Annotated in this window: 49 protein-coding genes and 4 pseudogenes (1 of these 53 running past the window's edge); 38 read left to right on the forward strand and 15 right to left on the reverse strand. The window is 71.9% G+C overall.

Going from position 1 to position 57,671, the window contains the following annotated elements; genetic code table 11:
- On the reverse strand, window positions 1–612 hold a 612-nt coding region (locus HTV45_RS29525; protein ID WP_251693043.1), incomplete at its 3' end, for a thiamine pyrophosphate-binding protein.
- A gap of 560 nt (window positions 613–1,172) precedes the next feature.
- Here HTV45_RS29525 and HTV45_RS29530 point away from each other — a divergent pair.
- Both HTV45_RS29530 and HTV45_RS29535 read left to right on the forward strand, forming a co-directional pair.
- Complete coding sequence (locus HTV45_RS29530) at window positions 1,173–1,490, forward strand: hypothetical protein (RefSeq protein WP_215209032.1); 318 nt, start codon at window positions 1,173–1,175, stop codon at window positions 1,488–1,490.
- Window positions 1,491–2,170: 680 nt separating this feature from the next.
- Entirely contained in the window at window positions 2,171–2,602 is a 432-nt protein-coding gene (locus tag HTV45_RS29535; RefSeq protein ID WP_308309783.1) for a PRC-barrel domain-containing protein, read from the forward strand.
- 75 nt (window positions 2,603–2,677) lie between these two features.
- Here HTV45_RS29535 and HTV45_RS29540 read toward each other — a convergent pair.
- A pseudogene (locus tag HTV45_RS29540) lies at window positions 2,678–2,974 on the reverse strand (transposase); the annotation flags it as partial.
- Here HTV45_RS29540 and mnhG point away from each other — a divergent pair.
- The 13 genes from mnhG (at window position 2,966) to HTV45_RS29605 (ending at window position 17,249) form a co-directional block, all read left to right on the forward strand.
- Window positions 2,966–3,370 (forward strand): monovalent cation/H(+) antiporter subunit G, encoded by a 405-nt coding sequence (mnhG, locus tag HTV45_RS29545; protein WP_308309784.1) that lies wholly within the window; start codon window positions 2,966–2,968, stop codon window positions 3,368–3,370. The pseudogene HTV45_RS29540 and the gene mnhG sit on opposite strands and share 9 nt — an antisense overlap.
- A 461-nt stretch (window positions 3,371–3,831) precedes the next feature.
- Window positions 3,832–4,839 (forward strand): SDR family oxidoreductase, encoded by a 1,008-nt coding sequence (locus HTV45_RS29550; RefSeq protein ID WP_215208963.1) that lies wholly within the window; start codon window positions 3,832–3,834, stop codon window positions 4,837–4,839.
- Between the two features lie 378 nt (window positions 4,840–5,217).
- Window positions 5,218–5,628, forward strand: a complete 411-nt coding sequence (locus HTV45_RS29555; protein ID WP_215208964.1) for a four-helix bundle copper-binding protein — start codon at window positions 5,218–5,220, stop codon at window positions 5,626–5,628.
- Between the two features lie 293 nt (window positions 5,629–5,921).
- The gene (locus tag HTV45_RS29560) at window positions 5,922–6,272 is read left to right on the forward strand and encodes an NADH-quinone oxidoreductase subunit A (protein WP_215208965.1); all 351 of its coding nucleotides are present in this window, start codon (window positions 5,922–5,924) and stop codon (window positions 6,270–6,272) included.
- Entirely contained in the window at window positions 6,263–7,702 is a 1,440-nt protein-coding gene (locus tag HTV45_RS29565) for a hypothetical protein (RefSeq protein ID WP_215208966.1), read from the forward strand. The genes HTV45_RS29560 and HTV45_RS29565 overlap by 10 nt, the downstream gene beginning before the upstream one ends.
- On the forward strand, window positions 7,695–8,624 hold the full coding sequence (locus tag HTV45_RS29570; RefSeq protein WP_215208967.1) for an NADH-quinone oxidoreductase subunit H: 930 nt from the start codon (window positions 7,695–7,697) through the stop codon (window positions 8,622–8,624). Before HTV45_RS29565 ends, HTV45_RS29570 begins: the two co-directional genes overlap by 8 nt.
- Before the next feature lie 21 nt (window positions 8,625–8,645).
- Entirely contained in the window at window positions 8,646–9,215 is a 570-nt protein-coding gene (locus tag HTV45_RS29575) for an NADH-quinone oxidoreductase subunit J (RefSeq protein ID WP_215208968.1), read from the forward strand.
- Window positions 9,212–9,517 carry an NADH-quinone oxidoreductase subunit K gene (locus tag HTV45_RS29580; protein ID WP_215208969.1) on the forward strand — a complete coding sequence of 102 codons (306 nt, stop codon included), beginning with the start codon at window positions 9,212–9,214 and terminating at the stop codon, window positions 9,515–9,517. The genes HTV45_RS29575 and HTV45_RS29580 overlap by 4 nt, the downstream gene beginning before the upstream one ends.
- Window positions 9,514–11,463, forward strand: coding sequence for an NADH-quinone oxidoreductase subunit L (locus tag HTV45_RS29585; RefSeq protein ID WP_215208970.1), 1,950 nt, complete (start codon window positions 9,514–9,516; stop codon window positions 11,461–11,463). The genes HTV45_RS29580 and HTV45_RS29585 overlap by 4 nt, the downstream gene beginning before the upstream one ends.
- A gap of 4 nt (window positions 11,464–11,467) precedes the next feature.
- Window positions 11,468–12,973: a NuoM family protein gene (locus HTV45_RS29590; RefSeq protein ID WP_215208971.1), complete on the forward strand. Its 1,506-nt coding sequence runs from the start codon at window positions 11,468–11,470 to the stop codon at window positions 12,971–12,973.
- Complete coding sequence (locus HTV45_RS29595; RefSeq protein WP_215208972.1) at window positions 12,970–14,406, forward strand: NADH-quinone oxidoreductase subunit N; 1,437 nt, start codon at window positions 12,970–12,972, stop codon at window positions 14,404–14,406. The genes HTV45_RS29590 and HTV45_RS29595 overlap by 4 nt, the downstream gene beginning before the upstream one ends.
- Before the next feature lie 218 nt (window positions 14,407–14,624).
- A complete protein-coding gene (locus HTV45_RS29600) occupies window positions 14,625–14,903 on the forward strand; it encodes a heavy-metal-associated domain-containing protein (RefSeq protein ID WP_215208973.1) in 279 nt (92 codons plus the stop codon).
- An 87-nt stretch (window positions 14,904–14,990) separates the two neighbouring features.
- Window positions 14,991–17,249 (forward strand): cation-translocating P-type ATPase, encoded by a 2,259-nt coding sequence (locus HTV45_RS29605; RefSeq protein ID WP_215208974.1) that lies wholly within the window; start codon window positions 14,991–14,993, stop codon window positions 17,247–17,249.
- Window positions 17,250–17,666: 417 nt separating this feature from the next.
- Here the strand turns inward: HTV45_RS29605 and HTV45_RS29610 are convergent, their stop codons facing one another.
- Window positions 17,667–17,804: a transposase gene (locus tag HTV45_RS29610; RefSeq protein WP_215208975.1), complete on the reverse strand. Its 138-nt coding sequence runs from the start codon at window positions 17,802–17,804 to the stop codon at window positions 17,667–17,669.
- Between the two features lie 357 nt (window positions 17,805–18,161).
- Here HTV45_RS29610 and panD point away from each other — a divergent pair, with 357 nt between their 5' ends.
- The 3 genes and pseudogenes from panD to HTV45_RS29625 all read left to right on the forward strand — a co-directional run bounded on the left by panD (window position 18,162) and on the right by HTV45_RS29625 (window position 19,503).
- A complete protein-coding gene (gene panD / locus HTV45_RS29615; RefSeq protein WP_215208976.1) occupies window positions 18,162–18,584 on the forward strand; it encodes an aspartate 1-decarboxylase in 423 nt (140 codons plus the stop codon).
- A gap of 20 nt (window positions 18,585–18,604) precedes the next feature.
- A pseudogene (locus tag HTV45_RS29620) lies at window positions 18,605–18,811 on the forward strand (N-acetyltransferase); the annotation flags it as partial.
- Window positions 18,812–18,831: 20 nt separating this feature from the next.
- The gene (locus tag HTV45_RS29625) at window positions 18,832–19,503 is read left to right on the forward strand and encodes an aspartate/glutamate racemase family protein (protein WP_215208977.1); all 672 of its coding nucleotides are present in this window, start codon (window positions 18,832–18,834) and stop codon (window positions 19,501–19,503) included.
- A gap of 356 nt (window positions 19,504–19,859) precedes the next feature.
- On the opposite strand, the gene gndA is transcribed toward HTV45_RS29625, so the two are convergent.
- Window positions 19,860–21,299, reverse strand: a complete 1,440-nt coding sequence (gene gndA / locus HTV45_RS29630; RefSeq protein ID WP_215208978.1) for an NADP-dependent phosphogluconate dehydrogenase — start codon at window positions 21,297–21,299, stop codon at window positions 19,860–19,862.
- Window positions 21,300–21,716: 417 nt separating this feature from the next.
- Between gndA and HTV45_RS29635 the strand changes: the two genes are divergently transcribed.
- Complete coding sequence (locus HTV45_RS29635) at window positions 21,717–22,961, forward strand: transglycosylase family protein (RefSeq protein WP_215208979.1); 1,245 nt, start codon at window positions 21,717–21,719, stop codon at window positions 22,959–22,961.
- On the opposite strand, the gene HTV45_RS29640 is transcribed toward HTV45_RS29635, so the two are convergent.
- Window positions 22,951–24,147, reverse strand: a complete 1,197-nt coding sequence (locus HTV45_RS29640) for a DMT family transporter (RefSeq protein ID WP_215208980.1) — start codon at window positions 24,145–24,147, stop codon at window positions 22,951–22,953. The two genes, HTV45_RS29635 and HTV45_RS29640, sit on opposite strands and share 11 nt — an antisense overlap.
- A gap of 210 nt (window positions 24,148–24,357) precedes the next feature.
- On the opposite strand from HTV45_RS29640, the gene HTV45_RS29645 reads away from it, so the two are divergent.
- The 8 genes and pseudogenes from HTV45_RS29645 (at window position 24,358) to HTV45_RS29675 (ending at window position 32,677) form a co-directional block, all read left to right on the forward strand.
- Window positions 24,358–25,116, forward strand: a complete 759-nt coding sequence (locus HTV45_RS29645) for a (2Fe-2S)-binding protein (RefSeq protein ID WP_215208981.1) — start codon at window positions 24,358–24,360, stop codon at window positions 25,114–25,116.
- 38 nt (window positions 25,117–25,154) lie between these two features.
- A complete protein-coding gene (gene glgA / locus HTV45_RS29650) occupies window positions 25,155–26,306 on the forward strand; it encodes a glycogen synthase (protein ID WP_215208982.1) in 1,152 nt (383 codons plus the stop codon).
- Between the two features lie 50 nt (window positions 26,307–26,356).
- Complete coding sequence (gene glgC / locus HTV45_RS29655) at window positions 26,357–27,577, forward strand: glucose-1-phosphate adenylyltransferase (RefSeq protein WP_215208983.1); 1,221 nt, start codon at window positions 26,357–26,359, stop codon at window positions 27,575–27,577.
- 346 nt (window positions 27,578–27,923) lie between these two features.
- Window positions 27,924–29,384 carry a wax ester/triacylglycerol synthase family O-acyltransferase gene (locus HTV45_RS29660; RefSeq protein WP_215208984.1) on the forward strand — a complete coding sequence of 487 codons (1,461 nt, stop codon included), beginning with the start codon at window positions 27,924–27,926 and terminating at the stop codon, window positions 29,382–29,384.
- Between the two features lie 72 nt (window positions 29,385–29,456).
- On the forward strand, window positions 29,457–30,950 hold the full coding sequence (locus tag HTV45_RS29665; RefSeq protein ID WP_215208985.1) for an SDR family NAD(P)-dependent oxidoreductase: 1,494 nt from the start codon (window positions 29,457–29,459) through the stop codon (window positions 30,948–30,950).
- Window positions 30,951–31,105: 155 nt separating this feature from the next.
- Window positions 31,106–31,198 (forward strand): annotated as a pseudogene (locus HTV45_RS34575) (EamA/RhaT family transporter); the annotation flags it as partial.
- Between the two features lie 770 nt (window positions 31,199–31,968).
- Window positions 31,969–32,142 carry a hypothetical protein gene (locus HTV45_RS29670; protein WP_215208986.1) on the forward strand — a complete coding sequence of 58 codons (174 nt, stop codon included), beginning with the start codon at window positions 31,969–31,971 and terminating at the stop codon, window positions 32,140–32,142.
- Window positions 32,143–32,188: 46 nt separating this feature from the next.
- Complete coding sequence (locus HTV45_RS29675; RefSeq protein WP_215208987.1) at window positions 32,189–32,677, forward strand: GNAT family N-acetyltransferase; 489 nt, start codon at window positions 32,189–32,191, stop codon at window positions 32,675–32,677.
- Window positions 32,678–32,689: 12 nt separating this feature from the next.
- Here HTV45_RS29675 and HTV45_RS29680 read toward each other — a convergent pair whose 3' ends face one another.
- A complete protein-coding gene (locus HTV45_RS29680) occupies window positions 32,690–33,085 on the reverse strand; it encodes a VOC family protein (RefSeq protein WP_215209034.1) in 396 nt (131 codons plus the stop codon).
- 565 nt (window positions 33,086–33,650) lie between these two features.
- Here HTV45_RS29680 and HTV45_RS29685 point away from each other — a divergent pair.
- On the forward strand, window positions 33,651–36,686 hold the full coding sequence (locus HTV45_RS29685) for a glycoside hydrolase family 38 C-terminal domain-containing protein (protein WP_215208988.1): 3,036 nt from the start codon (window positions 33,651–33,653) through the stop codon (window positions 36,684–36,686).
- A gap of 31 nt (window positions 36,687–36,717) precedes the next feature.
- Here HTV45_RS29685 and HTV45_RS29690 read toward each other — a convergent pair whose 3' ends face one another.
- Window positions 36,718–38,139, reverse strand: a complete 1,422-nt coding sequence (locus HTV45_RS29690) for a lipase maturation factor family protein (protein ID WP_215208989.1) — start codon at window positions 38,137–38,139, stop codon at window positions 36,718–36,720.
- A gap of 144 nt (window positions 38,140–38,283) precedes the next feature.
- Between HTV45_RS29690 and HTV45_RS29695 the strand changes: the two genes are divergently transcribed.
- Both HTV45_RS29695 and HTV45_RS29700 read left to right on the forward strand, forming a co-directional pair.
- Window positions 38,284–40,380: a SpoIIE family protein phosphatase gene (locus tag HTV45_RS29695; RefSeq protein WP_215208990.1), complete on the forward strand. Its 2,097-nt coding sequence runs from the start codon at window positions 38,284–38,286 to the stop codon at window positions 40,378–40,380.
- Between the two features lie 253 nt (window positions 40,381–40,633).
- A complete protein-coding gene (locus tag HTV45_RS29700) occupies window positions 40,634–41,497 on the forward strand; it encodes an Fpg/Nei family DNA glycosylase (protein WP_215208991.1) in 864 nt (287 codons plus the stop codon).
- A gap of 24 nt (window positions 41,498–41,521) precedes the next feature.
- On the opposite strand, the gene HTV45_RS29705 is transcribed toward HTV45_RS29700, so the two are convergent.
- The 3 genes from HTV45_RS29705 to HTV45_RS29715 form a co-directional block, all read right to left on the reverse strand.
- Complete coding sequence (locus tag HTV45_RS29705) at window positions 41,522–42,184, reverse strand: zf-HC2 domain-containing protein (RefSeq protein WP_215208992.1); 663 nt, start codon at window positions 42,182–42,184, stop codon at window positions 41,522–41,524.
- A gap of 151 nt (window positions 42,185–42,335) precedes the next feature.
- Window positions 42,336–42,857 carry a hypothetical protein gene (locus HTV45_RS29710; RefSeq protein WP_215208993.1) on the reverse strand — a complete coding sequence of 174 codons (522 nt, stop codon included), beginning with the start codon at window positions 42,855–42,857 and terminating at the stop codon, window positions 42,336–42,338.
- Window positions 42,858–42,992: 135 nt separating this feature from the next.
- A complete protein-coding gene (locus HTV45_RS29715) occupies window positions 42,993–43,538 on the reverse strand; it encodes a sigma-70 family RNA polymerase sigma factor (RefSeq protein ID WP_215208994.1) in 546 nt (181 codons plus the stop codon).
- Between the two features lie 211 nt (window positions 43,539–43,749).
- On the opposite strand from HTV45_RS29715, the gene HTV45_RS29720 reads away from it, so the two are divergent.
- Complete coding sequence (locus HTV45_RS29720) at window positions 43,750–44,904, forward strand: CapA family protein (RefSeq protein ID WP_215208995.1); 1,155 nt, start codon at window positions 43,750–43,752, stop codon at window positions 44,902–44,904.
- 38 nt (window positions 44,905–44,942) lie between these two features.
- Here HTV45_RS29720 and HTV45_RS29725 read toward each other — a convergent pair.
- A pseudogene (locus HTV45_RS29725) lies at window positions 44,943–45,402 on the reverse strand (universal stress protein).
- A 145-nt stretch (window positions 45,403–45,547) separates the two neighbouring features.
- On the opposite strand from HTV45_RS29725, the gene HTV45_RS29730 reads away from it, so the two are divergent.
- Window positions 45,548–46,384 carry a polysaccharide deacetylase family protein gene (locus HTV45_RS29730; RefSeq protein ID WP_215208996.1) on the forward strand — a complete coding sequence of 279 codons (837 nt, stop codon included), beginning with the start codon at window positions 45,548–45,550 and terminating at the stop codon, window positions 46,382–46,384.
- Between the two features lie 30 nt (window positions 46,385–46,414).
- Here the strand turns inward: HTV45_RS29730 and HTV45_RS29735 are convergent, their stop codons facing one another.
- Complete coding sequence (locus tag HTV45_RS29735; protein ID WP_215208997.1) at window positions 46,415–47,080, reverse strand: class F sortase; 666 nt, start codon at window positions 47,078–47,080, stop codon at window positions 46,415–46,417.
- A gap of 334 nt (window positions 47,081–47,414) precedes the next feature.
- On the opposite strand from HTV45_RS29735, the gene HTV45_RS29740 reads away from it, so the two are divergent.
- Window positions 47,415–47,912 carry a hypothetical protein gene (locus tag HTV45_RS29740; RefSeq protein ID WP_215208998.1) on the forward strand — a complete coding sequence of 166 codons (498 nt, stop codon included), beginning with the start codon at window positions 47,415–47,417 and terminating at the stop codon, window positions 47,910–47,912.
- A gap of 167 nt (window positions 47,913–48,079) precedes the next feature.
- On the opposite strand, the gene HTV45_RS29745 is transcribed toward HTV45_RS29740, so the two are convergent.
- Window positions 48,080–48,844: a DUF4239 domain-containing protein gene (locus HTV45_RS29745; RefSeq protein ID WP_215208999.1), complete on the reverse strand. Its 765-nt coding sequence runs from the start codon at window positions 48,842–48,844 to the stop codon at window positions 48,080–48,082.
- 36 nt (window positions 48,845–48,880) lie between these two features.
- Window positions 48,881–49,012, reverse strand: a complete 132-nt coding sequence (locus tag HTV45_RS34930; RefSeq protein WP_285899704.1) for a hypothetical protein — start codon at window positions 49,010–49,012, stop codon at window positions 48,881–48,883.
- A gap of 660 nt (window positions 49,013–49,672) precedes the next feature.
- On the opposite strand from HTV45_RS34930, the gene HTV45_RS29750 reads away from it, so the two are divergent.
- The 3 genes from HTV45_RS29750 (at window position 49,673) to HTV45_RS29760 (ending at window position 53,879) form a co-directional block, all read left to right on the forward strand.
- Complete coding sequence (locus HTV45_RS29750; protein WP_215209000.1) at window positions 49,673–50,605, forward strand: SCO0930 family lipoprotein; 933 nt, start codon at window positions 49,673–49,675, stop codon at window positions 50,603–50,605.
- A gap of 323 nt (window positions 50,606–50,928) precedes the next feature.
- Window positions 50,929–51,741: an SAM-dependent methyltransferase gene (locus HTV45_RS29755; RefSeq protein WP_215209001.1), complete on the forward strand. Its 813-nt coding sequence runs from the start codon at window positions 50,929–50,931 to the stop codon at window positions 51,739–51,741.
- Entirely contained in the window at window positions 51,738–53,879 is a 2,142-nt protein-coding gene (locus tag HTV45_RS29760; RefSeq protein WP_215209002.1) for a bifunctional diguanylate cyclase/phosphodiesterase, read from the forward strand. Before HTV45_RS29755 ends, HTV45_RS29760 begins: the two co-directional genes overlap by 4 nt.
- Before the next feature lie 310 nt (window positions 53,880–54,189).
- Here HTV45_RS29760 and HTV45_RS29765 read toward each other — a convergent pair whose 3' ends face one another.
- Complete coding sequence (locus HTV45_RS29765; protein WP_215209003.1) at window positions 54,190–55,074, reverse strand: LysR family transcriptional regulator; 885 nt, start codon at window positions 55,072–55,074, stop codon at window positions 54,190–54,192.
- Between the two features lie 120 nt (window positions 55,075–55,194).
- Here HTV45_RS29765 and HTV45_RS29770 point away from each other — a divergent pair, with 120 nt between their 5' ends.
- Window positions 55,195–55,866, forward strand: a complete 672-nt coding sequence (locus tag HTV45_RS29770; RefSeq protein WP_215209004.1) for a succinate dehydrogenase — start codon at window positions 55,195–55,197, stop codon at window positions 55,864–55,866.
- A 2-nt stretch (window positions 55,867–55,868) separates the two neighbouring features.
- On the forward strand, window positions 55,869–57,671 hold the 5' portion of the coding sequence (locus HTV45_RS29775) for a fumarate reductase/succinate dehydrogenase flavoprotein subunit (protein ID WP_215209005.1). The gene runs 147 nt beyond the window's last position; only the first 1,803 of its 1,950 coding nucleotides appear in the window; its start codon is at window positions 55,869–55,871; the stop codon falls past the right edge of the window.

Raw genomic sequence — 57,671 nt, forward strand, 5'->3', positions numbered from 1 at the left:
CGCGGTCACGGTGCGCTTGGCGTACGCGGTGCGGAAGGCACGGTCGATCAGGTTCGGCAGCTGTTCGGGGACCATGGCCGTCTCGCAGAAGTCCGAGGCGACGTCCTTGTAGAGACTCGCGAGGTCCACTTCCTGCTGGTAGGAGCCGCCCATGGCGCTGCGGTCGGTCTGCCCGATCAGCGCCACGACGGGGACGTGGTCCAGTTTGGCGTCGTAGAGCCCGTTGAGCAGGTGGATCGCGCCGGGACCAGAGGTGGCGGCACAGACACCCACCCTGCCGGAGAACTTGGCGTACCCGACGGCCTGGAAGGCAGCCATCTCCTCGTGCCGGGCCTGGACGAACTTCGGCTTGTTGTCCGCCCGCCCCCACGCCGCCAGCAGACCGTTGATGCCGTCACCCGCATACGCGAAGACGTGGTCGACATCCCACTCGCGCAGCCGCTGGAGGANCATCTCCTCGTGCCGGGCCTGGACGAACTTCGGCTTGTTGTCCGCCCGCCCCCACGCCGCCAGCAGACCGTTGATGCCGTCACCCGCATACGCGAAGACGTGGTCGACATCCCACTCGCGCAGCCGCTGGAGGACGTAGTCGGACACCTTCGTGCTGGCCATGCAAACTCCGTTTCCGATCCCGTCAGTGAGCGACTGTCCCAGTGCCCCGGTCCGGGGTGCGCACAGGGGCGCGCGAGGCACGTCCTTCGATGGGTAACCGTGCGGACAGGAGGGAAACGTCGCCCTCGCGAAGCCCGACCGGTGGCGCGGACGTCAGCCCCGGAGACCGGTCCGACACGGCGCGGTGGAACTGTGTGCTGCCTCAGGGACTTCGACTCCTCTGTCGGCATGGTCCGCGCGCTGGACACTCCAACAGATCCGCGCTGTTACGGATCCGAGTGGTCGTGATCACGGCAGCCCGGCTCCGGCCAGTGGACCGTGGCTCCGACATCGGCCACGAGAGTGAATAGGTGAGGTATGCGGCGTTGTCGGTGTGTCGCGTGGCATTCGCCCCCTGCCGGGTGGCGAAGAAGTGCCTTCCTGCCCATCCCGCTCGGCGGCCTGCGGTGGGTGTGACGCTGCGGTGACCGGATGCCGTGCGAGACGCGGACGGCTTCGCGGTGACGCGACGAAGACAGCAACCGACGTCGCGCCAGGGAACCGAGTTCGAGAGGCTGATCATGGGACATGGCGGAAACGTCATTCAGGAACTGACCACGGGCCACCGAGAGGTGGACTCGCTCTTCGAACAGATCGAGGCGCTGCCCGCAGGTGATCAGGGGCGGCGCGATCTGGCGGACGAGTTGACCATGGAGTTGATACGCCACTCGGTGGCGGAAGAGTTGGGTGAGAAGGTGCGGATGGCCAAGGAGACCGCGCCCACCCGACCACACCCCGCAGCGACCGACACGCCGCCCGCCAACAAGCTCCTCGCCCCGGGCGCCGGCATGGTCGACCGGCTGCGCGACATGCTCACCGGCCGCGGCCGACAGGGCTGACGGTACGCCGGACCGCCTCCGCCGTACCTGTCGCCTGCGCGTCGCCTGCGCAGGTGGGACGTTCTTGTTCCGCATGGAGGCCGTGTTGTCCGGTGCCGCCACCGTTCCACGCGATGAAGCCGCAGTTCGTCACGCCACCAGACGGCCCGCGCCGGAAACGGAGTCCGTCCGTGTCACAGAAGGTCGTCGTTGCTGCGACGTCAGCGGCCCGCCCCGAGCACGGTTGTTGATCAGCGCGCTTCAGCCTGCCCACCGTTCCCACAGCGTGTCTCAGAGGGTATCGAGTGAGCCTCCGCGCCGTGGTCCATCAACAGTTCGTCCGGAGGTACGGCGATCAGTTTCGGCGCCGGTACTCACTGCTGCGGATCAGGACGGACCCGGTCGGCCTCTCCAGGATGGAGTTCGCGCCGAGAAGCCACAGTCCCTCTCTCGACCAGGAGATCTCCGTGAGAACCGCCCCACAGCAGGCCCGCCGGGAGGCGCCGCCAGCCGCCTGCCACTGGTCTAGACGGCGATGGTGCGGGTCGGGCGTAAGCGCCGGAGGCCCGTCTCACGTGGGCACAGCTGCGCTCGTGGGGTGTTCATGGGGGGAGTGACACTCGCTGCTATGGGCACGCGACACAGGACAATCGGACCGGAACACGGTATGAGGGCGCACCTGCGCCCGGGAAGGAAGAACCGTGGAGAATGCCCGTATACCCGCTCTCACCAAAATGAGCGACTCCGATCAGATGGTTGCCGCGCCGGAAGAGGACATCCGAGGCCGCTCGGTAGCTGCGGCAGACGGCGAGGAGCTGGGGAAAATAGACGACCTCCTGATAGACGGCGACGAGGGGAAAGTTCGCTTTTTCCTCGTTGAGCACGGTGGCTTCCTCGGCATCGGCCAGAAGAAGACATTCATCCCCGTCGATGCCGTCACGCGGATAACCGAAGACTGTGTCTTCATCGACCGGTCCGGGAAGCAGGTGACTGAGGCCCCGGCGTACGACCCCGATCTGATTGAAGAGAAGGAATATTTCGGCATGGTGTATTCCCACTACGGTTACACTCCGTTCTGGGGCGTGGGATATACGTACCCGCCCTATCCCTTCCCCCGGGGGACAGCGCGCTGATCGACCCGTGGCGACGGCGCTCCGCCCTGCTCGGCAGGGCGGAGCCGTTGACCGGGGGTGCCTCTATGTCTTCGGTCAAGCGAGGCGTGGGTTTCTGGGTTCGTAGAAGGTGGCCGTCGCGGAGCATCGCGAACAGCACGTTGATCCGTTGGCGGGCCAGACGGAGCAGTGCCTGGGTACGGTTCTTCCCGCGGGCCCGGCATCGGTCGTAGTAGGTGCAGGAGGCGGGATCGTGCAGCGCGGCGAACGCCGACAGGAACATCGTGCGTTTCAGTTGCCGGTTGCCGCCGCGAGGCGCGTGTTCGCCGTGGACCGAGGTCCCCGACGACTTGGGCGCCGGGGCAAGGCCGACGCAGGGGCCAGGTGGGCAGCGAGGACCACCGCGCTGAACACGGTCACCGCCGTCCTGCTTCCCCGGCGGGTGCGGCTTGCTGCCTGCCCGGTGCCCTGGGCCTGTTTCGCTTCCCGGACACCACCAGTCGTCTCCACGCGGCAGCCAAGGCGCAGACCCTCGGTCTGCTGCTCGTCCTCGTCGGAGCGGCCGCACAGATGCCCGGGCGCCACGCGCCGGTCCTGCTGCTCGTGGCTCTGTTCCAACTGTTCACCGCCCCGATCAGCAGCCAGATCATCGGCCGCACCGCCTACCGCACGCACGGCGTCGACCGCGACCTGCTCCTCCGCGACGAACTCGCGGACCGTCCCGCACGTGACGGCGTCTCCCTCCACGGACACGACCGTCCCCAGTGGGACGACGAGGCGGAACGCTGATCCCACGGCGAGTAACGGGCGTCGAACGGGACGGGGGTGCCAACCGCTACGGGCACGCTGTCCGAGGTCTCCGGGCACCCGGTGGCCGACGGCCGCGGCTCTTGGTCCCGCCTGTCCGACCGGCTTCCAGCCGGTCTTGCGCCGACGGACCGTGTGACCGCAGACCGGTCTGCCGGGCGGAGCACCGCTCACCTGTGCTCAAGCTGCTCACGGCCACTCGCCCGTCGGCCGGTGTCACCGCGCGCAGCGTCAGTCCCGGCATCCTCGCCGCGGCCACGGGCTGCCGGCCACGGCCCTTGCCGCTGTCCTCGTCACCGCCCTCGACCGTCTGCCCGGGGCCCGTCAGCCGGTGTGGAGTGAGCCCACCGCCGAACCGTCCGCGTCGTCGTACCCGTCCTCGCGGCTCGTTTTCAGGTGCCGAAACGCGGTACCTGACCGGCCCAGCGCAACGAGGAGTGCTCATGCAGCAGAAGCCGGAAACGGTCGTGGTGACGGGGGCCAGCGCCGGCATAGGCCGGGCGGCGGCCAGGATGTTCGCCGCACGCGGCGCCCGGGTAGTGCTGCTCGCCCGGGGCCGGGCGGGACTGGAAGCCGCGGCGGCCGAGGTTCGACAGACAGGTGGGCAGGCGCTGCCCATCGTCACCGATATGTCCGACCCCGACCAGGTGGAAGCGGCGGCCCGCCGCGCGGAGGAGGAGTCGGGGCCCATCGACGTCTGGGTCAACAACGCCTTCACCTCCGCGTTCGGTACCTTCATGGACCTGTCACCGGAAGAGTTCCTCCAGACGACCCGATCGACGTACCTGGGCTATGTGCACGGCACCCGGGCCGCCCTGGCCCGCATGCTGCCCCGCGACCGTGGGACCATCGTGCAGGTCGGTTCCGCGCTCGCCTACCGTGGCATTCCGTTGCAGAGCGCCTACTGCGGTGCCAAGCACGCCATCCAGGGCTTCACCGAGTCGGTGCGCTGCGAACTGCTGCACGACCGGTCCCGTGTGCGGATCACGATGGTGCAAATGCCTGCGGTCAACACTCCCCAGTTCACCTGGCTGCGCACGCGCCTGTCCCGGCACGCGCAGCCGGTGCCCCCGATATACCAGCCGGAGGTCGCCGCCCGCGCCGTACTGCGCGCCGCCGACCATCCCCGGCGGCGCGAGTACTGGGTCGGCGCCTCCACGGTGGCGACGCTGCTGGCCAATGCCGTGGTCCCCGGGCTGCTGGACCGCTATCTGGCCCGGACCGCCTTCGACTCGCAGCAGACGGACGCCCAGCCGTCGCCCGAGGGACCCGGCAACCTCTTCGCGCCGGCCGACGACACGGAGGACTACGGTGCGCACGGAGTCTTCGACGGCCAGGCGCACGCCCGCAGCCCGCAGTCGTGGGCGAGCCGCCACCGCATCGGACGCGCCGCGACCGCGGCCGGCCTCGCCGGGACGGGATACGCGCTGTTCCGCCGCATCAGGTCCTGAACCGCACGCATCGCCGGTGCTTTACCCCGGGGTATGGGTGTCGGCCAACCGCAAGACCGCCAGCCCTGGGAGCTATTCAGAGCGCTGGCGTCTGTTCGCAGCGTCGGCATGCCTCAGATCCTGGGGTGCGACGTGAGGGAGCCGATCGCCGCGAACCTTCGGTGCATCGTCTCCACGGCCGCCCCGCCGCCGTCCGACCCTGCCCCTTCATCTGCGGCTGTCGCCGTTGCCTCCGCTCGCGCCGGGTTCAATGCACCGCGACCGCGATCAGGGCCGAGCGGTGCTGACGGAGCACTCGGCGGTTTGCGGCGTCCGGCGTGGTGTTACCCCTACGTGGACGGCGTCAGCCGTCGCTGGACACCATGGGAGGTTGCTGTCGTGACCACTGCAGTCAAGGACCTGCTCGCCACGTATCCATCCGATCTGGGCGGGGTGGACCGGGAGAAGCTCGCCCGGTGTATCGAGGAATGCATCGCCTGTGCGCAGGCGTGTACCGCGTGCGCGGATGCATGCCTGTCGGAGGAGATGGTCAGCGAACTGACCAAGTGCATCCGTACGAACGCCGACTGTGCCGATATCTGCAACGCCACTGCCGCGGTCCTGTCCCGCCACACCGGCTACGACGCCAATATCACCCGCGCGATCCTCCAGGCGTGCGCCACCGTCTGCAAAGCCTGTGCCGACGAGTGCGGGCGCCACGCCGACCGGCACGACCACTGCCGCGTCTGCGCCGAAGCCTGCCGCCGCTGCGAACAGGCGTGCAATGACCTGATCGATTCCATGGGCTGACGTACTCCCCGCCCACTGCGCTGCACCGGGCGGACGGGGGCCGACTTCGGAGGGCGGCAGCCTGCGGGTCCCCAGCCCCGCCGGGTCGCGTCCGCGCGGACCGCACGCGAGTCGGCTCTCAAGCGGCCGGATGGGTCTCGAAGGAATCCCGCGGGTACGCAGCGGGCCAGTCATACCGCGAGGAGGCATTGCATGTCCGTGGGTGAGAGGACGTCGGCGCACGCGGCGCGCAACATCCGGACCCTGCCGGGCCGGTCCGGCCGTTCCGCCGCCGCCCGGGCTGGTGAGGGCGCATGAGCGGCACGGCAGCAGCGCTGTCGCTGCTCGGCATCGCCCTGATCACCGTCGGCGGCGTGTACGGGACGGCGTGGGCGATTCGGATCGGTTCCGGCGCGCTGGACGCGGCGCCGTTCGGATCGGGGCTGGAGCCCACGGAGCACGCGGTGAGCCGGTTTCACGTGCGCTGGTACACGGTGACGATGCTGTTTCTCGCCTTCGACATGGAGATGGTCTTCATGTATCCGTGGACGCGCGTGGTCTCCGCCATGGGGCCGAGCGCGGTGATCGAGATGTTCGTCTTCCTCGCCGTCCTGGTCACCGGGGTCGTCTACGCGTGGCGGGAGGGCGCGCTGCGATGGACCTGACCGCCCTGGCCCTGCGCGCCACCGCGGCGCGACCGCGCGTGCTGCTGGCGACTGTGCCGGGCGGGGCAGCGGTCCGGCTGGCCGCCGAACGCCTGCTGAGGTTGCGCGACTGGCCACAGGTGCCCACTCCGGCGCAGGCCGATCTCCTCCTCGTGGCCGGTCCCGAATGCCCGGAACTGCAGGCGGCGCTGGAGCGGCTGTGGCGGGACCTGCCCGCACCGCGCGCCCGGGTGCACGCCCGCACCGCTGACGACGTGGAGGCCGTGCTGGACGCCGGCCGTGCCCTCCTCGCTTCACCGGCCGTCCAGCACGAGTCGGCCGCGCCCCCGGCTGAAGCGGGCGGACACCAGGAGGGAGAACACGGCCCGCAGGAGCAGCACGAGGGTGATGACCAGGCTCCCGGCAACGGCGGTGAGGATGGCGAGCACGGGGAGGACGGCCGGGCGGACGACGCCCACGGTGGGCCCGACGGCGAGCACGCCCCGCACGATGCCGGCCAGGACAAGGAGGAAGAGCACGGTGACGGAGGTCAGGCCGACGACGGCCGGGACGCTGACGGTCACGGCGACAACGGGGGACACAGCGGTCATGACGGCGGTCATGACGGTCACGGCGGTGGGCAGACGGAGGTGCCGGGCGGGTTGCCGATGGCCGGGCAGGACGCGGACCGTGACGGCTTGACGCTGGACCAACTGCATGTGCCGTTGGGGCCGTTCCTGGCCGACTGGCCCGCGGGCCTGACGGTCCGTCTGGTGCTGCAAGGTGACGTTGTTCAGCGGGTCGGCGTCGACGAACCGGCAACGCCCGCCGCCGGTGGGGCGGCTGAGCCCTTCTGGGTGCAGCCGTGGTTGCGGGCGGCCTCCGGGGAGCCGGTGCCCGTGGGGGAGGCGGTGCGTCGGCGCGTGGCAGCGCGTCTCGACAGCCTGGGTCGGTTACTGGAGGTGGTGGGCTGGCCTGCCGAGGCGGTGCGGGCCCGGCGGCTGCGGGACGACCTGCTTTCCGGCGCGCCTCGTGCCGCGGTCGCGCATCGGCTGGAACGCTTCACTCACCGGGTCGGCCGGTCCCGCACCTTGGCGTGGCTGACGCGCGGCATCGGCGTCGTCACGGCACAGCAGGCGCGGGAGGCCGGGGTAGGGGGTCCGGCGGCGCGGGCCGGCGGGGATGTGACCGCCCGCTACCGGCAGTGGCTCACCGACGTCCGGTGTGACCTGCTGCGGCTGGAGGACTCCGCGCCTCTGGATGTGGCGGTGGAGGAGAGCCCGCGTGGTCTCTGGAGTGCCGGAGACCCGCCGTCGGCCGCCCTGATCGCGCTGTTGCCCCGGTCACTGGAGGGAGCCGAGCTGGCTGCGGCCCGCCTCGTCGTGGCCAGTCTCGACCCCGACCTGGACGAACTGGCCGCCCGCAGCGTGGTGGAGGTGGCGCGTGGTTGAGGCGGGGTCGTGGCGGACGCTGCTCGCTGCTCCGGGACTGCTGTGTGTCCTGGCGGCGTTGGCGGTGGCCGGGAACGCGGTGCTGGACGCGAGAAGCGCGGGCCGGCCCGTCGGCGTCGCCGGCGCGGTGCGACCGTTTCTCGGTGTGCCGCGGGCGCTGGTGGCGCAGCCGCGGCGGCTGCCGGCCCCGGACCGGCTGCTGTGGCGGACGGGTGTGGTGACCGTGCCGGTGGCCGCCGTGCTGTCGACGCTGGTCATCCCCTTCGGGGGCCATACGGTCGCCGACCTGTCGGTCGGGGTCGTGTGGTTCAACGCCATGGAGGTGCTGACCTGGGCCGGGCTGTGGCTGGCCGGTTGGGGGCCCAACGCCGCGTTCTCCCTGATCGGAGGGTATCGGTTCCTTGCTCAGGGCCTGGCCTATGAGCTGCCGCTGATGTTCGCGCTGATCTCGGCCGCCACCGGTGCCGAGTCGCTGCGGGTGGGTGACATCGCCGCCGCGCAGGACGGGCTGTGGTACGCGGTCTGGATGCCGGTCGCCTTCGCCGCCTATCTGGCCGGTGTGCTGGCGTTCAGCTTCCTGGGCCCGTTCGCCTATCCGGCGGGCCGCGACCTGGCCGGCGGTGTCCTGGGAGAGGTGTCCGGGGTGGACCGACTGTTGCTGGGGGCCGGCCGGTGGCTGTGGCTCGCGTCCGGCGCGGCCATGGCCGTGCCGCTGTTCCTGGGCGGTGGGGCCGGGCCCGGTTTGCCGGCCTGGGCATGGTCGCTGGTCAAGACGCTGCTGGTACTCGCTCTGCTGGTGTGGGGGCTGCGGCGGCTGCCGGTGATCCGCGCGGACCGGTACGTGGAGTTCGCCTGGGTGGTGCTCATCCCGCTGACGATCGTGCAGGCCCTGGTACCGGCTCTGGTGAACCTCAACCGATAGGAAACAGGGAGGGATCACGTCATGGGCACGACCGACACCGTGCTGCTGGTGGCTCTGGGGGTGCTCGCCCTGGTCTTCGGCGTGCTGGTGTTCACGCTGAACTCGATGGCCCGGGTCACCTTCTCCCTGCTGGCGTCCCTGGTCTGCGTCGGCGGCGTCACGGCCGTACTCGGCCTGCCCTATCTGGGTGTGGTCATCGTGCTGATGATGGTCATGGAGATGGTGATCATGGCCGTGTTCATGATCGCCTACATGATGAACCCGGCCGGTCTGATGCCGATGTCGATGCTGCACAACAAGCGCGGCGCCCTCACCATCAGCGGCGTCGTCTTCGCGGCGCTGGTCGCCGGGATCTTCCTCGTGTCATGGCCGGACCGCACCGCGCCCCGGCCCGGGGACACGACCTTCCAGGTCGGCAGGGCGCTGATGGCCGAACAGATGCTGACCATGGTCATTCTCGGGTTCGTGCTGCTGGCGACCATGGTCGGTGCCACCGTCCTCGCCACGCACCGGGGCCGTTACGACCGCTTCGGCGACGACCTCGACCAGCGGCCGGCCAAGGACCCGGCTGGCGGAGGGGTGGGCCGGTGACCTTCGAACTGATCCTGGTGCTGGCCGCGGGCCTGTTCTCCACCGGCCTTTTCGGTGCGCTGTCCCAGCAGTCCATCGTCATGATCATGATGGGGATCGAGCTGATGATCGGCGGCGTCATCGTCGCGGCCGCCGCTTTCTGGCACTTCCTCGCCCCCGGGGCGCCGAGCGGCCAGGTGGTGATCGTGGCGGCCGTGGTCGCGATGGCGGTGGAGATGGCCATGGGCTTCGCCGTGACCACCGCGATCTACCGCGTCCGCCAGGTCGACATGACCGACATGGCCGGCGAGCTGAAGGGATGAGCGTGGTGATCTGGCTGCTGATCTCCCTCCCCCTCGGCGCGGGAGCAGTCCTGGGCGTGACGGGGGCTCGCTACAACCGGCTGGTTCCCGCCCTGGGCGTGGCCGTGGCCGTGGCGACGCTCGGTGTGGCCGTCGCCGCCTCGATGACCCGGCCCCAGACGAGTGCGTCGCTGTTCGCCGGGCTGCGGGCGGGTCTGGCCGTGGACGGGCTGTCCGCATTCATGGTGGTCACCGTGGGGGCAGCCACCACCGCCGTCCTGGTCTTCGCCGCAGGCGAGTTCGGACCGGACGAGAACCGGGGGCGCTTCTTCGGGCTGATGCTGGTCTTCTCCGGGTCCATGCTGGCCACGGTCACGGCGACCACACTGCCGTTGCTGCTGATGGCCTGGGAGGTGATGGGTGCCACCAGCTGGGCGCTGATCGGCTACTGGTGGCGCCGGCCGGAGCGGGCACGGGCAGCGGACGTCGCGTTCCTCACCACCCGTGCCGCCGACCTCGGCCTGTACCTGGCCGCCGGTGCGGCGATGGCCGGCGGTGCCGGCTCGCTGGACCTTCAGGCTCTCCCGGACGCCACCTCGCCGTGGCTGCATGTGGTCACCGGGGGTGTGGTCGTGGCCGCGCTGGGCAAGTCGGCGCAGCTGCCGTTCTCGTTCTGGCTGTCGCGGGCCATGCAGGGTCCGAGTCCGGTGTCGGCGCTGCTGCACTCGGCGACCATGGTCGCCGCCGGCGCCTACCTGCTGCTGCGCCTGCATCCGCTGCTGGCCGCCACCGGCTGGGCCGGCCCGCTGGTGGCCTGGACCGGTGCCGTCACCGCACTCTGCCTGGGCGTGGTCGCCGTGGCCCAGCGGGATCTGAAGCAACTGCTCGCGGCGTCCACCTCCTCCCAGCTCGGGTTCATGGTGCTGGCCGCGGGCAGCGGCGGCATCGCCGCCGGCACCACCCAGCTCGTCGCGCACGCCGCCACGAAATCAGGGCTGTTCCTTGCCGCCGGTGCCTGGCTGACCGCCCTCGGCACCAAGCAACTGCCGGCCCTGCGCGGCGCCGCCCGCACCCAACGCCTGGTCGGCGCCACTTTCGCCGTCGGCGCGCTGACACTGGCCGGGCTGCCGCCGCTGTCGCTGTGGGCGGCCAAGGACGAGGTGCTCGCCTCCGCGCTCGCCGAAAGCACCGGCCTGTACGCCGTGGGGCTCGCGGCGGCCGCCGTCGCCGCCGTCTACAGCGTCAAGGCCCTGTGGTATGTCACCCGGTCGCTGCCCGACGACCCGGCGGCCGGCTACGACACCGAGCGGGACGGCACCCGGCGTACCGCCCGCACGACCCCTGCCCCGCTGCTCGCTCTCACCTTCGCCGCCGCCGCGCTGGGAGTGCTGGCCCTGCCCGGGCCCGCGTCCTGGCTGAAGCGGCTGGTCGGGGCGCCGGGCGAGCCCTCGCCGAAGCCGTGGGAGCTGGGCCTGAGCGCCGGTGTCGCGTTCGCCGCCTCGGGCCTGGCCTGGTGGTGGGCCTCCCGCCCGGCGCCCGTGCCGCGTCCGGTGGTGCGGTGGGCGCGCGGATGGCTGCACCTTGAGCGGGCCGCGCTCGCGGTGGTCGTGCGGCCCGTCCTGGGGCTGGCGCGGGCGCTGGCCGTCTTCGACGACCGCGTCGTCGACGGCGCGGTACGCCAGGTCGCGCGCGGCGGGCTCGCCACGGCCAGGATCGCCGCCCGAGTGGACGACGCCGGCATCGACGCCGCGGTACGGCAGACCGCCCGCGGCGGGCTCGCCGGCGCCCGGCTCGCCGGTCGGCTGGACGACGACGGCATCGACGCCGCCGTGGACGCGGTCGCCGCCGGCGCCCGCGGTCTGGGCCGGGCGGCGCGCCGGCCACAGACCGGGCTGCTGCACCAGTACTACGCCCAGGCCGCCGTGGGCTTCGCCGTACTCGTCCTGATCGTGCTGTTGGTGAGGTAGCCCTGTGCTGAGTGTCATCACGTTCCTGCCCCTGCTGGCCTGCGTGCTCCTGCTGCTCCTGCCACGGGTGCTCTCCGACAGGACGTACATCCGGGTGTGGATCGCCACGGCCGCCGTCGACCTCGCACTGGTCGTCGCCGTCTGGATCGACTTCGAACCGGGGGAGGGGATGCAGTACCAGCAGCGGGTGCGGTGGATCCCCAGCGCCGGGGTCGGCTACCACGTAGGCGTCGACGGCCTGTCCCTGCCCCTGGTCGCGCTGACCTGCCTGCTGTTCCTCGCCGTTGCCGTGTACTCGCTCAAGGAACGGCGGCGGGTGCGCAGTTACGTGTGCCTGTTCCTGTTCCTGCAGACCGTCAGCCTGGGCCTGTTCGTCGCCCAGGACCTGATCCTGTTCTTCGTCTTCTTCGACCTGTCCATCGTCGGCATGTTCTTCGTGATCGCCGGATGGGGCCACGGCGAGCAGGGCAGGGCGGCGGCGCTGAAGTTCTTCCTCTACACCTTCATCGGCTCACTCGCCCTGCTGCTCGGCTTCATCGGCCTGTACCTCGCCGCCGAACCCCACACCTTCGACCTCGTCGACCTCACCCGCGCCAACCCGCTCGCCGGCCGCGGCCCGTACGCCGGCCTCGTGCTGCTGGCCATCGGCCTCGGACTGGCGGTCAAGACCCCGACCGTGCCGTTCCACACCTGGCTGCCGCCCGCCCACACCGACGCCCCCGCCGCCGGCTCGGCGATCCTCGCCGGGATCCTGCTGAAGATGGGCACCTACGGTTTCGTCCGCATCGCCATGCCCCTGCTGCCGGGCAGCTGGCGCCAGTACGCCCTGATCATCGTCGTCGTCGGCGCCGTCTCCGTGGTCTACGGGGCGCTGGTCGCCCTGGCGCAGACCGACTTCAAACGGATGATCGCCTACACCTCGGTCAACCACATGGGCTACGTCATCCTCGCCATCGGTGCCGCCGGGACGCTGGCCGGTACCGACGCCCAGGCCCGCTCCCTCGCGGTCACCGGGGCGGTCACCCAGATGGTCAGCCACGGCCTGATCACCGGCGCTCTGTTCCTGCTGTCCGGCGTGCTCTACGACCGGGGGCGGACCTACACGATCGACGCCTACTCCGGTCTGGCCGCGCACACCCCGCGGTTCGCCGGCGTCACGGCCGTCGCGGCGTTCGCCAGCCTCGGCATCCCCGGATTCTCCGGGTTCATCGCCGAGTTCCAGATCTTCACCGGTTCCCTGGCCTCCCAGGCGATCGCCACCGCCATCGCCCTGACCGGCATCCTGATCACCGCCGCGCTGTTCCTGCGCGCCCTGCGCTCGGTGTTCCTCGGCATCCCGCGACTGCCGCAGACCATCCCCACCGGCGGCATCAGCGACCTCGAACGCACCGAGACCGTCCCGACGGTGACGCTGCTGGCGGTGGCGCTGGTGATCGGCGTCGTGCCGCGCTGGCTGCTGGACGTCATCGAACCCGCCAGCCGCACGGTGATCGAACTGGTGGCCCGGTGAACGAGAACCTCACCGCTCTCGTCCCCGAACTCGCCCTCCTCGGCACCGCCGTCATCGGCCTGCTCGCCGGTTCCTGGCTGCCCCGCCGACGACAGTGGATCATCGCTGTCCTGGCGGCAGCCGCCTGTACGGCCGGTCTGGCCGCCACCGGCGTCACCATGGCCACCGACCGCGAACAGACCGTCTTCGCCCACGCGTTCGCCATCGACACCGCCACCGACTTCGGCCGCCTGACCGTCCTCGGCGCCCTGCTCTTGATCTTCGGCATGTCCGTGGAAACCGTCCGCGGCCACAAACGCGAAACCGAATACTGGGTGCTGCTCCTGCTCACCGGGGCCGGCACCCTCGCCCTGATCGGCGCGAACGACCTGCTGACGCTGTTCGCCGCCTACCTGCTCGCCAGCATCCCCGCCTACGCCCTCACCGCCTACGCCAAGGACGAACACGGCACCGAAGCCGCCCTGAAGTACTACCTGATGGGCGCCCTGCTCGGCACCGTCATGCTCGCCGGCACCGCGCTCCTGTACGCGGCCGGCCACGCCACCCTCTACCGCGAACTGAACAGCACGCTGCCCACCGCCGCCTACGGACCGGTCGCTGTCGGGCTCATCGGCGTCCTGGCCGGCCTCCTGTTCAAAGCGGGGGCGGTCCCCGCGCACTTCTGGGTCCCCGACGTCACCGACGGCGCCCCCACCCCCGTCGCCGCCTACGTCACCACCCTGCCCAAGATCGGCGGCCTGATCGCCGGCTACCGCCTGCTCCACCAGGCCCTGCCCGGCACCGACGTCAACTGGCCCCTGCTCCTGGCCGTCATCGCCGCCGTCACCATGACCCTGGGCAACCTGGCCGCGTTCTTCCAGACCTCGGTCAAACGCCTGCTCGCGTACTCCACCATCAGTCAGGTCGGCTACCTCCTGATGGCCCTGGCCGTCGCCACCCGCACCGACCTCGCCCAGAAGAGCCTGCTGTTCTATCTCGCCGCCTACGCCGCCACCAATCTCGCCGCCTTCGCCGTCGTCACCGAACTCCCGCACGCCCGCACCCTCGACGACTACCGCGGCCTCGCCCGCCGCCACCCCGGCCTCGCCGCCGTCCTCGTCGTCTGTCTCCTCGGCCTGGTCGGCACCCCGCCCACCGGCGTCTTCCTCGGCAAACTGGAGATCTTCAGCGCCGCCGTCGACGGCGGCTTCGCCTGGCTCGCCGCCCTTGCCGTCGCCAACACCGTCGCTTCCCTCTTCTACTACCTGCGCTGGCTCGCCCCCTTGTTCCGGCTCACCCCCGCCGAGCCGTCGGCGACCGCCACCGCCACCGCCACCGCCGTCTCCTGCCGCTGGTCCGCGGCCACCGCCTACACCGCAGGCGCCGCCTCCCTCGTCCTCGGCGTCGCGGGCGGGGCCGTCCTCCCGCTCACCACGGGACCACTCCTGCCCTGACTTGGGCTGAGCGGCTGCGCGCCGGGGCCTTGACCCCATGTCGTGCCCTGTCTTCGGTGGTGCCGCTTCTGATGGAACCGACGCCGACTATATACCCCAGGGGGGTAGGAGTAAGTAGTTCCCGTCGACGCTTGCCAGGTATACCCCGTGGGGGTATACCTGGTGAAGCGACAGAGGTACCCCCCTGGGGGTACAAGACGACTCATCGAGGAGGAAACATGTCCTGCTGCACCCCTGACGGAAGCTGCTCCAACGGCGTCACCACGGCCACCGCCACCGCGGGCGCCACCATCGTCTACGACGTCTCCGGAATGACCTGCGGGCATTGCAAGGCCACGCTCACCAAGGAGATGGGTGCCGTGGACGGTGTGCTGGCGGTCGACGTCGACCTGGAGGCCGGCCAGGTCACCGTCACCACGGCGGGCGAGCCCGACGACGCGCTGCTGGCCGAGGTCGTCGACGACGCCGGCTACGAGCTCACCGGCCGCGCGGCCTGACGGGCCCGCACACCGGCCGGGCCCGTCCACGGGCCGGCCACCTTCCCTCAGCTCTTCCCTATGCTCTGATCAGCCCGAGGAGTAGTGATGACCACCACTGTCCCCGACTCGGCCGAGGTAGAACTCGCCATCGGCGGCATGACCTGCGCCTCGTGCGCCGCCCGGATCGAGAAGAAGCTCAACCGGATGGACGGGGTCACCGCCACGGTCAACTACGCGACGGAGAAGGCCAAGGTCAGTTACGGCGGTGGCGTGTCCGTACCGGAGCTGATCGCCACGGTCGAGGCGACCGGATACACGGCCCGCGAGCCCGAGCCGGTACGCGCCGAGCCCACGTCGGGACCGGAGCTTGCGCAGGCCGCCGACGAGCTGCTGCCGCTGAGGGAGCGGCTGGTCACCGCCGTGGTGCTGGCCGTCCCGGTCATCGCGATGGCGATGGTGCCAGCGCTGCAGTTCGAGTACTGGCAGTGGCTGTCGCTGACCCTGGCGGCGCCCGTCGTGACCTACGCCGCCTGGCCCTTCCACAAGGCCGCCTTCACCAACGCCCGGCACGGTGCGGCGACCATGGACACACTGATCTCGGTGGGCACCTCGGCGGCGTTCCTGTGGTCGCTGTGGGCGCTCTTCCTCGGCACCGCCGGCACCCCCGGCATGACGCACCCCTTCGAGCTGACCATCGCCCGCAGTGACGGCGCCGGGAACATCTACCTGGAGGCCGCCGCAGGCGTCACCGTCTTCATCCTGGCCGGCCGCTACTTCGAGGCCCGTTCCAAGCGCAAGGCGGGGGCCGCGCTGAAGGCGCTGCTGGAACTGGGCGCCAAGGACGTCACCGTGCTGCGCGGAGGCCGTGAGGAGCAGCTCCCGGTCGGTGAACTGAGGGTCGGGGACCGATTCCTGGTCCGCCCGGGGGAGAAGATCGCGACCGACGGCGCGGTCGTCGAGGGCACCTCGGCCATCGACGCGTCGATGCTCACCGGTGAGTCGGTGCCGGTGGAGGTCGGCGTCGGTGACGCGGTCACCGGTGCGACGGTGAACGCGGGCGGCCGTCTGGTGGTCGAGGCCACCCGGGTCGGCGCCGACACGCAGCTCGCGCGGATGGCGAAGCTGGTGGAGGACGCGCAGAACGGCAAGGCCGCCGCCCAGCGGCTCGCCGACCGCATCTCCGGTGTCTTCGTCCCCGTCGTCATCGCCCTGGCGCTGGCCACCCTCGGATTCTGGATCGGCAACGGCTCCGGACTGACGGCCGCGTTCACCGCCGCCGTGGCGGTCCTGATCATCGCCTGCCCCTGCGCCCTGGGCCTGGCCACGCCGACCGCGCTGATGGTCGGCACCGGGCGCGGCGCCCAGCTCGGCATCCTCATCAAGGGCCCCGAGGTGCTGGAGTCCACCCGCAAGGTCGACACCATCGTCCTGGACAAGACCGGCACCGTCACCACCGGCCGCATGACCCTGCTCGCCGTCCACACCGCCGACGGCACCGACGAGACCGAGGTACTGCGACTCGCCGGCGCCCTGGAACACGCCTCCGAGCACCCGATCGCCCGCGCGGTCGCCGACGGAGCACTGGAGAAGCTGGGTGCGCTGCCCGCGCCCGAGGACTTCGCCAACATCCCCGGTCTGGGCGTTCAGGGCATCGTGGACGGCCACGCCGTCCTTGTGGGCCGCGACAAGCTCCTCGCCGAGTGGGCCATGGAGCTGTCCGCCGGACTGGCACGGGCCAAGGCCGGCGCCGAGGACGCGGGCCGGACCGCGATCGCCGTCGCCTGGGACGGCGAGGCCAGGGCGGTCCTGGAGATCGCCGACGCCGTCAAGGGCACCAGCGCCGAAGCCATCGGCCGGCTGCGCGCCCTGGGCCTGACCCCGATGCTGCTCACCGGGGACAACACGGCCGTCGCCGAGGCGGTGGCGGCGGAGGTCGGCATTGCTCCCGAGCACGTCGTCGCCGAGGTCATGCCCGAGGACAAGGTCGACGTCGTCAAGCGCCTCCAGGACGAGGGCCGTTCGGTGGCGATGGTCGGCGACGGGGTCAACGACGCCGCCGCCCTCGCCCAGGCCGACCTGGGGCTGGCCATGGGCACCGGCACCGACGCCGCCATCGAGGCCGGCGACCTCACCCTCGTCCGCGGCGACCTGCGCGCCGCCGCCGACGCCATCCGGCTGGCCCGCAAGACCCTGGGCACCATCAAGTCCAACCTCTTCTGGGCCTTCGCCTACAACATCGCCGCCCTGCCACTCGCCGCAGCGGGACTCCTCAACCCGATGATCGCCGGCGCGGCCATGGCCTTCTCCTCCGTCTTCGTCGTCGGCAACTCACTGCGACTGCGGGGCTTCAAGGCCGCAAGCTGACAACCGCTTTGCCTCCGCATCCCGGACGAGGGGCGGGCCACTGGGTCCGCCTCTCGTCTCCATCGCGGGTGTCCCCGACGAAGGGCGGCCGTTCATGACACACGAGCGGCGCTGCCGCCGCACCCGTCGACGCTCCGCCCGGTCCGCCTCCCGCTTTTGCGACTGGGCCGTCTCCGGGTCGTTTGGCCCGGTTTTCGCTGGCCTCTTCTCCGCCGCAGCCTCCTCCAGCGCCGTCAGGGCCTTCGGGTCCACTATCATCCCGGCCGCGTCGTGGTGCGCACGCGGCACCGTGGAGTCCACGCTCACCAACGACATGTCCGCCTGGCCGCGTCGGGCGGCCTCGGCGATCATCCCCTCCATCAGCGCGACGAACACGCCCGCGTCCCGCCACTGGGCAAAGCGCTCGTAGACCGTCTGTCAGGCCCCGAACTCCTCCCGTGGCATCTCCCGCCACTGGCTGCCGGTCCGGAACCGCCACACCAAGCCCTTGAACTGCTCACGCGGCCGCTGCGGGTACGGGCCGTACTGTCCGACCGGCAGAAACGGCTCGGTCAACTCCCACTCGCTTTGGGGTCGGATGAAGCCCCAGGCTGCCCGGTGCGTTGAACGACTTCCATGTCGATGCAGAGGATGGCTCCGTGCTCAACGAAGTGCTTGCCTGGCGCATCGTCAGGTAAGTCAGCATCTGGTCAGCGTGAGTCCTCGCATTCTCCGAGGCAGGTGCTCGAGCGGGTCCTTGGACGGCGATGGCGCAACAGCCGGATACTACGCGGAAGCGCAGGTGGGGAACCTTCTTGCCCAAGAGGGATCGATGTTCCTCAGCATCTTCGAGTGCGAGGAGTGTCGGTGTACAGTGGACAACGCCCCTGACCTGCAGAAAGCAGGCAGGGAGCCGTCCTTCAGGAGTCCAAAGTGCTGCGAACTTTGATCAAGTCCAAGATCCACCGCGCCACCGTCACCCAGGCCGACCTGCACTACGTGGGATCCGTGACGATCGACGCCGAGCTGCTCGACGCCGCCGATCTGCTGCCCGGTGAGCTGGTGCACATCGTCGACATCACCAACGGGGCCCGGCTGGAGACGTATGTCATCGAGGGTGAGCGCGGGTCCGGTGTGATCGGGATCAACGGGGCCGCGGCGCATCTCGTCCACCCCGGAGATCTGGTGATCATCATCAGTTACGCGCAGGTGACCGATGCCGAGGCGCGGACGCTGGAGCCCCGGGTGGTGCACGTGGACGCCGACAACCGCCTCGTGGCCCTCGGTGCCGACCCGTCCGAGCCGGTGCCGGGGTCGGACCAGGAGCGCAGCCCGCAGGCAGCGAACGCGGTCTGAGCCGCGCACGGCGGGGCGGTCTCGTGCCGGTGCGCACCGTGCTGGAGCCGGCCCACGGGGGCAGGGGCATCGCGGGATCGCTCGCCCGTGAGGACAGCGCCGTCGCGCCGTTTCGCCCGTACGGCGTCACGTGGGCCGAGCGCCACCCCGACCAGGCCCCGGCGGCCGGCCCGGAGCTGATCCGGGCGGCCCGCGAGGGGCCGACGGCGCGCCCCGGACGGTTCTGAGGGGAAGGGGAACGCCACTCGTGCTCGTACTTCTGCACACCTCGCCGGTCCATGTGCCCGTCTTCGACGCCCTGCGTGACGCGGGGCATCCCGGGCTCGGGCTGAGGCATGTTGTCGCCGAGGGGTTGCTGGAACGCGCCCGCGCCGCCGGTCCCGCCGCCGTCGCCGGGGAGGTGGGGGCGACGGTGCGGAGGGCCGTCGACGGTGGTGCGCGGGCCGTGCTGTGCACCTGTTCGACCATCGGGCAGGCCGCGGAGGCCGCCGCCCCGGAGGCGGGGGTTCCGGTGCTGCGTGTCGACCGGCCGATGGCGGCCGCGGCGGTGGCCGCCGGGCCCCGGGTGGCCGTACTCGCCGCGCTGGAGAGCACGCTGGGGCCGACGGCCGCCCTGATCGAGGAGGAGGCCGCCCGGGCCGGCCGACCCGTCCAGGTGCGGACCGTGCTGGTCGGCGGCGCCTGGGGGCGCTTCGACGCGGGGGACGGGGCCGGCTACGTACGCCGGGTGGCGGAAGCGGCCGACGCGGTCACCGGCGCCGATGTGATCGTGCTGGCCCAGGCTTCCATGGCGCCGGCCGAGCGGCTCACCACCGCCGCGGTCCCCGTCCTGTCCAGTCCCCGGCCGGGGCTCGACGCGGCGGCGGCCCTCGTCCGGGCGGGTGACTGGCGGGTGGCCCGCAGGGTAGGCGGGGAGTAGTCCAGAGCGGATGCCGGCCGGCGGACCGGCCGGAACAGAGCTGGAGGGCACGCGCCATGACGAACCCGTACCCGGACCCGGTCCCGCCGGGACCCACCCCGGGACCCACCCCGGACCCCCCACCCGCGCCCGAGCCGCCGCCCGGACCGGCCCCGACGCCCCCGCCCCCGCCGCACCCGGGACCGCAGCCGCCTCCGCCGCACCCGGGTCCCCCCGAGCCGTCCCCGTCGCCCATCCCCCCGGGCCCAGAACCGGTCCCGGACCCGGAGCCCGGACCGCCGCTGCGCTGACTCACGGTGCCGCGAGCCGGTCCAGGCCGCGGCACCGTGACACGACAGTCACCCCGACAGTCCCTGTTACGCGGACACCTCCGACCGGTCACCGCCCCACAGCGTGTGGAAGGAACCGTCGCGGTCCGTGCGGCGGTAGGTGTGCGCGCCGAAGTAGTCGCGCTGCCCCTGGGTGAGCGCGGCCGGCAGACGCTCCGCGCGCAGCGCGTCGTAGTAGGCGAGGGCGGCAGCGAAACCGGGAGTCGGCACACCCTGACGCGTTGCCGCGATCAGGACCTCGCGCCAGTCGTCCTGCGCGTCCGCGATCTCCCGCGCGAACGTCTCGTCGGACAGCAGGCTCGGCAGGTCCGCCCGCGCGTCGTAGGCGGCGCGGATCCGGTCGAGGAAGGCCGCCCGGATGATGCAGCCCTCGCGCCAGATCGCGGACACCGCGCCGAGGTCGATGCCCCAGCCGTACTCCTCGCTGCCCGCGGCGACCTGGTGGAAGCCCTGGGTGTACGACACGATCTTCGACGCGTACAGCGCCTGCTCCACGCGGTCCGCGAACGCCGACGCCTCCGACTCGCCCATCGGCGTGGACTTCGGCCCGGCCAGCCCGCGCGAGGCCTCACGCAGCGCCGCATGGCCGGAGAGCGAGCGGGCGAACACGGCCTCGGCGATGCCCGACACCGGCACGCCCACGTCGAGCGCGATCTGCACGGTCCAGCGTCCCGTGCCCTTCTGCTCCGCCTGGTCCACCACCACGTCCACGAACGGCATGCCCGTGGCCGCGTCCACGTGCGACAGCACCTCGGCCGTGATCTCGATCAGATACGAGTCCAGCCGCCCGGTGTTCCAGGTGCGGAAGATTTCCGCGATCCGCGCGGGGGAGTACCCGGCCACATCGCGCAGCAGCTGGTACGCCTCACCGATCAGCTGCATGTCGGCGTACTCGATGCCGTTGTGCACCATCTTCACGAAGTGCCCGGCACCGTCCGGACCCACATGCGTCACACAGGGCGCTCCGTCGGCCGCCTTGGCGGAGATCTTCTCCAGCATGGGGCCGAGCGAGTCGTAGGACTCCTTCGGACCGCCCGGCATGATGCTGGGGCCGTGCAGCGCACCCTCCTCGCCGCCGGAGACACCCATGCCGACGAAGTGGATGCCCTGCTCGCGCAGCGCCTTCTCCCGGCGTCGGGTGTCGGCGAAGTGCGCGTTGCCGCCATCGATGATCATGTCCCCGGGCTCCAGCAGGGGGGCGAACTCCTCGATCACCGCGTCCGTCGGCTCACCGGCCTTCACCATCACGACCAGCCGCCGCGGCCGCTCCAGCGCCGCCACGAACTCCTTGGCCGTCTCGGCCGCCACGAAGTTCCCCTCGTCGCCGAACTCGTCGACCAGCGCGTGGGTGCGCGCCGAGGTGCGGTTGTGCACCGCGACCGTGTAACCGTTGCGGGCGAAGTTGCGTGCGAGGTTGCGGCCCATGACCGCGAGCCCGGTGACGCCGATCTGCGCTGAACTGCTCATAAGGGTGGCTCCTAGTGACCTTGCTGTCGGTACTGCCGGTGTGACGGTGCTGCCGGTCGACGCCCGCAAGTCCTACGCCGACCATCCTGACGTGCCGTACTCGTGGGCGCACGCGCGGGTGCTCAGGCACCGCGCAGGCACATACGGGCGAAGGCACCCGTCGTACTCAGCCGCCGTACCCGGCGGCCGGCACCCCGGACCGCTGTACCCACCCGGCGTACCCACCCGGCGCACGCTCCCGCGTGCCCCGCGGACGGACGCATCCGCCCGCGCACACACGCTCCTGCGGAGCAAAAGGGTGCCAGGAGCGGAGATTCCCGGCCGTGCGGCGCATCCGTGCGGCCGATAGCCGCCTTGTCACGGCTGGTTCGCAGCGCTTACTTTTGCCCCTCCTGACGCAAAGTCGAGGGGGATTCCATGGCCGCGCGCGGCAGGCACCGCCGGTATCAGCCGAACAGAATCAACCGGGCCTCGCTCACCGTCACCGCGGGCGGTGCGGGGATGGCGCTCCCGCTCATGGGAACCGGCGCCGCTCAGGCCGCCGACGTGGAGACCTGGGACAAGGTCGCCGCCTGCGAGTCCACCGGCAACTGGGACATCAACACGGGCAACGGCTACTACGGCGGGCTCCAGTTCACGCAGTCCACCTGGGAGGCGTTCGGTGGCGCCCGGTACGCGCCGCGGGCGGATCTGGCCACCAAGGACCAGCAGATCGCCGTCGCCGAGAAGGTTCTCGACGGCCAGGGTCCCGGTGCCTGGCCGGTCTGTTCGGTGCGGGCGGGACTGACAGCGGGAGGCGGCACCCCCGATATCCGGCCGGCCGCCGGAAAGAAGCCGGACCGGTCCGACCGGTCCTCCGTGGATGACGTCAAGCCGCACACCACGCCCCAGTCCCGGGCGGGCCGCGCCGAGATGTACACGGTGGTCCGCGGCGACACCCTCTCCGGCATCGCGGAGGAGGAGCGGCTCCGGGCCGGCTGGCGGGGGCTCTACGAGGCCAACCGCTCGACCATCGGGGCCGACCCCGACCTGATCGTCCCCGGCCAGCGCCTCGCCCTGCCCGACGGCGCGGCCAAGGCTCCCGCGAAGCCGCCGGAGAGGAAACCGGCCGAGCAGAAGGAGAAACGGCCGGACAGGAATACAGACGGGAAGACCGGCAAGAAGTCAGCCGGGCCGGCCCAGAAGGCCGAGAAGAAGGCCGAGAAGAAGGCCGAGAAGCGCACCGAGGACCGTGCCGACCGCACCGCCAAGAGCGGCGGGGACCGCGTCGCGCCCGTCAGCGCCGCGCTCGGCACGCCCTACCACAAGGCGGGCTCCGCCTGGTCGAAGGGCTACCACACCGGCGTGGACTTCCCCGTCCCCACCGGCACGCCCGTGAAGTCGGTCGGGGCCGGCACCGTGGTGAGCGCGGGCTGGGAAGGCTCGTTCGGCTACCAGGTGGTCGTCCGGCACGCGGACGGACGCTTCAGCCAGTACGCGCATCTGTCGGCGATCTCGGTGAAGAGCGGCCAGTCCGTCGGCGCGGGGCAGCGCATCGGACGCTCCGGTTCGACGGGAAACAGCTCGGGCCCGCATCTGCACTTCGAGGTGCGGACGGGGCCCGGTTTCGGATCGGATGTCGATCCCGTCGCCTACCTGCGGGCGGGCGGGGTCAGGATTTGACGCGTGTCCGGTGCCGGTCCACCGCCGGCACCGGCACATACGGGCCACCGTAGAACGGCGCGTACGACACCATCGGTACCAGGGCAGCCGGACCGGGGCCGTCCGCCCGGCTGTCCGCCGGCGGAACGGGGAGGGCCACGAGCCGTACGTTATCGGGAAGCGCGAGTTCGGCCAGCAACAGCTCGGCCGGATCCGCCGCGCCCCGCTCGGCGGGCTCCGTCCCCGGACGCCCTGTCACCACCGACCCGGACCGGGCGGCGACGGCCGGCTCGGGCCGGGGGGCGGGAACCGCCGCGGTCCCGGACTCCGGCACGAGGACTCCGGCGCCGGCCGTTCCGGCCGCCTCCTGGTGCTCGCGGGCCAGCCGCTCCGTCGTGAGCAGGATCAGCCCGCCCGCGGCCACCACACCACAGCTCAGCGCGAGCACCGTGCCCGTCGTGCCGTAGCGGAAGGTCTCGCCGAACATCGTGATGCCGACCGCGGCGGCGACCACCGGGTTCACCACCGTCAGCATGGCCAGCGGCGCCGCGAGGCCGGCCCCGCGGTAGGACGCCTGGGACAACAGCATCCCGGCCGTGGCCAGAACGCCGATCACGGCAAGGGACGGGACGTTCGCCGCCGAGACCCCACCGGTCCAGTCGACCGCCACGGTCTTGGTGAAGACGGAGGACATACCGAAGGCGACACCGGACGCGGTGGCCAGCAGGATGCTGCGCACCGCGGGATGCCGGTGCGCGGTTCGCGCCGCGATCATCAGAGCCACGATCGCACCGGCCGTCACCAGCGCCGCGGTGACCCGCTGCGCGGTGTCCAGCGACCGGGCCTCGGCCGAGCCGACCAGGGCGAGCAGACCCGCGAGACCCACCGTCGCCATGATGGCGCCCCGCCATGCGGTCGCCCCGGCCTTGCGGCCGACGAACAGCGCGGCCATGGGCAGCGCGAACACGATGGTCAGCGCGCCCAGCGGCTGCACGAGGCTCAGCGGGCCGTAGGCGAGCGCCACCACGTGGAGCAGTCCGCCGAGGCCGTTCAGCGCGACCGCCGCCCACCAGCCCGGCCTGCGCAGCGGCGCGTACTGCTGCGTGCCGGGTGAGGACACCGCGACCTGCTCCTGCACGATCGCTCCGCCGGCGTACGCCACGGCAGAGACGAACGACAGCAGCACGGACAACGCAAGGGCGCTCATCGGCTGCTCCTCTGCGCAGGACCGGTGCGGTGGACCGGGCTCGGCGAACGTTCGGCTCTCATACCCAACACGATGCCGTCTCGGGCTGTTCCCGTCGTCGTCCCTGAGCACTCAATGAGTCCTACTGCCGATGGAGTACGACGGCCGCCCCGTCATCCCCTGGGTGGGTGCCCTGCGAGGGAGGGCCCCTAGTTGCTTCCCTTAGGCGGCTTGGTACTACTGCACCTCGTGGACCTCGACTCCTGCCTCACGGCCCTTCACCGCCTCGGTGGCTTCTACGTACTGCGCACGGGTGAAGTTCCCGGCCGCCGTCTGCCGACGCTCGCCCAGGCATACGGCCCCCGGCGCCCGGACGGACCGGACGACGCCCTGACCGCACGGATCCACCGGGTGGCCGGAGCCCTGCGGACCCCCGAGGCCCGGGTCGCCGCGTCGGTGGCCCAGCAGGGGCTCGCCGCACGCCTGTGGTCCGTGGCCCTCGGCTCCGCCGCCCTCTGCGGCGCCGTCCCCGACCTCGCCCCGCGACTGCTGCGCTGGGACCCCCTGGGCAGCGCCCCCGACGACCTGTGGCTGACCGAGGTACGCCCGCTTCCCGCCGCCGACGCGGCGGCCATGGCCCAACTGGTGCTGCACGGCCACCTCCAGCCCCTCGCCGCCGCCCTGCGCTCCCGCCACCCGCTCGCGCCCGGACTGCTGCGCGGCAACGCGGCCTCCGCGCTGGCCGGCGCCGCCCGTGAGCTGGACCGCTGGGGGCGCAGGCACGGCCGTACGGACGTCGCCGCCCGGGCAGGCTCCCTGGCCCGTGAACTTCTTGCGGACCCGCTGCTCGCCGGCACCGGAACCCTCACCGGCACCGCCTTCAGGCGCCGCAGCTGCTGCCTGTACTACCGGGTGCCCGGCGGGGGCCTGTGCGGCGACTGCTGCCTCGTACGGCCGCCCCGCTCTTCCCCACGCGCCTCATCTGGGTGACCATGAGGACAAGGTCCGCTCAGACAGGGGGTTCGCACGTGCGAGTGGGACTGCTGACCAGGGAGTACCCCCCGGACGTGTACGGCGGCGCGGGGGTGCACGTGGAGTTCCTCGCCCGGGAGCTGAGATCCCTGATGGACCTCGAGGTGCACTGCTGGGGCGAGGGCCGGACGGACGGCGTGCTGCGCCACCGTCCCTGGACCGCGCTCGACGGCTCCAACGAGGCCCTGCGCACCTTCTCCGCCGACCTCGCCATGGCCGCCGCCCTGCAGAGCCGCGAACTCGTCCACTCCCACACCTGGTACGCCAACCTCGGCGGCCACCTCGCCAAGCTGCTGTACGGCATCCCGCACGTGATGACCGCCCACTCGCTGGAGCCGCTGCGCCCCTGGAAGGCCGAACAGCTCGGTGGCGGCTACGCCCTGTCCAGCTGGGCCGAGCGCACCGCCGTCGAGGCCGCCGACGCGGTCATCGCGGTGTCCGGCGCCATGCGCGACGACGTCCTCGGCTGCTACCCGACCCTGGATCCCGGGCGGGTGCACATCGTGCACAACGGCATCGACACCGCCCTGTACCGCCCCGACCCCGCCACCGACGCGCTGGACCGGATCGGCCTGGACCGCTCCCGCCCGTACGTGCTGTTCGTCGGCCGGATCACCCGGCAGAAGGGGGTGCCCCATCTGCTGCGGGCGGTGCGCGGCATCGACCCGGCTGCACAGGTGGTGCTCTGCGCCGGCGCCCCCGACACTCCCGAGATCGACCGCGAGTTCCGCGAGCTGTACGAGGAGCTGAGCAGGGCACGCGAGGGCGTGCACTGGATTCCGCAGATGCTGCCGCGCCCGGAGGTGATCCAGTTGCTCACCCATGCGGCCGTGTTCGTGTGCCCCTCGGTGTACGAGCCGCTCGGCATCGTCAACCTGGAGGCCATGGCGTGCGGCACCGCGGTGGTCGCCTCCAGGGTCGGCGGCATCCCGGAAGTCGTGGCGGACGGCTCCACGGGGGTACTCGTGGACGCGGACGACACCTTCGAGGCGAGCCTGGCGCAGGCGCTCGACTCGGTCCTCGGCGATCCGGCCGCCGCGCGGCGGATGGGTGAGGCGGGACGGGAGCGCGCGGTCACCGAGTTCGGCTGGGACGCGGTGGCGCGGCGGACTGCCGGGCTCTACGAGGAGATCCTCGAACAGGCTTAGTCCGGTCCGTCGGGGGCAGTCTTGGGAAAATCGGCGTGAGGGGAGCGGCCATGCGTCGTGGTGGTCCTTCGGTCCTGGGAATCGTGCTGGCGGGCGGCGAGGGCAAGCGCCTGATGCCGCTCACGGCGGACCGCGCCAAACCGGCGGTCACCTTCGGCGGCACCTACCGCCTGGTCGACTTCGTGCTGTCCAACCTGGTCAACGGCGACATCCTGCGCGTCTGCGTGCTCACCCAGTACAAGTCGCACTCGCTGGACCGGCACATCACCACCACCTGGCGGATGTCCAGCCTGCTCGGCAACTACGTCACCCCGGTCCCCGCACAGCAGCGCCTGGGCCCCCGCTGGTACCTGGGCAGCGCCGACGCCATCCTGCAGTCGCTGAACCTGGTGTACGACGAACAGCCCGAGTACGTGGCCGTGTTCGGCGCCGACCACGTGTACCGCATGGACCCGCGCCAGATGCTGGCCCAGCACATCGAGAGCGGCGCCGGGGTGACGGTGGCCGGGATCCGGGTGCCCCGCTCGGAGTCCTCCGCCTTCGGAGTGATCACCCCGGGTCCGGACGGGCAGACCGTGGAGGGCTTCCTGGAGAAGCCGGCCGATCCGCCCGGACTCGCCGACGATCCCGCATGCGTGTTCGCCTCCATGGGCAACTACCTCTTCACCACCAAGGCGCTCATCGAGGCCCTGCACCGGGACGCCGAGGACGAGGAGTCGGTGCACGACATGGGCGGATCGATCCTGCCCCAGCTGACCGAGCGGGGCGAGGCCCACCTGTACGACTTCAGCTCCAACCACGTACCCGGCGAGACCAGCCGTGACCAGGGCTACTGGCGGGACGTCGGCACGCTGGACGCGTACTACGAGGCGCACATGGACCTGATCGCCGAGCGCCCCGCGTTCAACCTCTACAACCGGCAGTGGCCGGTCTACACCCACTCCGGCCAGCTCTCCCCGGCCCGGTTCAACGCGGGCGGCATGGCGAGCGAGTCGATCATCAGCGCGGGCTGCCTGATCCGCGGTCAGGTCACCCGGTCCGTGCTGTCCCCGGGCGTGGTGGTCGATCCGGGTGCCGTGGTGCAGGGGTCGATCCTGCACGACAACGTGCATGTGGGGCGGGGCGCGGTGGTGCGCGGGGCGGTGCTCGACAAGAACGTCGAGGTGCCGCCGGGCGCCACGATCGGCGTCAATCCGGAGCGGGACGCGGAGCTGTACGCGGTGTCCAAGGGCGGCGTCATCGCGCTGGGCAAGGGCCAGCGGGTGCCGTAGTCCGTGGAAGAGCGGAGCGTCGCCTCCGGGCGGCGGGCCGTCCGCGTCGCGGGTGGACCGGCGGGCCGTCCATGTCGCGGGAGGACCGGCGGCGCGGACCCCTGAACCACCGGACGGTGCCCCCGGTGGGCCGCGCCCGTCCGGGTGGTGTCCGTCACCCGTGAGGCGGTGGACGCCCCCGTGCCGCCCCGTTTTCCCGGGCCGCCGCCCCCTTTCGCCGCACCGGCACCAAGGAGCGAAGGCGTCACATGGTGTTGACTATGTGTCACCAGATCGTACTTGACCGTAATCGGCCGGGAGCGATTGACTGCTGATCCGTTTCCGTCGTCGACGCGAGGCCCCGCTCATGACCGCAGACCCGCTCGCCCCTCTCGACCTGGCGTTCTGGAACATCGAGTCCGCCGGTCACCCGATGCACCTCGCGGCGCTCGGCGTCTTCTCCGCCGGCTCGCCGTCCGCGGCGGCCCACGCGGCCGATCTGCTGGCCTCCCGGGCCGCCGCCGTCCCCGGACTGCGGATGCGGATCCGGGACACCTGGCAGCCGCTCGGCCTGCGGCGCCCGCTGTCGGCGCTGCGCATGCCGTGGCCGCGCCCCGGCGAACCCCTCGCCGGCGCGCTCCGGCAGCCGCTCGCCTCGGTGGTGCGCCGGTCGCTCGCCTTCGGCGGCGCCGCCCGGGAGCCCGCCCCCGGCTTCGATCCCCTCGACCACGTCCGGCTGCACCCGCCGGCCGCCGACTTCCACACCGCGGCCGGCCGGCTCATGGGTCACCCGCTGGAACGCACCCGGCCCCCCTGGGAGGCCCATGTGCTGCCGGGAGAGGACGGTGCCTCCTTCGCCGTCCTGTTCAAGTTCCACCACGCCCTCGCCGACGGGCTGCGCGCCCTCACCCTGGCCGCCGCGCTGATGGATCCCATGGACCTTCCCACGCCCCGGCCCCGCCCCACCGCACCCGCGCGCGGACTCCTCCCGGACGTGCGCGAGGTCCCCGGCCTGGTCCGTGAGGCTCTGTCCGACGCGGGCCGGGCCCTGGACATCGGCGCCGCCGTAGCCCGTTCCACCCTCGACATGCGCTCCTCGCCCGCGCTGGCCTGTGCGCCCAGCGGCACCCGTCGCACCGCCGGCGTGGTGATCGACCTGGACGACGTCCACCGCATCCGCAAGAGCGCCGGCGGCACGGTCAACGACGTGCTCATCGCGGTCGTCGCCGGCGCGCTGCGCCGCTGGCTCGACGAGCGCGGCGACGGCAGCGAGGGCGTGGCCCCGCGCGCCCTCATCCCCGTCTCCCGGCGCCGGCCGCGCACCGCCCATCCGCAGGGCAACCGGCTCTCCGGGTACTTGATGCGGCTCCCCGTCGACGAGCGGGACCCGCTCGCGCGGCTCACCCACGTGCGCACCGCCATGGACCGCAACAAGGACGCCGGCCCGCACCGGGGCGCGGGGGCCGTCGCCCTGCTCGCAGACCATGTGCCGCCGCTGGGCCACCGGCTCGGCGGCCCGCTGCTCGGCCAGGCCGCCCGGCTCTGGTTCGACGTCCTGGTCACCAGCGTGCCGCTGCCCGGCTTCGGGCTGAGGCTCGGCGGTGACCCGCTCGGCGCGGTGTTCCCGCTCGCGCCGCTCGCCCCCGGCCACTCCCTCGCCGTGGCGGTCTCCACCTACCGGGGGCGCGTCCACTACGGCCTGGTCGCCGACGGCGAGGCCGTCCCGGACCTCGACCGTCTGGCTGTCGCGCTGAGCGAGGAGGTGAGCACGCTGACCGCCGTCTGCGATCACCGGGGGACGCGGTTTGGTGCCGTGGCCGGTCGCTGAAGTAAAATCCGCTGTTCGACAGCGGATGCGAACGGAGCGCCGCGAGAAGCAGAGCGGGAAGCGGCAGCGGCGATGACGGTGACACAGGACGGCCCCGGGGCCACGGACGCGGTGGCATACGGGCCCGGCATCGACCCGGAGCGGCTCGCCGTCTGCCTCGGCGTGCTCGAGGAACTCGACAAGCTCGACGTCGACCACCCGGACGCGGTCCTGGTCCGCCGGGCCACCTCGCACATCTACCGCACGGTCAAGCAGCGCCGCCGCCAGGAGCGCCGGGCCGCCAAGACCGCCCACGACAAAGCCGTCACCGAGGCCACCGCCACCGGCTCGGCCGAGCGCATCGACGACGAGACCGAGGGCATCCTGCCCTCCTCCCGCGTGGAGCAGGGCCGGATCGCGGGGATACTCCAGCGCCCGCGCTCCTGCTACACCTGCAAGACCCGCTACGTCGAGGTCGACTACTTCTACCACCAGCTCTGCCAGGACTGCGCGGCCGAGAACCGGACCCGGCGCGACGCCCGTGCCGACCTCACCGGCAAGCGGGCGCTGCTCACCGGTGGACGCGCCAAGATCGGCATGTACATCGCGCTGCGGCTGCTGCGCGACGGCGCCCACACCACCATCACCACGCGCTTCCCCAAGGACGCCATCCGCCGTTTCAAGGCCATGGACGACTCCGGCGACTGGATGCACCGGCTGGAGGTCGTCGGCATCGACCTCCGCGATCCCGGCCAGGCCGTCGCGCTGGCCGAACGGGTGGCGGACCAGGGCCCGCTCGACATCCTGATCAACAACGCCACCCAGACCGTGCGCCGGCTGCCGTCCGCGTACGCCGCGCTCGTCGACGGCGAGAGCGCCCCGCTGCCGGCCGGTGAGCTGCCCGCCCACCACACCATCGGCGCGTTCAACTCCGGCGCGGTCGACGGACTGACCGCGCTGCCCGCCGGGGTCAGCGGGCTCGACGCGCAGAAGGTGGCCGACCTCGCCCTGGTCGCGGGGAACGCCAGCGTGGTCCGGCACCGTGACGGCACCGCCATCGACGCGGGCGGCCTGCTCCCCGACGTCGTCGACTCCAACACCTGGGTCCAGACCATCGAGCAGATCTCGCCGGTGGAACTGCTGGAGACCCAGCTGTGCAACTACACGGCGCCGTTCATCCTGATCAGCGCGCTGCGTCCGGCGATGGCCGAGGCCGCGCGCCGCGCGTCCGCAGGGCGGGCCTACGTCGTCAACGTCTCCGCGATGGAAGGCGTGTTCGACCGTGGCTACAAGGGCGCGGGACACCCCAACACCAACGCCGCCAAGGCCGCCATCAACATGGTGACGCGGACCAGCGCGCAGGAGATGTTCGACACCGACCGCATCCTGATGACCTCGGTCGACACCGGCTGGATCACCGACGAGCGTCCCCACTTCGACAAACTGCGCCTCGCCGACGCCGGTTTCCACGCCCCGCTCGACCTGGTCGACGGCGCGGCCCGCGTCTACGACCCGATCGTGCGCGGCGAGGCGGGCGAGGACCTGTACGGCGTCTTCCTGAAGGACTACGCGCCCGGCCGCTGGTGACCGGGGTGGCCGACGGGCCGTGAGTCCGCCGTGCCCAGCCGGGAGGTGCGCGCCGCCAGGAGTTCCAGCACGGTGCGCCAGTCCTCCAGCACCCCGGCGTCGAAACAGGCGGTGCGGGCCTCCTCGGCTGCCGTGCGCAGGGCGGCGAGGTCGTCCCCGGCCGGCAGGCCTCCCTGCGCGGTCTGCTGTCCATCGTCTTCATCGGCTCCCTGCTCGCCTATTTCCTCCGCTCGCTCACCGAGGNGCCGGCAGGCCCGGCCGGGGACGACCGCGGACGAGTGCGGCGACCCGCGCGCCGAGCAGTTCCCGTACCGCGTCCGCCGCGTGATCGGCGCCCGCCGCCGGGTCGCCGGGGCACGGATGCCGGCCGAGGTGCATGACCAGACCGGCCACCTGCAGCTCCTTGTCCGCGGGCCGGCCCCGGCGCAGCAGCGCCGCGGTCCGCAGGGCGTGCTCGTACGCGTCGGCCGGGACACGGCCGCGGTTCTCCCGCGTGCCCCGGCACGCCCGCAGCAGGTCCATCAGCTCCTCGACGGTGCGCGGTTCCATGCGCCGGTCCTCCCGGGAGACAGCCGTTGCCGTGCGGCAGCACACCATGGCGAGCTTGCCGCCGGGCCAACGGAAACCGAACTGCGTCATGACCACGCGGCCTTGTCGAAAACGTCGACACTCATGTACTCCGAATGAGTGAATGAATCCGCTGCGTTCCTCCCGGAATGGTGGTATATCACCGATGATCGCGTACGACCCGTCGCGTGATTGTTACCCGCAGTTTCGAGCCCCATCGAGCGGGGGGTCGCTCATCTGGTTACTCTGATGCCGACGGACAGCAGCAAGGGTCCTACCCGCACCCACGGTCCGTCTGGGACCAGCCGGTTCACAACGGCCCGCTCCTCCCCGAGTTGCCGGCGCCACCGCGTCCGAACGGCATGCGAATCAGACCCGAGCGGACGTCGGACGCCAGGCACAGGGCCGACGCGGTACGTCCCCAGGGTGACCGACACATAAGGAGTGCGCGGTGACACCGGAACAGACGAAACAGGAAGAGCGCCCCAAGGAACGCCCCGAGCGGTCCGGCCGCAGGCCAGGGCAGCTCGGGAGTCTCGACGTGTGGGCCCGTTCGGCCCCGATCCGCCTGGCCGGCTACGAGGACGACCTCGCCGAGCCGCACATCCTCCCCAGCGTCGACTGAGCCGGCGCACGCCGCCCCGACCTGTGGGCGTGCCAGACTCGCACCCATGCTGATCAGGGAAGCGACCGCCGACGACTGGCCGCGCATCTGGCCGTTCTGGCACCGTGTCGTCGCCGCCGGCGAGACCTACACCTGGGACCCGGGCACCTCCGAGGAGGACGCCCGGGCCCTGTGGATGAACCCGGCGAAGCAGGTGTACGCCGTCGAGGGCGACGACGGGACCGTCGTCGCCTCCGCGTATGTCACACCGAACTACGCGGGCCCCGCCGCGGGGATCGCCAACGCCGGCTTCATGGTCGACCCGGACCGGGCCGGCCGGGGCATCGGCCGTCTGCTCGCCGGGCACGTCCTGGACGAGGCACGGAAGGCCGGCTACCGGGGCATGGTGTTCAACGCCGTCGTCGAGACCAACCCGGCCGTGAAACTGTGGACTTCGATGGGCTTCACGATCCTGGGCACGGTGCCCGAGGCGTTCGACCACCCCCGGCACGGGCGGGTCGGCCTGCACATCATGTACAAGGCGCTCCTGCCCTGAGGCCGACGGGCGTCAGGGCCTGACGTAGGGCCGGGTCATGATCTCCATGTTGTGGCCGTCCGGGTCGTCGAAGTAGGCGCCGCGTCCGCCGAACAGATCGTTGACCCGGCCCGGCCGGGTGTGACCGGGATCCGCGTAGTAGGTGACGCCGGCCGACTCCAGACGCGCGATCATGGCGTCGAACCGCTCCTGGGGCACGAGGAACGCGTAGTGCTGGGACTGGACCGGCTCGTCCCGCATCTCGTAGTAGTCGAGGGTCACGCCGTTGCCCAGGTCGACCGGGAGGAACGGACCGAACGGGGCGCCGACCTCCAGTCCCAGGATCCCGGCGAGGAACTCGGCGGAGGTGCGGCGGTCACGGGCGTAGACGGCGGTGTGGTTGAGCTCGATGTGCGGCGCTTCGGGCATGGCTGACATGTCTCCGGTCTCGATTTCCACGGGTGGGTCCGCGCGAGGCGGCGCGGGGTCGCTGCCGCGCACGGGAGCGCGGCGGGGCGAGGTGGGGAAAGGGAACGCGGAGCGTGCGGCGGGCCACGGGCCCGCGCGGGCGGGGACGGCCCCCGCACCGGCCTCACACCGAGGCCGGGAGCGCCTTACGTGTATGGCCCATGGCCGACCCGGCAGTCACCCGGCCGAGCCTAGACCCTCACGGCCGGTCACGACAAGATCCCAACGGCCCCCGGGCCGGGTCCGGCGGGAGCGGCCGGACGAAGCCGACGGCTGCCGCGGGTACCGGCGGGCGAGGGCCGGTGCGGCCGGCCGCGAGCCGGCGGAAGGCGGCGAGGCGACGGGCTCCGCCCGAGCGGAGCCGAGGCGCGTGCGCCGCCGCCACGCGCTCCACGGCAGGGCGGGGCGTGCCGGGGCCGGTCCGGCACGGTCCGCCGGACCGGCTCCGCCTCGCTGGTTCGAACGGGTACGCACCGGGGGAGTGGTACCCCTGGTGACCACCCGCCCTCAACCATGGAGCGCCCCCATGCATGACGACCGCACCCTGGTCGAAGCGCGCCTGAGGCGTGTCCTCGACGAGCGTGTCCGCCCCGCCGTGTACCCCGAGTCCGTGCCCCTCGAGGTGGCGGCGTGGCACGCGCCCGGAGAACCCGTCCCCGTCGCCGAAGGGCTCGCGGCCGATCCCGGACCCGTCGAGGTGGGCGCCCGCTGGGGCGCCCCCTGGGGCACCAGCTGGTTCCGGGTCACCGGAACCGTCCCCGAGGCCTGGGCCGGCAGGACGGTGGAAGCCCTCCTCGACCTCGGTTTCGACGAGAACATGCCCGGCTTCCAGTGCGAGGGACTGGTGTACCGGCCCGACGGCACCCCTGTGAAGGGTCTCCACCCCCGCAACCAGTGGGTACGGATCGCCGCGCCCGCCCGGGGCGGGGAGGAGGTGCGCCTGCACATCGAGGCCGCCGCGAACCCCGTCGTCCTGGACTACCACCCCTTCCGGCCGACCCGGCTGGGCGACCGGGACACGGCGGGCGGTGAACCGCAGTACCGGCTGGCCCGCATGGACCTCGCCGTCTTCGACGAGACGGTCTGGCAGCTGGTGATCGACCTCGAGGTGCTCGGCGAGCTGATGGCCGAACTGCCGGCCGACTCACCCCGCCGCTGGGAAATACTGCGCGCGGTGGACCGCGCCCTGGACGCCGTGGACCTCCAGGACGTCAACAGCACGGCAGCGCGAGCCCGTTCACTGCTCACCGAGGTGCTGTCCGCGCCCGCCGTCCCCTCTGCGCACCGCATCAGCGCCGTCGGCCACGCGCACATCGACTCGGCGTGGCTGTGGCCACTGCGCGAGACCGTACGCAAGGTGGCCCGTACGGCCGCCAACATGACCGCCCTGCTGGACGACGAACCCGAGTTCGTCTTCGTCATGTCGCAGGCCCAGCAGTGGGCGTGGGTGAAGGAACACCGGCCCGAGGTGTGGGCGCGGGTGAAGAAGGCGGTCGCCGACGGGCGGTTCGTGCCGGCCGGCGGCATGTGGGTGGAGTCGGACACCAACATGCCCGGCTCGGAGGCGATGGCCCGGCAGTTCGTGCACGGCAAACGGTTCTTCCTCGACGAGTTCGGCGTGGAGAACGACGAGGCGTGGCTGCCGGACACCTTCGGATTCGCCGCCGGACTGCCCCAGATCATCAAGGCCGCGGGCGCCAAGTACCTGCTGACGCAGAAGATCTCCTGGTCGCGGACGAACAGCTTCCCGCACCACACCTTCCGCTGGGAAGGCGTCGACGGCACCCGGATCTTCACCCACTTCCCGCCCGTCGACACCTACAACTGCTCGATGACGGGCGCCGAGATCGCCCACGCCGTCCGCAACTTCAAGGACAAGGGCGCGGCCCGCCACTCCCTCGCGCCCACCGGATTCGGCGACGGGGGCGGCGGCACCACCCGCGAGATGGTCGCCAGGGCGGCCCGGCTCCGGAACCTGGAGGGCTCCGCGACGGTGACCTGGGAGACCCCGTCCGCGTTCTTCGCCAAGGCCGAGGCCGAGTATCCCGAACCGCCCGTCTGGGTCGGGGAGCTCTACCTGGAACTGCACCGCGCCACCCTCACCAGCCAGGCCGGCACCAAGCAGGGCAACCGCCGCAGCGAACACCTGCTGCGCGAGGCCGAGCTGTGGGCGGCCACGGCGGCCGTACGGACCGGATTCCCCTACCCCTACGAGGACCTGGACCGCATCTGGAAGACGGTGCTGCTGCACCAGTTCCACGACATCCTGCCCGGCTCCTCCATCGCCTGGGTGCACCGCGAGGCCCGCGCCACCTACGCCCGGATCGCCGGTGAACTGACCGGCATCATCGACGCGGCGCAGCGCGCCCTGGCCGGCGAGGGAGAAGTCCCGCTGGTCTTCAACGCGGCCCCGCACTCCCGCTCGGGCGTCCCGGCGGGCGGCGCGCGTCCGGCCGCGCACGACGGCCGCACCACCCTCGCGGCACGCCCCGGCGGCGGGCACATCCTCGACAACGGCCTGCTCCGGATCGAGATCGACGCCCGCGGGCTGCTGGTCTCCGCCCACGACACCGCGGCGGACCGGGAGACCATCGCCCCGGGGCAGGCCGGCAACCTCCTCCAGCTCCATCCGGACCTGCCGAACATGTGGGACGCGTGGGACGTCGACGCGTTCTACCGCAACACGGTCACCGACCTGACGGACGCGGACGAGGTGGCGGCCGGGGGCGACGGCGCCTCGGTGCGGATCGTCCGCTTCTTCGGGGACTCCCGGGCCACCCAGGTGCTGTCGCTGCCGCCGGGGGAGCGGCGGCTGGTGGTGGACACCGAGGTCGACTGGCACGAGACGGAGAAGTTCCTCAAGCTCGCCTTCCCGCTCGACCTGCACACCGAACGCTACGCGTCCGAGACGCAGTTCGGGCACTTCTACCGGCCGACCCACACCAACACCTCCTGGGAGGCGGCCAAGTTCGAGGCGTGCAACCACCGCTTCGTCCACCTCCAGGAACCGGACTGGGGCGTGGCCGTCGTCAACGACTCGACGTACGGCCACGATGTGACCCGCACGGTCCGCGGCGACGGCGGTATCACCACGACGGTCCGGGTGTCCCTGCTGCGCGCCCCGCGCTTCCCCGACCCGGAGACCGACCAGGGCGTGCACCGCTTCCGGCACGCGCTGGTGCCGGGCGCCTCGATCGGTGACGCGGTGCGCGAGGGCTGGCGGGTCAATCTGCCCGAGCGGCGGCTCACCGGTGCCGGTGAGGTCGCGCCCCTGGTGACGGCCGACCGGGAGGCGGTCGTGATCACGGCGGTGAAGCTGGCCGACGACGGCAGCGGTGACGTCGTGGTCCGTTTCCACGAGGCCTGCGGCGCCCGTGCCCGCGCCACCCTCACCACCGGGTTCGCGGCCGGCGGCGTTGAGGTGACCGACCTGCTGGAACGCCCGCTCGCGGACACGCAGGCGCCTGCGCTCGACGGTGACCGGATCACCGTCCGCCTGCGCCCCTTCGAGCTGATGACCCTGCGGCTGCGGCGGGCACGCCTGGGCGGGACCGGGAGCTGAGGGCGCCGCCGCCTTCCCGCCGCCACCGTGTCTACGGCCTCCGGTCCGTCCCCGTCAGCCGGGTCGGCGGCAGGAATTCGCGTACGTAGGTGCGGTCCCAGCACGCGCCCGTCTCCCGCAGCTCCCGCCAGGTCGTGAAGTGGTAGCGGAAGAGACGGGCGCGGATGTGCCGGGGCGGCGTGTCCGCGGGGAACGGGGAGCGGCGCAGCAGCCTCAGCGTGTCCCGGTCGTTCTCCAGCAGACGTTCCACCAGCACCCCGAACCACGGCCCGGCGTACGCGGGCGACAGCGCGGCGAACCACATCAGCCAGTCGAGCCGCAGATGGTACGGCGCGAACTGGCGCGGCCAGCGCCGCGGATCACCCGGCTTGCCCTTGAACTCGTACTCCCGCCAGTCGCCGTCCTTGCGGGGCACCTCGTCCGCCGTGCCCTCCACGACCACCTCGTAACGGATCCGGCTGACGCTGCCGAACGCCCCGTAGGTGTTGACCAGGTGCAGCGGATCGAAGGAGCGGTTCATCACCTGGCGGGGGGAGAACATGTTGCGCACCGGCTGCCAGGACAGGCCGAGCAGCAGCGCGGACACCGCCGACACGACCACCACGTACCACAGCGGTGCCCCGGGCACCGGGGGCGGATCGGCCGGGAACGCGATCACCGGCAGGGCCAGCACGATGGTGACCCAGTTCAGCCACGCGAAGTTGCCGGACAGCACCAGCCAGAGCTGGGTGACGATCATCAGCGCGGCGGCGGCCGAGGCGACCGGCTGCGGAGCGAACAGCAGGAACGGCAGCACCAGCTGGGTGACATGGTTCGCCGCCACCTCGACCCGGTGCAGCGGCTTCGGCAGATGGTGGAAGAACCAGCTCAGCGGCCCCGGCATGGGCTGCGTCTCGTGATGGTGGTCCAGACAGGTCAGTTTCCGCCAGCACGCGTCGCCGCGCATCTTGATCATTCCGGCCCCGAACTCCACCCGGAAGAGGACCCACCGCAGCAGGAACAGCACCACGACGGACGGCGCCACCTCGTCGTTGCCTAGGAACACGGCGAGAAAGCCGACCTCCAGCAGCAGCGACTCCCAGCCGAACGAGTACCAGGTCTGCCCCACGTTGACGATCGACAGATACAGCGCCCACGGCACCAGCCACAGCAGCATCCCGCCCCACAGCGGAAGCAGTGAGTCCAGCCCCGCGAGCAGCGCCGCCGACACCGCACAGCCCGTCCAGGTGCACCCCGCGAAGAACCGGTCCGAGTAGTACCGGTGGAACAGGCTCGGTGACCTCCTGAACGGCACCCGCTCCACGAAACGCGGCACCGGCAGCATCCCGCGCTCACCGATCAGCGCGCGGAACTGCAGCGCCGCCGTCAGGAACGCCACCAGGTAGAGTCCGGCCAGCGCCCGCTGGAAGACCAGCCGGCCCAGCCAGTACTCGGATGCGGTGAACCACTCCACGGCCCCGCTCCTTCCACCGTCGTCCCGCCGCGCATGTGCGACTCCCCGTATATCACCGGGCGGCGCCGGAATCCCGCGGAAGGGAGGCGGGAGCGAGGAGGCCCAGCGGTCGAGGAATCACGTGAATCCTGGCAAAGTGGCCCCATGCCCGATCGGGGAGCGAGCCCCCCGTCACTCCCGGACGACTGGCCGGACCACCCGGATCCGATCCTGGTGCTCAACCGCATGGGCAGCTTCGACTGGGATCTGGACGCCGGGGTGCTGCAGATGGACGCCCAGGCGCACGAGATCTTCGACGTGCGCCCCGACGAGTACGACGACCGGCCCGAGACCCTGTCGACGCGGATGCCACCGGCGGAGGCACTGCGGCTGGACGCCGCGGTCTCCCAGGCGATGAAGAACGGCAGCGAGAACTACGGTGCCTACTTCCGTGTCCGCCGCCGCGACGGCGCGCTGCGCTGGACCCACACCCAGGGCTGCATTCGCCGGGACGCGACCGGCAGGCCCCGCCGCATCATCGGCATCGTCCGGGACGCCACCCAGGAGCTCAGCGACTCCGAGGCCCGCCGCGCACAGGCCGAGCAGGAGGACGCCCGCCGCCGGCAGACCAACATCGTCCAGCTGACCACCGCCGCTCTCGCCCACGCCCGCACCGTGCGGGAGGTCATCGACGCCCTCAAGGACACGCACGGACTCACCCATCTGGGCGCCACCAGTCTCGTCATGGGGCTGGTCGAGGCGGGCCGGATCCGGCTCATCGCCGAGGGGCCCGACGGCAGCTTCGTCGAGGGCACCCGCATCACCGGAATGGACGAGGCCTACCCGATGAGCGAGGCGGTGCGCACCCTCAGCCCGTGCTTCATCGAGTCGCCGGAGGAGTTCGCCGAGCGCTACCCCACGCTCTGGCAGGGCATCACCGGCCTCGACATCACCTCGGCCGCCTACCTGCCGCTCATCGTCCAGGCCCGCCCGATCGGGGCGATGGGCCTGCTCTACAGCGACCGGCGCGGCTTCTCCGCCGAGGAGCGCAACATCCTGGTCGCCCTGGGCAGCAGTATCGCGCAGAGCCTGCAGCGCGCCCAGTTCTACGAGCAGGAGATGGACCTCGCCCAGAAGCTGCAGCAGGCCATGCTGCCGCGCACCATCCCCAGCGTGCCGGGCGCCGATCTGGCCGTGCGCTACCGGGCCGCCACCATCGGCGGCAGCCTCGGCCGGGACATCGGAGGGGACTGGTACGACCTGATCCCGTTGCCCGGCGGCCGGGTCGGCGCCGTCATCGGCGACGTCCAGGGGCACGACACGCACGCAGCCGCCGTCATGGGCCAGCTGCGCATCGTGCTGCGGGCCTACGCGGCCGAGGGACATCCGCCGGCCACCGTGATGGCCCGCGCCTCCGTCTTCCTGAACGAACTGGACACCGACCGGTCCGCGACCTGCCTCTACGCCGAGGCGGACCTGTCCACCGGCGTGCTCCAGATGGTGCGGGCCGGACACATCGACCCGCTGGTCCGCCGTACCGACGGCTCCTGCGAGCGGCTCACCGTGCCCGGCGGGCTGCCGCTCGGTCTGTCCGCGGAGTTCGGCGGGCTCGACTACCCGGTCGGCACCATGGAGCTCGACCCCGGCGACACCCTGCTGCTGTGCACCGACGGCCTGGTCGAGCAGCCCGGCGCTGACCTGGACGACGGTATGAAGACCCTGTGCGCGCTGATCGCCGTCGGCCCCGACGACGTACGCGACCTCGCCGACCGGCTCATCGACGTGGCCGAGGAACGCGGCGGTGACGACGACGTGGCGCTGCTCCTGCTGCGCCGCCGCGCCCTGGACAGCCCGCGCTCCGGCGGCCGGCTCAAGCAGTACGTGCCGCCCGGCGATCCGGGGGCGCTCTCCGAGACCCGGCGCATGATCCGTACGGCGGTCAGCGCGTGGGGCGCGCGGGAACGGGCCGACGACATCGAACTGGTCGCCGACGAGATGATCACCAATGTGCTGATGCACACCGAGGGCACCGCGGTCGTCACCCTCCGGGTCCTCACCGGCAAGGACCGGCGCCTGCGCGTGGAGGTCGAGGACTCCTCCAGCGCCCTGCCGCGCCGCCGTGAGCCCGGTGAGTCGGGCGTCTCGGGCAGGGGCCTCCTCCTGGTGGAGATGCTCACCGACGTCTGGGGTGTGGAGGCGCGGGGCGGCGGCAAATGCGTGTGGAGCGAGTTCGTGGTGTCCAAGGGCCCGGACCCGTCCTGACCCCCTCCCCGTGCACGCCCGCGGGCGTGCACGCCGGACGCCGGTCCGCCCCGGCCGCGCGGAGCGGTTCCGCCCTTCACACGGGGCACGCACCGCCCGCCGTACGGGCCTCCCGCGTGCGGAGCCGGCTACGTGACGTGTGCCGGACGAGCTCCCGGACCCGGCGGGCCGTGCCGGGTGCGGGGCGGGCGGCCGGGGCCGGACCGCTGCGGGACGACCTGAGCACCGGCGCCCCGGGTGGCACCCTTGACGTATGCCGGAACTCCCCGAGGTCGAGGCGCTCAGGGACCTTCTCGCCGAGCACCTGACCGGCCACGAGATCGTCCGGGTGCTGCCCGTGGCGATCAGCGTCCTGAAGACCTACGCCCCGCCGCCGACAGCCGTCGAGGGCCGTGAGGTCACCGCCGTGCACCGGTACGGCAAGTTCCTCGGCCTCCGGACGGACGGCGGCCCGTATCTCGTCACCCACCTGGCCCGTGCGGGCTGGCTGCACTGGAAGGACCGCCTTCCCAGCGGCCCGCCCCGCCCCGGCAGGGGACCGCTGGCCCTGCGGGTCGCGCTGGAGACCGGCGCCGGCTTCGACCTCACGGAGGCCGGGACCCAGAAGCGGCTCGCGGTGTACATCGTGGCGGACCCCGCGGAGATCCCGGGCATCGCCCGGCTGGGCCCGGACCCGCTGGCCGAGGACTTCGACGAGCGGCGCCTGGCGGACCTGCTGTCCGGGGAGCGCCGCCGCATCAAGGGCGCCCTGCGGGACCAGGGCCTGATCGCGGGTGTCGGGAACGCCTACAGCGACGAGATCCTGCACGCGGCCCGGATGTCCCCCTACAAACCGGCCGGCTCCCTCACCCCGGAGGAGACCACCCGCCTGTACGAGGCGCTGCGCACCACCCTCACCGAGGCGGTGGAACGCTCCCGGGGCGTCGCGGCCGGACGGCTGAAGTCCGAGAAGAAGAGCGGCCTCAGGGTCCACGGCCGTACCGGCGAGCCCTGCCCGGTCTGCGCAGACACCATCCGCGAGGTCTCCTTCAGCGACTCCTCGCTGCAGTACTGCCCGACCTGCCAGACCGGCGGCAGGCCACTGGCCGACCGAAGGCTCTCCCGCCTGCTGAAGTGAGCCCCCCGGGCAGGCCCCGGGGTGTCACCCGGTGCCCGCGGTGTCCAGCGTCACCAGGTGCTCGCCTTCCGCCGTCCGCACCTCGTAGCGGGCGATCTCGTCGGCATGCATGGCGGAGCCGCTGAGCATCGTGTTGGGGCGGGCGTCATGGCGGGGCACGGTCCAACTGGTCACCGTCTCCTCGGAGCCGTCCCGGCCGATCACCACCAGCCGGCAGGCACGGGGCCCCGCGCCGTCCTTGACCTTCAGCTCCATCCGGCTGCCCCAGGCCTCGTCCGCCGTCGTCACCTCGGCCCACACCCCGGACAGTTCGTCGGTGGCCGCGATACTCACGGGGGCCGCACCACCGCCCCGCGCCGTCACCGCGGCCAACGGCGCCGTCACCGCGATCACCACGGAGGCCGCCAGGGCGAGGAGCAGCCGGCGACGCCCGGTGCGACTGCGGGCCTTGACCTCCGACAGCAGCCGGTCCAGCATCCTCGGACCGGGCTTGGCCAGTGGGTGCACGGGGCGTGGAGTGGCGCTCCGGTACAGCATCAACTGACGTGTCGCAGCGCCGAATTCGGTCACCTGGACAGCGCAGCTGGGGCACTCCATGAGGTGGTCCTCGAAGCGGAACGCCTCCGCCTCGTCCAGCACGCCGAGCGCGTAGGCGCCGACGTCGCGATGCCTCTCCAGGGACCTCATGCCGAATCCTCGTGCCTTTGGGTGCGGGTGGGGTTACTCCTTGCTCCCACCGGTACGCACCAGTCGGCCGAATCACTCAAGCCGCGTGCCGAATCGTAACCAAAGGATTCGGAGCCCTCCGGCCCGCGGATTGGTCGGATCTCCGAGGAGGCTAGAAGAGGTGGATGGCGAGGTGGCCGAGCGGCAGCCCGAGCTGCCAGGCGGGCGTCCAGACCTTGGGACCCTCGTCCTCGCCGCTCCCGGCGGCGCCCCCCGGTACCGCGTTCAGATCCGGCGCCAGCAGCTCCGTCTCGCGCAGCCAGCGCCAGGCCTCCCGGGCCAGCTCCAGGTCCGGGTCGGGAGCGTTCCGGCCGGAGGCGGCGGCGTCCGCGGCCAGGTCGGCCAGACGGCCCTGCACCCATTCCTGCCACGGCTGGTCGTAGGCGGTCAGCGACAGCCAGGTCTCCATCTGGGTGATCACCCGGATGCCGGACAGTTCGCCGTCGGTGTCGGACAGGAAGACGGTCAGCGCCAGCGCGTCCCGTCCGGCCCGGAACTCGAAGGACGTCGGCGGCATGAGATCGCCGCTGCGCAGCAGTTCGTCGGCGATGTACTCGGCGTACAACCAGGCCATGGGGACAGCCAGTTCACCGTCGCCGGCGCCGTCCGTGTTCTCTCGACCTCTGTGCAGCATCCCTTCCTGCCTTCCTCCGGTACGTGCGCGTCGCCCGACCCGGGCCCCCGGTCCGGAACACGGATGAGGACAGCCGATTACTCAACCGGGGTCGTCGGCAAGGCGCTTTACGAAGGCTTGACCCGGCAGTCGGTTTCACCGCATGTCGGAGGCGTATCCGGGAAGCACCCGGCGCAGGGCACGCAGTGCGTAGTACGCGCGGGACTTCACGGTACCGGGCGGGATGCCGAGGGCCGTCGCGGCTTCCGCCACACTCGCCCCCTGGAAGTACACGAGCACCAGGACTTCACGGTGCTCAGGGGTGAGAGTCTTCACAGCCTCGCGGACATCGAGCGTCGCCACGGCCCGCTCGGCGTGGTCGGAGATCACCCGCGCGTTCTCCAGCAGGGCGTCCCCGACCTCGGGCGGACGGGCCTGCCGGGCCCGGCGCGCGTCGATCGCGAGCCTCCGTCCCACGGTCAGCAGCCAGGGCCTTACGGAGTCGAAGTTCTCGGCGCGCAGGGCCTCGGGGTGCTGCCAGGCGCGCACCAACGTCTCCTGCACCAGATCCTCCGCGCGCTGCCGGTCCCCGTCGCAGAGCCGGAGCAGCAGCGCGAAGAGAGGCCGGCCGTGCTCGCGCTGCAGTGCGGCGAGCTCGTGCTCGGCGGTCGTCCCGTTCGTGAGTGTGATTCCGGCCGTCATGGCCGTATGGCAACGTACGGCGCTCCCCGGGGACAGGGCGTGCACAGGAGCGTGCGGCGGACGGTCGATCGCGTCGGCGAACGGTTCGACGAACGGTCGAGGCGGTCGTTCACGCACGCCGGACGGGCTAAAAGGCGTGTCGGAACAGTCGGCGGAGAGATGAGGCTTCTTACCTGTTTATCCATTAATGCGACTACAGCGGGGTGAAGTGATGATCGCACGCAGTCGGCAGCTGGCCATCGTCCTGACCGTCGTCCTCGCCGCGGGCGCCGCCTGCCAGGCCCGCGGCCACCAGCCACCGGAACCGGGGCATCCGGCCCCCTCCGCGACGAAGCACCGTGGCTTCACCCTCGTCGCCTCCGGCGATGTGCTGCCCCACAGCTCGATCATCGAACGCGCCCGCCACGACGCCGGCGGCACCGGCTACGACTTCCGGCCGATGCTCTCCGGCATCCGCTCCGTCGTCGCACCGGCGGACCTGGCGCTGTGCCACATGGAGACCGTGTACGGCGCCGACGGCGACTACGCCGGCTACCCCCTCTTCCGGTCCCCGCCCGAGGTCGCCCAGGGCCTCGCCGCCACCGGCTACGACGGCTGCTCCACCGCTTCCAACCACACCCTCGACGACGGCACGGAAGGCATCCGCCGCACCCTCGACGCCCTCGACCGGGCCGGCGTACGACACGCCGGCTCCGCACGCGACGAACGGGAGGCCCGCACGGCGACCGTGCTGCGCGCGGGCGCGGCGCGCGTCGCCCATCTCGCCTACACCTACGACACCAACGGCCTCCCGCTGCCCCCCGACCGGCCCTGGGCGGTGAACCTCGTCGACGAGGCGCGGATCGCCGACGACGCGCGGGCTGCCCGCGGGGCCGGGGCCGACGTCGTCGTGGTCTCCCTGCACTGGGGCACCGAATGGCAGGACGCCCCGGACGAGTCGCAACTCGGCCTGGCCCGCTCGCTCACCGCCTCGACAACCGGCGGCCGCCCCGACATCGACCTGATCCTCGGTACCCACGCCCACGTCCCGCAGGCGTACGAGAAGGTCAACGGCACCTGGGTGATCTACGGCATGGGAGACCAGATCGCCGGTGAGATGACCAACCACGACGGCGTCCAGGACCCGCGCGGCAACCAGTCCACCCTGGGCCGCTTCACCTTCGCCCCGCCGCGGCGTCCCGGCGGACGCTGGGAGGTGACCCGCGCCGAGTTCGTCCCGCAGCTCTTCGACGTGGACGCCGGACGCACCGTCAACCTCAACCAGGCGCTCGCCCGGGGCGCCGAGGTGCTGTCGGTGCGCGACCGGATCCGCGACATCGTGCTGAGCAGGGGCGCGGCACAGGACGGGCTCGTGATGGGGGAGTGAGGACCCGTCACCGCGCGCGGCGAGCCCCGGCCGGCGGGCTACGGCACCACCGTCACCGGCCGGCGCCCGGCCTTCACCGCCGTATGGCGACCGATCCGATGAACCGGTGACCGGCCTGCCCGGAGGCGCCGACCACCACCGCGTCCGCCGTCAGGTCGTCCGCCGCCTTCACAGGCCGTTGAAGGGGTCGCCGCGGAAGCTGTGGAACGCCCAGCGGATGTCGTGGACTCCCCTCATCCGGTCCATCGCCTCCCGGATCCGTGCCGCCAGGTCCCCGGCGCTCTCGTCGGTCGTGCCGGCCACCGGCGCGCCGAGCGCCGCACCCGCCGCCAGGACCGGCTGTACGTACACGACGGCGAGCAGCGCACCCTGCCGCCGGGCCGGGCCGGAGACGTAGGCCGCCGCGCGCAGCGACGAGTCGGAGCCGTCCACACCCGCCACGATCACCTGCGGGCCGTCCGTACCCCGTTCGAACCCACCGGACCGCTGTGCCGTCACGTCGGCGAGGGCACCGGACCACGTCGTCCCGGCCGCCGGGCGGCCGGGAGGATCCCCCGCCCGCACTCCGCCGACCGGGTGGAATCATGCCGCCGCACCGGTGTCGCTGAGGTGCGTCGGCCCTCCGCGGGGCGACTGATGAGTCATGCAGAAGGATCAGTTGCTCACCCGGCGCCGGGCCCTGCTCACCGGCGCCGCCACCCTGGGGGCTGCGGGTGTCGCCGCGGCACTCTCGCCGGCCACCGGGAACCGGGCCGCGCCCTCAGCGCCGCCCGCCGCCGGCGCCCAGGCCGCCAGCAGACCGCTCCTGCCCTCCGCGTACCGCCTGCGGCCGCTGACCGGCTACGGACCGCCGCGCGCCACCGGCACGACACCGGTGCGCGAGGAACCGCTGCTGCGGGTGGACGGGCGCGGTCGCACGATGGTGCTGACCTTCGACGACGGGCCCGACCCCCGCTACACCCCGCACATCCTGGACACACTGGCCCGCTACGACGTGCGCGCGATGTTCTTCGTCTGCGGCGAGATGGCCACCGGGAATCGGGACCTGCTGGCCCGGATGGCGGACGAGGGTCATGTGGTCGGCAACCACACCTGGACCCACCCCCTGCTCACCCGGCTCAGCCGCCGCCGGATCCGCTCCGAGATGGAACGCACCTGCGACATCGTCGAGAAGGCCTACGGCGAACGCCCCGAATGGTTCCGCGCCCCCTACGGCGCCTGGAACCGTGCCGCCTTCCAGCTCGGTGCCGAACTGGGCATGGAGCCCATGGCCTGGACGGTCGACACCCTCGACTGGACCACGCCGGGCACCGCCACCATCGTCGACCGGGTGGAGGACGGTGCCGCCCCCGGCGTCGTGGTGCTCTCGCACGACGCGGGGGGCGACCGCTCGCAGAGCGTGCGGGCCCTGCGCGCCTACCTGCCCGAACTGCTGGACTCCGGCTACCACGTCACCGTGCCCCGCCGGCACTACGCCTGAGCGGCCCCCGCCCGCCCGGACGGGGCCCGCTCAGCGGACCTCGGCCAGGCGGGCGAAGGCGACGACGTTCCCGTCGTAACCGTCTCGCTGGGTGAAGCCACCGCCGCAGGTGATGACCCGCAGCTCCGCGGTCCCCTTGGAGGCGTAGACCCGGTCGCCGGGGAAGTCGTTCTTCGCGAAGACCTCGATGCCGTAGATCTCGAACACGGCCGTCTTCCCGTCGCCCCGCGCGATCTCGACGCGGTTGCCCTTCTTCAGCGCCCCGAGCCCGTAGAACACCGCCGGACCCTGCGCGTTGTCGACATGGCCGACGACGACCGCCGTGCCCTTCTCGCCCGGTGAGACCGCGCCGGTGAACCAGCCCGCCAGATTCGGGTCCTGGGGCGGCGGCGCGTCCACCCAGCCCTCGGCGTCCAGACCCACCGGCAGCACCGGCGCGTCCACCTGGATCGCCGGGATCCGCACCCGTTCCGGTACCGCGTACGGCAGCGGCGGCACCGCGTCGGCCACGATGCCGGGGGTCCGGCTGCCGGCGGCGGCGGCGCCGGCCGGCTGGGGCGGACCCACGTCGAATTCCCCCGAGCCGTTCCGGATGAGGGCGAGGCCGGTCAGCAGCACCAGCGCTATCACGCCCCACGGGGCGCGCCTCCTCGGCCGCGCCTCCCATTCGGCTTCGTCCGGCTCGAAAGCAGACATTCGCCTTCCCCTCTCGACACGGCCGTCGCCGTACCACTCGCGCATGATCGGAACGCTAGGCGGCGCGCGCGCAACCGGCGACGGGGCGGCGGCGAACGGGTGGCCCGGACCGGGGCCGGGTGCGCCATCCGGGGCAGTTCCGACGAAGATCTTCTGACGGTCCGTGACCTGCGGCGATATCCCTCGCACGGTGGTCCGCCAGGGACCGTGATCACCAGTACGGACCAGCGTCGAAATGCGGGGCGGCGCAGGGCAACTGAGGGTCTTTCTGGGAGACGCTTTCTCGCCGATCGGACCGGGGACGGGACCCGGGGCGTCTTCCGCGGAGGATCACATGCGCAACTCACGTGCCCTGGCGGTCGCCGGAGCCGCGGTCGCCGTCCTCGGGGTCGCCGCCCCGGCGGCCGTCGCGGACTCCGGCCGGGTTCCCAACCCGTCCAACATCGTCGCCCTGCCCAGCGTCATCGCCCGCGGCGGCCAGCTGACCATCACGGTCGACGGCTGCCCCAACGGCGGCACGGCGACCTCCAACGCCTTCCAGCGGACCAATCTGACGCCCGTCAACGGTGCCAACAACACCTCCAAGGGCACCGCCACCGTCGACGACGACGCCCGCGCCGGTTCCTACGACATCACGGTCCACTGCTCCGGCAGAAGCCTGACCCGCCCGGCCGCGTTCACCGTCATCGGCGGCGTCCGCGGCGGTATCGGCGGCAGCAGCACCAGCGGCGCCACGCCCACCGACATGGCGATCGGCGGCGCGCTGGTGGCCGCCGCGGTCGCCGGCGGCGGCGTCTTCTGGATGCGCCGCCGCGCCGAGAAGCGGATCTGAGCCCCTGTCCCCCTCGGCTCCCGTTCCGCACCCGCTCGAAAGGCCGCGCCCCGGATCCCATGGGATCCGGGGCGAAGCACTACCAGGGCCCTTCGTTCGGATCATCCCGGTGTCGCGGGCTGGAGATGCACCGTGTCTCACGGCCGGCCTGATCCGAACGAAAGGCCCTAGCCGTCCAGGTGCGGGAAGAACCTCAGGAACGGGTCCGCGGACGCCGCGAGACCACGGCTGTACGGCGAGTCGAAGTCCCAGATGAGGAAGAGCAGAAAGGCGATCAGTGCGGAGAACAGTCCCGCGAGGACCATCTCCCGGGCGGTGCGCCGGATCTGCAGCGCGAAGATCATCCCGATGGTGATGACAGCCCCCGCGATCAGCCCGAACCACACCACGCCCGGCATGGTCTCCCCGGTCGACTCGGCCCGCGCGCTGCGCGCCTCGTCGGCGGCGGCCACCTGGTCCACCAGCGGCTGGTAGGCCTGCGCCTCGAAGTCCGTCCGCGGCTCGTAGTCGGTGACGTCCTGGCGGAGCCGGTCGAGCAGCTCCGTGCCGCGCCCGGTGACCTCGCCGTCGTCGGCCATGGCCCGCCACTCGGCGGTGACGACGTGTCCGACATAGGCGTTGACATCGTCCCGGATCCGGTCGCGTACTTCCGCCGGGTAGACCCGGACCCGCTCGGTGACCTCGTGCAGCGCCACCGCCTCCGCCCGTACGTGCTCCTCGGCGGCGCTGCGCCCCTCCCAGACGCCCGCGATCGCGAGGCCCAGGACGATCGCGTACACCACACCGATCCACATTGTCATGTACTCGATGACGTCGGGGGTCTCGCTGGTGTCCTCGTCATCGGCCGCCCTGCGGTGCCGCAGAAGGGTGATGACCACCACGACGACACACGCGGCGAGCATCGCGAGGGTGAGAACAAGCCATTCCGGCAAGAGATTCCTCCAGAAGGAGTCGGGACGGGTCGGGCCTCAGCGCGGACGCAGCGCGGCGATGGCGACCACGGCGGGCGTCGTGATGAGCAGAACGAAGGTCAGCGGCGACGTGGCGCCGCCGGCAGGCTTCCGGTCCGGGGTCGCCGCGCGGTACGCCGGGTAGTGCACGGGAGTCGCGGACGGCCGCGGCGCCGGTGTGACCGACGGCGCAGGGGCCGGCGGCGGAGGCGGCGCGGGCCGGACCGGCGGGCGCGGCGGCGGTGTGGGTTCCGGTGGCGGTGTGGGTTCCGGGCGGGCCGGCGGGGGCGCCGGACGGGCCCTGGGCGGCGGCTCGGGGTCCGGTTCCGGGGGCGGGCTGGGGCGCGGTGGGGGAGGCGGGGGCGGTGTGGGCTCGGGCGGGGGCGGTGGTGTCGGAGAAGGCGTGGGCGGCGGCTCGGGGGACGGGGGAGGCGGCAGGCAGGGCGGGGGATCAGTCCAGGTGACGCTTCCCGCGACCGCCACCGCCTCCGTGCCGCCCGGTCCCGTCGACGCGTACGCGCAGGCGTCGGCCACCGCCGCGCCGGGCGCGCCGGCCAGTGCCCAGAGCAGCGTCGTCGCGGCCAACGCCCGGGCGGCGACGCCGGATCGGATCGGTACGAATGGGTGCACGACGAGGATCATGAGTCGTGAACCGTCCGGTCACGCGCGGGAGCCCGGTGATTGCCCCGAAGGAGTTAAAACAAGAAAACCGGGCCACGGTTGAACACAAGGCGTGCCTCCGTGCGTACCCATCGTCGAGCGGCGGCACTGCGGGCGCTGCGGGACCCTGGCGATGATGTGGAGTTGACGATGAAAACCTCCTGGCGGACCGCCTCACTGGTGGCAAGCGCCGCGGCGGTGCTTGCTCTGACCACCGCGTGCGGTCAGGAAGCCGCGCCGCCCCCCGTCAGCCAGAACGTGGGTGCCACGGCTGCGGCGGGGGACTACGGCAACGCCGGCAGCGGTGGCGACAAGGCCGGCGGCGCACAGGCCTCCGCGACCCCCGCCAACACCGCGGGCGAACTGAACGTCTCCACCAACGCCGAACTGGGCAAGGTGGTGACCGACAACCTCGGTCTGACCCTGTACCGCTTCGACCAGGACACCGCCGAGCCGCCCGCGACCAACTGCGAGGGCGACTGCGCCAAGACCTGGCCCCCGGTGCCCGCCGACGACGCCTCGGCCGGCGAGGGGATCGACAAGGCACTGCTCGGTGAGGTCGCCCGGCCCGACGGCACCAAGCAGCTCACCATCGGCGGCTGGCCCGCCTACCGCTACGTCAAGGACGTCAACGCCGGTGACGTCAAGGGCCAGGGCGTGGGTGGCAAGTGGTTCGCGCTGACCCCCGAGGGCAAGAAGGCGCAGGCGGCCGTGGAGGCCGGTCTGTCGACCCGGCAGGACCCCGAACTCGGCGAGATCGTGGTCGACAAGAACGGCAGGACGGTCTACCGCTTCATGAAGGACGAGGCCTGGCCGAAGCCCGTGTCGGCGTGCACCGGCGACTGCCTGAAGAAGTGGCCGGTGGTGGCGCCGGTCGACTTCGAGGACACCAAGGGCATCCAGAAGAAGAACTACATGGTCTTCACCCGTCCGGACGGCGCCGCCCAGCAGACGATCAACTGCTGGCCCATCTACACCTTCGCCGGTGACGAGGCCGCCGGCGACACCAACGGTCAGGGAGTCGGCGGCACCTGGTACGCCGTACGCCCCGACGGAGAGCCGGTCGGCGCCCCGGAGAAGTAACAACCTCCCCAGGGTGTCGTCCACTCCGGATGACGCCGGCCGGGTGTCCGCCCCTCCGCAGCCCGCGGAGGGGCGGACCGTTTTGCAGTGATTCACCTGAACCCATGGAATAGCCGGCGCTGTTTCCCGCGTACTTCCTGGCGTGTCGGAACTCTCCGGAATGCCGCGGACACTTTTCGTCACACACGGGGCCAAGGTGATTCGGCACGTGCCACTGGCAGTGACCGGGAACGGATGGTCAATTTCCGTTTGGGGTCGCTCCCTTGGCGGGCGATCAGTAACCTCTGCTCGAACACCGGATCGCCTACGTCTTGGAGAGATAGATGGAGCGTCCCGCCTGGGCCCCCCGGAGCATCGATGTCACGGTGCCCAGCGTGTCCCGGATGTACGACTACTACCTGGGCGGTTCGCACAACTTCGAGGTCGACCGGCAAGCGGCCCGCAGAGCCATGGAGTTCATGCCGGGACTGCCCAAGATCATGCAGGCCAACCGGGCGTTCATGCGGCGGGCCGTGCGTTTCGCCGCAGCCGAGGGCATCACCCAGTTCCTGGACATCGGCTCCGGCATCCCGACCTTCGGCAACGTCCACGAAGTGGCCCAGGAGGCCGACCCGGACGCGCGCGTGATGTACGTCGACCACGACCCGGTGGCCGTGGCGCACAGCCAGGCGGTGCTCGAGGGGAACGACGGCGCGGACATCCTCGCCGCGGATCTCCGCAAGCCGTGGGAGATCCTGAACAGCCCCGAAGTGTCGCGGCTGATCGACCTGAACCGGCCAGTGGCGCTCCTTCTCGTTGCCATACTGCATTTCGTGGAAGACACGGACAACCCGTATGCGGCGGTGACCGAACTGCGCGAGGCGCTCGCGCCCGGCAGCATGCTCGTGCTCACCCACGCCTCGTACGACGGAGTCCCGCTGCCGCCGGAGCGGGCCGGTGGCGCGGTGGACGTGTACCAGAACATCCGCAACCCGTTGATCATGCGCACGCGTGACGAGATCGCGCGGTTCTTCGAGGGGTACGACATGGTGGAACCCGGACTGGTGCCGATGCCGCAGTGGCGGCCGGACACCGCACCGGAGGACGAGGATCCCTACGCCTTCTCCGGTTTCGCGGGCGTGGGGCGTACGGCGTGAGCGCGGAGCCGGACGGCCCGGAGGACAGACTGCGCCGGTTCGCGACGATCTGGAGCCGGGCGGTCTTCCCGGTGACCTCGACCTTGTCGACCCGCCCGGAGTTCGAGGCGCGTCTGCTGCCGCTGGCCCGCCGGCTGAGCGAGGCACTGCGGGCGAGGGCGTTCGACGCGGACGCGGGCAGGGCGGCCGGCGCCGCCCTGGTGGAGGAGCACTGCACCGACCCGGAGGCGCTCAGCCGGACCCTGGACTGCGTGGACGCCTATCTCGTCCTGTACTGCGGCGAGGACGGCGACCGCGAGGACCTCAGGGCCCGCAGCGCCAGGCTCCAGCACGCCATGGCCGCCGGGTACGCGCAGGCCCTGCGCGAGCGGACGCTGGCGGAGCAGGAGGCCATCGCGCAGGCCGCGCTGAAGGCCCAGGGCGTGGTGGCGCAGGCGCTGCACGCCACCGAGGCCCGCTTCCGCGCGGTCTTCGAGGGCGCCGCCATAGGCATCGGCATCGCCGACCTCGAGGGCAACATCCTCCAGGTCAACGGCGCGCTGCGGCGCATGTTCGGCCTGTCCGAGCAGGGCCTGCGCGGCCGCAAGGTCAGGGAATGGGTGCACCCCGACGACGCCCCGCAGACCTGGCGGCTCTACGAGGAGCTGGTGAGCGGCGAGCGCGAGCACTACCACCTCGAGAAGGCCTTCTACCGCCCTGACGGAACGGTCCTGTGGACCAATCTGACGGTGTCGCTGCTGCGTGACGCCGACGGCGAACCCCAGTACCAGCTCGCCCTCATGGAGGACACCACCGAGCGCCGGCTGCTCAACCTCCGGCTGCGGTACGAGGCCACCCACGACGCGCTCACCGGTCTGCCCAACCGGACGTTCTTCTTCGAACGCCTGGAGAAGGCGCTCGGCGCGGGCGTGGGCCAGCGGTTCGGCCTGTGCTACCTGGACCTGGACGGCTTCAAGACCGTCAACGACAGCCTCGGCCACGCGGCCGGCGACCGGCTGCTCGTCGAGGTCGCCGACCGGCTCCAGGCCTGCGCCACCGCGCCCGGCGAGATGGTCGCCCGCCTCGGCGGCGACGAGTTCGTGGCGCTGACCACCGGCCGCGACACCCAGCGCGCGGTGGACGAGCTCGCCGCCCGCATCATGAACGCGTTGCTCGCCCCGATCAGTGTCGACGGCCGGGATCTGACCGTGCGCGGCAGTATCGGCATCGTCGAGGGACCGGCGGGGGAACGCAGCGCGGCGGAGGTGCTGCGCAGCGCCGACATCACCATGTACCGGGCCAAGTCGGCGGGCGGCAACCGCTTCGAGCTCGCCGACGAGGAGGCCGACGCCCGCGCCATCACCCGGCACGGCCTCACCACGGCGCTCCCCGCCGCCCTGGACCGGGGAGAGTTCTTCATCGAGTACCAGCCCCTGGTCCACCTCGGCGACGGCAGCGTCCGGGGAGCCGAGGCGCTGGTGCGCTGGCTGCATCCGCAGCACGGCGTGCTCTCCCCGGACCGTTTCATCCCGCTCGCCGAGCACACCGGACTCATCGTGCCGCTGGGGCGCTGGGTCCTGGAGCAGTCCGTGCGCCAGGCCGGCGAGTGGCGGGACCGCCACGGGGGCGAGGCGCTCGGTCCCCTGCGTATCAACGTCAACCTCTCGCCCTGCCAGCTCACCCACCCCGGCCTGGTCCAGGACACGGTGGACATTCTGGAGCGTACGGGCGTGTCCCCCGACGCGCTGTGCCTGGAAGTGACGGAATCGGCGCTGATCGGCGCCGACGACGACCTGCTGAAGCCGCTGCGCCGGCTCGCCGAGATGGGTGTCGACATCGCGCTGGACGATTTCGGCACCGGCTACTCCAACCTCGCCAACCTGCGCCGCCTCCCGGTGAGCGTCCTCAAGCTCGACCGCTCCTTCACCCAGAGCATGCAGCAGTTTCCGGCCGACCCCGTCGACCTGAAGATCGTCGAGGGGATCGTCTCGCTGGCCCACAGCCTCGACCTCGCGGTCACGGTGGAGGGCGTCGAGACCGGCGCCCAGGCCGAACAGCTCCGCATCCTCGGCTGCGACACGGCTCAGGGCTGGTACTACGCCCGCCCGGGCCCGCCGGACCGCCTCCACGAACTGGCCCTGGTGGACGCCACGGGCTAGCCGCCCGGCGGCTCGGGGCGTACGGCGCCCGCGGGCGCGTCGTGGTCGCTGGCGCAGTTCCCCGCGCCCCTGAGGCGTGCGGCCGGAACGGACGGAGAGCGATCGGGCGGGGATGAGCCAGGGGAGAGACCCGGTGCGGGCGGCGATCGCGGGGGAGCCGCGACTGATGGACCCGGAGTTCACCGGAACCTCCTGGCCCTCTTCCCCTCAGGGGCGCGGGGAACTGCGCGAACGGGCGTCCGGGGGCGGAGCCCCCGGTGAGGGACGGGAAGGGGCGGCAGGGGCGAGAAGCCCTCCCCGCACACCCGCCTCAGCGTTCCAGCAGCATCCGCTGCAGCTCCCGTGCCGCCCGGGGCGGAGCCACGTCGCTGCGGTGGGCCAGCGCGATGGCCCGGTGCAGCCCCGGCCGGGCCAGCGGAGTGACCCGCAGCCCGTGCCCCGACCGCGCCGCCACCATACGAGGCACCACCGCCACCCCCAGCCCCGCCCGCACGAACCCCAGTACCGCGTCCATCTCGCCGCCCTCCACCGCGAACTCCGGCTCGAACCCTTCCGCCCGGCAGGCCGCCACCGTCAGCTCGCGCAGGTCGTACCCGTGCCGGAACATCACCAGCCGCTCGCCCTCCAGATCGGCGATCCGCACCGTCTCCCGTCCCCGCCCCGGCCGCGTGGCATCCGGTGACGAGACCACCACCAGGTCCTCCCGCAGCAGCTCCACCGTGGTCAGCGCCGGCGACGGAGTGGGCAGCGGCAGCACCACCAGGGCGAGATCCAGCGCACCGCGCGCCAGCTCCCGTACCAGGTCGTGCGAGCCGCCCTCCTCGATCAGCAGCCGGACACCCGGATACCGGTCGTGGAACGCGCGCAGCACATCCGGCAGCAGCCCGGTGCACAGACTCGGCGTCGCACCCATCCGCACCCGCCCGCCGCGCAGCTGCGCGACCTCCTGCACCTCGTGCCGCGCCGTGTCCGCGTCGGCCAGGATCCGCCGGGCCAGCGGCAGCAGCGCCTCGCCCGCGTCGGTCAGCGTGATGTTCCCGCGCGCCCGCCGGAACAGATCCGCGCCCAGTTCCCGCTCCAGCGTCCTGATCTGCTGCGACAGGGACGGCTGGGCGACATGGACCAGCTCCGCGGCCCGGGTGAAGTGCCGCGTCTCGGCGACCGCCACGAAATACTGGAGCTGTTGGAACTGCATCGGCCCATCATAGGCTCCCTCTATCAATTCGAGGCAGACCATGTCTTGGACCGATGGGGCCCTCCGGCCCTAGCGTCTGATGGCATGGCTCTGGCAACGCGGACGGACCGACGGCCGTCCATGGCACGCACCGTGTGGGACTCGACCGTCGGCAAGAAGACAGTGATGGCGGTCAGCGGCCTGATCATGCTGCTGTACCTGGTCGCCCACATGATCGGGAACCTGAAGATCTTCTTCGGGGCCGGCGAGTTCAACCACTACGCCCACTGGCTGCGCACGGTCGGCGAACCGTTCATGCACTACGAGTGGACGCTGTGGCTGATCCGCGTCGTCCTCGTCGTCGCCGTGGTCGCCCACGCCGTCTCCGCCTACCAGCTCAGCCGCCGCGACATCAAGGCGCGCCCCGGCAAGTACGTGCACAGGAAGGCGCGGACGAGCTACGCGACGCGCACCATGCGCTGGGGCGGCGTCATCCTCGCCCTGTTCATCGTCTGGCACCTCCTCGACCTGACCACCGGCACCGTGCACCCCGGCGGTTTCGAGAGCGGCAAGCCCTACCAGAACGTCGTGGACACCTTCTCCACCTGGTACGGCAACGCCGTCTACGTCGTCGCGATGCTCGCCGTCGGCCTGCACATCCGGCACGGCTTCTGGAGCGCCGCCCAGACCCTCGGCGTCGGCAGCCGCAGCCGCGACCGCGCCCTGAAGACGACCGCCAATGCCCTCGCGCTGCTGCTCACGGCCGGCTTCCTCGCCGTCCCCGTGGGCGTCATGACCGGAGTGGTGAGCTGACCATGACTTCCTACACCGAGTACACGACCGGCGAACCGGTCGCCGACACCAAGGCCCCCGCCGGCCCGGTCCACGAGCGCTGGGACAGGCGCCGCTTCGAGGCCGGACTGGTCAACCCCGCCAACCGGCGCGGCAAGACCGTCATCGTCGTCGGCACCGGCCTGGCCGGCGGCTCCGCCGGCGCCACCCTCGCCGAACAGGGTTACCGTGTCGTCCAGTTCTGCTACCAGGACTCCCCGCGCCGCGCCCACTCCATCGCCGCGCAGGGAGGCATCAACGCGGCCAAGAACTACCGCAACGACGGCGACTCCGTCCACCGCCTGTTCTACGACACCGTCAAGGGCGGCGACTTCCGCTCCCGCGAGTCCAACGTCCACCGCCTCGCCCAGATCTCGGTCGAGATCATCGACCAGTGCGTCGCCCAGGGCGTCCCCTTCGCCCGCGAGTACGGCGGACTGCTCGACACCCGCTCCTTCGGCGGCGTCCAGGTCTCCCGCACCTTCTACGCCCGCGGCCAGACGGGCCAGCAGCTCCTCCTCGGCGCCTACCAGGCGCTCAGCCGGCAGATCGCCGCCGGCAACGTCGAGATGCACCCGCGCACCGAGATGCTCGACCTGATCGTCGTCGACGGCCGGGCCCGGGGCGTCGTCGCCCGGGACCTGATCACCGGGAGGATCGACACGTACTTCGCGGACGCGGTGGTTCTCGCCAGCGGCGGCTACGGCAACGTCTTCTACCTGTCGACGAACGCGGTGAACTCCAACGCCACCGCCGTCTGGCGGGCGCACCGGCGCGGCGCGTACTTCGCCAACCCCTGCTTCACGCAGATCCACCCGACCTGCATTCCGCGCACCGGCGACCACCAGTCCAAGCTCACCCTGATGAGCGAGTCGCTGCGCAACGACGGCCGGATCTGGGTGCCGAAGGCGAAGGGCGACGACCGCTCGCCGGACAGGATCCCCGAGGAGGAGCGCGACTACTACCTGGAACGCCTCTACCCCTCCTTCGGCAACCTCGTGCCCCGCGACATAGCCTCCCGCGCCGCCAAGAACGTCTGCGACGAGGGCAGGGGAGTGGGCCCCGGAGGCCAGGGCGTCTACCTCGACTTCGCCGACGCCATCGAGCGCATGGGCCGGGGGGCCGTCGAGGCCAGGTACGGCAACCTCTTCGACATGTACCAGCGGATCACCGACGAGGACCCGTACCAGGTGCCGATGCGCATCTACCCCGCCGTGCACTACACGATGGGCGGCCTGTGGGTCGACTACGACCTCCAGACCACCGTCCCCGGCCTGTTCGCGATCGGTGAGGCCAACTTCTCCGACCACGGCGCCAACCGGCTCGGCGCCTCCGCGCTGATGCAGGGCCTGGCCGACGGCTACTTCGTCCTCCCGGCCACCGTCAACGACTACCTCGCCCGCCAACCGCACCGGGACACGGTGACCGACGAACACCCGGCGGTGCGGGAGGCGCTGGCCGGGACCCGGGACCGGATCGACCGGCTCCTGTCGGTGGACGGCGACCGCACCCCCGACTCCTTCCACCGCGAGGTCGGCGAACTGATGTGGGAGTTCTGCGGCATGGCCCGCAGCGACTCCGGACTGCGCAAGGCGCTGGAGCGCATCCCGCAGATCCGCGAGGAGTTCTGGCGGCGCGTCAAGGTCCCCGGTACCGGCGAGGAGTTCAACCAGTCGCTGGAGAAGGCCAACCGCGTCGTCGACTACCTGGAGCTCGCCGAGCTGATGTGCCTCGACGCGCTGCACCGCGCCGAGTCCTGCGGCGGCCACTTCCGTGAGGAGTCCCAG

The organism is Streptomyces sp. CHD11 (assembly GCF_018638295.1).
Lineage (GTDB): Bacteria > Actinomycetota > Actinomycetes > Streptomycetales > Streptomycetaceae > Streptomyces.

Excerpts from the sequence above, each read along its gene's own strand:
- HTV45_RS29530 (WP_215209032.1), top strand. The coding sequence starts at position 1,173 with ATGGGACATGGCGGAAACGTCATTCAGGAACTGACCACGGGCCACCGA.
- HTV45_RS29550 (WP_215208963.1), top strand. The coding sequence starts at position 3,832 with ATGCAGCAGAAGCCGGAAACGGTCGTGGTGACGGGGGCCAGCGCCGGC.
- HTV45_RS29560 (WP_215208965.1), top strand. The coding sequence starts at position 5,922 with ATGAGCGGCACGGCAGCAGCGCTGTCGCTGCTCGGCATCGCCCTGATC.
- HTV45_RS29565 (WP_215208966.1), top strand. The coding sequence starts at position 6,263 with ATGGACCTGACCGCCCTGGCCCTGCGCGCCACCGCGGCGCGACCGCGC.
- HTV45_RS29575 (WP_215208968.1), top strand. The coding sequence starts at position 8,646 with ATGGGCACGACCGACACCGTGCTGCTGGTGGCTCTGGGGGTGCTCGCC.
- HTV45_RS29585 (WP_215208970.1), top strand. The coding sequence starts at position 9,514 with ATGAGCGTGGTGATCTGGCTGCTGATCTCCCTCCCCCTCGGCGCGGGA.
- HTV45_RS29600 (WP_215208973.1), top strand. The coding sequence starts at position 14,625 with ATGTCCTGCTGCACCCCTGACGGAAGCTGCTCCAACGGCGTCACCACG.
- HTV45_RS29605 (WP_215208974.1), top strand. The coding sequence starts at position 14,991 with ATGACCACCACTGTCCCCGACTCGGCCGAGGTAGAACTCGCCATCGGC.
- gndA (WP_215208978.1), bottom strand. The coding sequence starts at position 21,299 with ATGAGCAGTTCAGCGCAGATCGGCGTCACCGGGCTCGCGGTCATGGGC.
- HTV45_RS29635 (WP_215208979.1), top strand. The coding sequence starts at position 21,717 with ATGGCCGCGCGCGGCAGGCACCGCCGGTATCAGCCGAACAGAATCAAC.
- HTV45_RS29640 (WP_215208980.1), bottom strand. The coding sequence starts at position 24,147 with ATGAGCGCCCTTGCGTTGTCCGTGCTGCTGTCGTTCGTCTCTGCCGTG.
- glgC (WP_215208983.1), top strand. The coding sequence starts at position 26,357 with ATGCGTCGTGGTGGTCCTTCGGTCCTGGGAATCGTGCTGGCGGGCGGC.
- HTV45_RS29660 (WP_215208984.1), top strand. The coding sequence starts at position 27,924 with ATGACCGCAGACCCGCTCGCCCCTCTCGACCTGGCGTTCTGGAACATC.
- HTV45_RS29665 (WP_215208985.1), top strand. The coding sequence starts at position 29,457 with ATGACGGTGACACAGGACGGCCCCGGGGCCACGGACGCGGTGGCATAC.
- HTV45_RS29675 (WP_215208987.1), top strand. The coding sequence starts at position 32,189 with ATGCTGATCAGGGAAGCGACCGCCGACGACTGGCCGCGCATCTGGCCG.
- HTV45_RS29680 (WP_215209034.1), bottom strand. The coding sequence starts at position 33,085 with ATGCCCGAAGCGCCGCACATCGAGCTCAACCACACCGCCGTCTACGCC.
- HTV45_RS29685 (WP_215208988.1), top strand. The coding sequence starts at position 33,651 with ATGCATGACGACCGCACCCTGGTCGAAGCGCGCCTGAGGCGTGTCCTC.
- HTV45_RS29695 (WP_215208990.1), top strand. The coding sequence starts at position 38,284 with ATGCCCGATCGGGGAGCGAGCCCCCCGTCACTCCCGGACGACTGGCCG.
- HTV45_RS29700 (WP_215208991.1), top strand. The coding sequence starts at position 40,634 with ATGCCGGAACTCCCCGAGGTCGAGGCGCTCAGGGACCTTCTCGCCGAG.
- HTV45_RS29705 (WP_215208992.1), bottom strand. The coding sequence starts at position 42,184 with ATGAGGTCCCTGGAGAGGCATCGCGACGTCGGCGCCTACGCGCTCGGC.
- HTV45_RS29710 (WP_215208993.1), bottom strand. The coding sequence starts at position 42,857 with ATGCTGCACAGAGGTCGAGAGAACACGGACGGCGCCGGCGACGGTGAA.
- HTV45_RS29715 (WP_215208994.1), bottom strand. The coding sequence starts at position 43,538 with ATGACGGCCGGAATCACACTCACGAACGGGACGACCGCCGAGCACGAG.
- HTV45_RS29720 (WP_215208995.1), top strand. The coding sequence starts at position 43,750 with ATGATCGCACGCAGTCGGCAGCTGGCCATCGTCCTGACCGTCGTCCTC.
- HTV45_RS29730 (WP_215208996.1), top strand. The coding sequence starts at position 45,548 with ATGCAGAAGGATCAGTTGCTCACCCGGCGCCGGGCCCTGCTCACCGGC.
- HTV45_RS29735 (WP_215208997.1), bottom strand. The coding sequence starts at position 47,080 with ATGTCTGCTTTCGAGCCGGACGAAGCCGAATGGGAGGCGCGGCCGAGG.
- HTV45_RS29740 (WP_215208998.1), top strand. The coding sequence starts at position 47,415 with ATGCGCAACTCACGTGCCCTGGCGGTCGCCGGAGCCGCGGTCGCCGTC.
- HTV45_RS29750 (WP_215209000.1), top strand. The coding sequence starts at position 49,673 with ATGAAAACCTCCTGGCGGACCGCCTCACTGGTGGCAAGCGCCGCGGCG.
- HTV45_RS29755 (WP_215209001.1), top strand. The coding sequence starts at position 50,929 with ATGGAGCGTCCCGCCTGGGCCCCCCGGAGCATCGATGTCACGGTGCCC.
- HTV45_RS29765 (WP_215209003.1), bottom strand. The coding sequence starts at position 55,074 with ATGCAGTTCCAACAGCTCCAGTATTTCGTGGCGGTCGCCGAGACGCGG.
- HTV45_RS29770 (WP_215209004.1), top strand. The coding sequence starts at position 55,195 with ATGGCACGCACCGTGTGGGACTCGACCGTCGGCAAGAAGACAGTGATG.